At 71.5% G+C, this 56,630-nt stretch carries 53 protein-coding genes and 1 tRNA gene (1 of these 54 cut by a window edge); 23 read left to right on the forward strand and 31 right to left on the reverse strand.

Annotation, left to right across the window (positions count from 1 at the left end):
* The 18 genes from atpB to RCO28_RS06320 all read right to left on the reverse strand — a co-directional run.
* Positions 1-249, reverse strand: partial view of a F0F1 ATP synthase subunit A gene (gene atpB, locus RCO28_RS06235; protein WP_308940294.1) — the beginning only. Its footprint begins 522 nt before the window's first position; 249 of the gene's 771 nt are visible here — the first part of the coding sequence; its start codon is at positions 247-249; the stop codon falls past the left edge of the window.
* Positions 250-522: 273 nt separating this feature from the next.
* Positions 523-960: a hypothetical protein gene (locus tag RCO28_RS06240; protein WP_308939948.1), complete on the reverse strand. Its 438-nt coding sequence runs from the start codon at positions 958-960 to the stop codon at positions 523-525.
* Between the two features lie 385 nt (positions 961-1,345).
* Positions 1,346-1,693, reverse strand: coding sequence for a hypothetical protein (locus RCO28_RS06245; RefSeq protein WP_308939949.1), 348 nt, complete (start codon positions 1,691-1,693; stop codon positions 1,346-1,348).
* A gap of 231 nt (positions 1,694-1,924) precedes the next feature.
* Positions 1,925-3,256, reverse strand: coding sequence for an MraY family glycosyltransferase (locus tag RCO28_RS06250; RefSeq protein WP_308939950.1), 1,332 nt, complete (start codon positions 3,254-3,256; stop codon positions 1,925-1,927).
* 200 nt (positions 3,257-3,456) lie between these two features.
* Positions 3,457-4,737, reverse strand: coding sequence for a serine hydroxymethyltransferase (gene glyA / locus RCO28_RS06255; RefSeq protein ID WP_308939951.1), 1,281 nt, complete (start codon positions 4,735-4,737; stop codon positions 3,457-3,459).
* Between the two features lie 233 nt (positions 4,738-4,970).
* Complete coding sequence (locus RCO28_RS06260; protein WP_308939952.1) at positions 4,971-5,654, reverse strand: protein-tyrosine-phosphatase; 684 nt, start codon at positions 5,652-5,654, stop codon at positions 4,971-4,973.
* A complete protein-coding gene (locus RCO28_RS06265; protein ID WP_308939953.1) occupies positions 5,651-6,298 on the reverse strand; it encodes an L-threonylcarbamoyladenylate synthase in 648 nt (215 codons plus the stop codon). Before RCO28_RS06265 ends, RCO28_RS06260 begins: the two co-directional genes overlap by 4 nt.
* A 53-nt stretch (positions 6,299-6,351) precedes the next feature.
* Entirely contained in the window at positions 6,352-7,233 is an 882-nt protein-coding gene (prmC, locus tag RCO28_RS06270) for a peptide chain release factor N(5)-glutamine methyltransferase (RefSeq protein WP_308939954.1), read from the reverse strand.
* Positions 7,234-7,290: 57 nt separating this feature from the next.
* Positions 7,291-8,367: a peptide chain release factor 1 gene (gene prfA / locus RCO28_RS06275; RefSeq protein ID WP_282533096.1), complete on the reverse strand. Its 1,077-nt coding sequence runs from the start codon at positions 8,365-8,367 to the stop codon at positions 7,291-7,293.
* Positions 8,368-8,464: 97 nt separating this feature from the next.
* Positions 8,465-8,689, reverse strand: coding sequence for a 50S ribosomal protein L31 (gene rpmE / locus RCO28_RS06280; protein WP_282533095.1), 225 nt, complete (start codon positions 8,687-8,689; stop codon positions 8,465-8,467).
* Between the two features lie 155 nt (positions 8,690-8,844).
* On the reverse strand, positions 8,845-9,969 hold the full coding sequence (locus RCO28_RS06285; RefSeq protein ID WP_308939955.1) for an LCP family protein: 1,125 nt from the start codon (positions 9,967-9,969) through the stop codon (positions 8,845-8,847).
* A 413-nt stretch (positions 9,970-10,382) separates the two neighbouring features.
* Positions 10,383-12,386, reverse strand: coding sequence for a transcription termination factor Rho (gene rho, locus RCO28_RS06290; RefSeq protein ID WP_308939956.1), 2,004 nt, complete (start codon positions 12,384-12,386; stop codon positions 10,383-10,385).
* A 384-nt stretch (positions 12,387-12,770) separates the two neighbouring features.
* Positions 12,771-13,688, reverse strand: coding sequence for a homoserine kinase (thrB, locus tag RCO28_RS06295; RefSeq protein ID WP_308939957.1), 918 nt, complete (start codon positions 13,686-13,688; stop codon positions 12,771-12,773).
* Between the two features lie 285 nt (positions 13,689-13,973).
* Positions 13,974-15,053 carry a threonine synthase gene (gene thrC / locus RCO28_RS06300; protein ID WP_308939958.1) on the reverse strand — a complete coding sequence of 360 codons (1,080 nt, stop codon included), beginning with the start codon at positions 15,051-15,053 and terminating at the stop codon, positions 13,974-13,976.
* A 13-nt stretch (positions 15,054-15,066) separates the two neighbouring features.
* Positions 15,067-16,359, reverse strand: coding sequence for a homoserine dehydrogenase (locus tag RCO28_RS06305; RefSeq protein WP_308939959.1), 1,293 nt, complete (start codon positions 16,357-16,359; stop codon positions 15,067-15,069).
* A 128-nt stretch (positions 16,360-16,487) separates the two neighbouring features.
* The gene (gene lysA / locus RCO28_RS06310) at positions 16,488-17,879 is read right to left on the reverse strand and encodes a diaminopimelate decarboxylase (protein ID WP_308939960.1); all 1,392 of its coding nucleotides are present in this window, start codon (positions 17,877-17,879) and stop codon (positions 16,488-16,490) included.
* A 13-nt stretch (positions 17,880-17,892) separates the two neighbouring features.
* Positions 17,893-18,867, reverse strand: a complete 975-nt coding sequence (gene nrtL / locus RCO28_RS06315) for an ArgS-related anticodon-binding protein NrtL (protein ID WP_308939961.1) — start codon at positions 18,865-18,867, stop codon at positions 17,893-17,895.
* Between the two features lie 99 nt (positions 18,868-18,966).
* Positions 18,967-19,371 (reverse strand): response regulator, encoded by a 405-nt coding sequence (locus RCO28_RS06320; protein WP_374991102.1) that lies wholly within the window; start codon positions 19,369-19,371, stop codon positions 18,967-18,969.
* Positions 19,372-19,581: 210 nt separating this feature from the next.
* Here RCO28_RS06320 and RCO28_RS06325 point away from each other — a divergent pair.
* Together RCO28_RS06325 and RCO28_RS06330 are read left to right on the forward strand one after the other, a co-directional pair.
* Positions 19,582-19,653, forward strand: a tRNA-Arg gene (locus RCO28_RS06325).
* 311 nt (positions 19,654-19,964) lie between these two features.
* Complete coding sequence (locus RCO28_RS06330; protein ID WP_308939963.1) at positions 19,965-21,323, forward strand: MFS transporter; 1,359 nt, start codon at positions 19,965-19,967, stop codon at positions 21,321-21,323.
* 45 nt (positions 21,324-21,368) lie between these two features.
* Here the strand turns inward: RCO28_RS06330 and RCO28_RS06335 are convergent, their stop codons facing one another.
* Entirely contained in the window at positions 21,369-21,713 is a 345-nt protein-coding gene (locus tag RCO28_RS06335) for a hypothetical protein (RefSeq protein WP_308939964.1), read from the reverse strand.
* A gap of 158 nt (positions 21,714-21,871) precedes the next feature.
* Here RCO28_RS06335 and RCO28_RS06340 point away from each other — a divergent pair, with 158 nt between their 5' ends.
* From RCO28_RS06340 to RCO28_RS06355, 4 genes are all read left to right on the forward strand, one after another.
* Complete coding sequence (locus RCO28_RS06340) at positions 21,872-23,437, forward strand: AMP-binding protein (RefSeq protein ID WP_308939965.1); 1,566 nt, start codon at positions 21,872-21,874, stop codon at positions 23,435-23,437.
* A gap of 34 nt (positions 23,438-23,471) precedes the next feature.
* Complete coding sequence (locus RCO28_RS06345; RefSeq protein WP_308939966.1) at positions 23,472-24,668, forward strand: acyl-CoA dehydrogenase; 1,197 nt, start codon at positions 23,472-23,474, stop codon at positions 24,666-24,668.
* A gap of 39 nt (positions 24,669-24,707) precedes the next feature.
* Complete coding sequence (locus tag RCO28_RS06350) at positions 24,708-25,865, forward strand: CaiB/BaiF CoA-transferase family protein (protein ID WP_308939967.1); 1,158 nt, start codon at positions 24,708-24,710, stop codon at positions 25,863-25,865.
* A 166-nt stretch (positions 25,866-26,031) separates the two neighbouring features.
* Positions 26,032-26,682, forward strand: coding sequence for a YceI family protein (locus RCO28_RS06355; RefSeq protein ID WP_308939968.1), 651 nt, complete (start codon positions 26,032-26,034; stop codon positions 26,680-26,682).
* Positions 26,683-26,692: 10 nt separating this feature from the next.
* Here the strand turns inward: RCO28_RS06355 and RCO28_RS06360 are convergent, their stop codons facing one another.
* Entirely contained in the window at positions 26,693-26,941 is a 249-nt protein-coding gene (locus RCO28_RS06360) for a hypothetical protein (RefSeq protein WP_308939969.1), read from the reverse strand.
* Between the two features lie 60 nt (positions 26,942-27,001).
* Here RCO28_RS06360 and RCO28_RS06365 point away from each other — a divergent pair, with 60 nt between their 5' ends.
* Both RCO28_RS06365 and RCO28_RS06370 read left to right on the forward strand, forming a co-directional pair.
* Positions 27,002-27,133 (forward strand): hypothetical protein, encoded by a 132-nt coding sequence (locus tag RCO28_RS06365; protein WP_308939970.1) that lies wholly within the window; start codon positions 27,002-27,004, stop codon positions 27,131-27,133.
* Between the two features lie 172 nt (positions 27,134-27,305).
* On the forward strand, positions 27,306-28,094 hold the full coding sequence (locus RCO28_RS06370; RefSeq protein ID WP_308939971.1) for a putative protein N(5)-glutamine methyltransferase: 789 nt from the start codon (positions 27,306-27,308) through the stop codon (positions 28,092-28,094).
* 12 nt (positions 28,095-28,106) lie between these two features.
* On the opposite strand, the gene RCO28_RS06375 is transcribed toward RCO28_RS06370, so the two are convergent.
* Positions 28,107-29,168, reverse strand: a complete 1,062-nt coding sequence (locus tag RCO28_RS06375; RefSeq protein WP_308939972.1) for a Ku protein — start codon at positions 29,166-29,168, stop codon at positions 28,107-28,109.
* 94 nt (positions 29,169-29,262) lie between these two features.
* Here RCO28_RS06375 and ligD point away from each other — a divergent pair, with 94 nt between their 5' ends.
* The 3 genes from ligD to RCO28_RS06390 all read left to right on the forward strand — a co-directional run bounded on the left by ligD (position 29,263) and on the right by RCO28_RS06390 (position 31,636).
* Entirely contained in the window at positions 29,263-30,162 is a 900-nt protein-coding gene (ligD, locus tag RCO28_RS06380) for a non-homologous end-joining DNA ligase (protein ID WP_308939973.1), read from the forward strand.
* On the forward strand, positions 30,159-31,076 hold the full coding sequence (locus RCO28_RS06385; RefSeq protein ID WP_308939974.1) for an ATP-dependent DNA ligase: 918 nt from the start codon (positions 30,159-30,161) through the stop codon (positions 31,074-31,076). The genes ligD and RCO28_RS06385 overlap by 4 nt, the downstream gene beginning before the upstream one ends.
* A 131-nt stretch (positions 31,077-31,207) precedes the next feature.
* Complete coding sequence (locus RCO28_RS06390) at positions 31,208-31,636, forward strand: nuclear transport factor 2 family protein (RefSeq protein ID WP_308939975.1); 429 nt, start codon at positions 31,208-31,210, stop codon at positions 31,634-31,636.
* A gap of 73 nt (positions 31,637-31,709) precedes the next feature.
* Here the strand turns inward: RCO28_RS06390 and RCO28_RS06395 are convergent, their stop codons facing one another.
* Positions 31,710-32,513, reverse strand: coding sequence for a nuclease-related domain-containing protein (locus RCO28_RS06395; RefSeq protein ID WP_308939976.1), 804 nt, complete (start codon positions 32,511-32,513; stop codon positions 31,710-31,712).
* A gap of 286 nt (positions 32,514-32,799) precedes the next feature.
* Between RCO28_RS06395 and RCO28_RS06400 the strand changes: the two genes are divergently transcribed.
* From RCO28_RS06400 to RCO28_RS06420, 5 genes are all read left to right on the forward strand, one after another.
* Positions 32,800-33,552, forward strand: coding sequence for a hypothetical protein (locus RCO28_RS06400; RefSeq protein WP_308939977.1), 753 nt, complete (start codon positions 32,800-32,802; stop codon positions 33,550-33,552).
* Positions 33,549-34,820, forward strand: coding sequence for an ATP-binding protein (locus RCO28_RS06405; RefSeq protein WP_374991103.1), 1,272 nt, complete (start codon positions 33,549-33,551; stop codon positions 34,818-34,820). The genes RCO28_RS06400 and RCO28_RS06405 overlap by 4 nt, the downstream gene beginning before the upstream one ends.
* Before the next feature lie 63 nt (positions 34,821-34,883).
* Positions 34,884-36,263, forward strand: coding sequence for an FtsW/RodA/SpoVE family cell cycle protein (locus tag RCO28_RS06410; RefSeq protein WP_308939978.1), 1,380 nt, complete (start codon positions 34,884-34,886; stop codon positions 36,261-36,263).
* A 24-nt stretch (positions 36,264-36,287) separates the two neighbouring features.
* A complete protein-coding gene (locus RCO28_RS06415) occupies positions 36,288-37,745 on the forward strand; it encodes a penicillin-binding transpeptidase domain-containing protein (RefSeq protein WP_308939979.1) in 1,458 nt (485 codons plus the stop codon).
* Between the two features lie 43 nt (positions 37,746-37,788).
* Complete coding sequence (locus RCO28_RS06420; RefSeq protein WP_308939980.1) at positions 37,789-38,271, forward strand: DUF3291 domain-containing protein; 483 nt, start codon at positions 37,789-37,791, stop codon at positions 38,269-38,271.
* Here the strand turns inward: RCO28_RS06420 and RCO28_RS06425 are convergent.
* Both RCO28_RS06425 and RCO28_RS06430 read right to left on the reverse strand, forming a co-directional pair.
* Positions 38,264-39,121 (reverse strand): hypothetical protein, encoded by an 858-nt coding sequence (locus RCO28_RS06425; RefSeq protein WP_308939981.1) that lies wholly within the window; start codon positions 39,119-39,121, stop codon positions 38,264-38,266. The genes RCO28_RS06420 and RCO28_RS06425 overlap by 8 nt on opposite strands.
* Positions 39,122-39,159: 38 nt before the next feature.
* Entirely contained in the window at positions 39,160-40,260 is a 1,101-nt protein-coding gene (locus RCO28_RS06430; RefSeq protein WP_308939982.1) for a ferritin-like domain-containing protein, read from the reverse strand.
* 162 nt (positions 40,261-40,422) lie between these two features.
* On the opposite strand from RCO28_RS06430, the gene RCO28_RS06435 reads away from it, so the two are divergent.
* The 4 genes from RCO28_RS06435 to RCO28_RS06450 all read left to right on the forward strand — a co-directional run bounded on the left by RCO28_RS06435 (position 40,423) and on the right by RCO28_RS06450 (position 43,831).
* Positions 40,423-41,388, forward strand: coding sequence for a diiron oxygenase (locus tag RCO28_RS06435; protein WP_374991104.1), 966 nt, complete (start codon positions 40,423-40,425; stop codon positions 41,386-41,388).
* A 138-nt stretch (positions 41,389-41,526) separates the two neighbouring features.
* The gene (locus RCO28_RS06440; RefSeq protein ID WP_308939983.1) at positions 41,527-42,264 is read left to right on the forward strand and encodes a TetR/AcrR family transcriptional regulator; all 738 of its coding nucleotides are present in this window, start codon (positions 41,527-41,529) and stop codon (positions 42,262-42,264) included.
* Between the two features lie 10 nt (positions 42,265-42,274).
* Entirely contained in the window at positions 42,275-42,541 is a 267-nt protein-coding gene (locus RCO28_RS06445) for a hypothetical protein (RefSeq protein ID WP_308939984.1), read from the forward strand.
* 135 nt (positions 42,542-42,676) lie between these two features.
* Complete coding sequence (locus RCO28_RS06450; protein ID WP_308939985.1) at positions 42,677-43,831, forward strand: NlpC/P60 family protein; 1,155 nt, start codon at positions 42,677-42,679, stop codon at positions 43,829-43,831.
* Positions 43,832-43,894: 63 nt separating this feature from the next.
* On the opposite strand, the gene RCO28_RS06455 is transcribed toward RCO28_RS06450, so the two are convergent.
* The 5 genes from RCO28_RS06455 to RCO28_RS06475 are packed head-to-tail and all read right to left on the reverse strand — an operon-like array spanning position 43,895 to position 50,198.
* Positions 43,895-45,154 carry a styrene monooxygenase/indole monooxygenase family protein gene (locus RCO28_RS06455; RefSeq protein WP_308939986.1) on the reverse strand — a complete coding sequence of 420 codons (1,260 nt, stop codon included), beginning with the start codon at positions 45,152-45,154 and terminating at the stop codon, positions 43,895-43,897.
* Positions 45,155-45,210: 56 nt separating this feature from the next.
* Positions 45,211-45,846: an ATP/GTP-binding protein gene (locus tag RCO28_RS06460; protein ID WP_308939987.1), complete on the reverse strand. Its 636-nt coding sequence runs from the start codon at positions 45,844-45,846 to the stop codon at positions 45,211-45,213.
* Positions 45,827-46,234: a DUF742 domain-containing protein gene (locus RCO28_RS06465; RefSeq protein ID WP_308939988.1), complete on the reverse strand. Its 408-nt coding sequence runs from the start codon at positions 46,232-46,234 to the stop codon at positions 45,827-45,829. The genes RCO28_RS06460 and RCO28_RS06465 overlap by 20 nt, the downstream gene beginning before the upstream one ends.
* Positions 46,231-46,722 (reverse strand): roadblock/LC7 domain-containing protein, encoded by a 492-nt coding sequence (locus RCO28_RS06470; RefSeq protein ID WP_308939989.1) that lies wholly within the window; start codon positions 46,720-46,722, stop codon positions 46,231-46,233. Before RCO28_RS06470 ends, RCO28_RS06465 begins: the two co-directional genes overlap by 4 nt.
* Entirely contained in the window at positions 46,719-50,198 is a 3,480-nt protein-coding gene (locus tag RCO28_RS06475) for a nitrate- and nitrite sensing domain-containing protein (protein ID WP_308939990.1), read from the reverse strand. The genes RCO28_RS06470 and RCO28_RS06475 overlap by 4 nt, the downstream gene beginning before the upstream one ends.
* A 337-nt stretch (positions 50,199-50,535) precedes the next feature.
* On the opposite strand from RCO28_RS06475, the gene RCO28_RS06480 reads away from it, so the two are divergent.
* Complete coding sequence (locus tag RCO28_RS06480) at positions 50,536-51,381, forward strand: hypothetical protein (RefSeq protein WP_308939991.1); 846 nt, start codon at positions 50,536-50,538, stop codon at positions 51,379-51,381.
* Positions 51,382-51,437: 56 nt separating this feature from the next.
* On the opposite strand, the gene RCO28_RS06485 is transcribed toward RCO28_RS06480, so the two are convergent.
* A complete protein-coding gene (locus tag RCO28_RS06485; protein WP_308939992.1) occupies positions 51,438-51,932 on the reverse strand; it encodes a MarR family transcriptional regulator in 495 nt (164 codons plus the stop codon).
* Positions 51,933-52,156: 224 nt separating this feature from the next.
* Between RCO28_RS06485 and RCO28_RS06490 the strand changes: the two genes are divergently transcribed.
* Positions 52,157-53,002, forward strand: a complete 846-nt coding sequence (locus tag RCO28_RS06490) for a lysozyme (RefSeq protein WP_308939993.1) — start codon at positions 52,157-52,159, stop codon at positions 53,000-53,002.
* Between the two features lie 66 nt (positions 53,003-53,068).
* Here the strand turns inward: RCO28_RS06490 and lon are convergent, their stop codons facing one another.
* Positions 53,069-55,471 carry an endopeptidase La gene (gene lon, locus RCO28_RS06495; protein ID WP_308939994.1) on the reverse strand — a complete coding sequence of 801 codons (2,403 nt, stop codon included), beginning with the start codon at positions 55,469-55,471 and terminating at the stop codon, positions 53,069-53,071.
* A gap of 335 nt (positions 55,472-55,806) precedes the next feature.
* On the opposite strand from lon, the gene RCO28_RS06500 reads away from it, so the two are divergent.
* Positions 55,807-56,589, forward strand: coding sequence for a class I SAM-dependent methyltransferase (locus RCO28_RS06500; protein WP_308939995.1), 783 nt, complete (start codon positions 55,807-55,809; stop codon positions 56,587-56,589).
* Positions 56,590-56,630: the final 41 nt, after the last annotated feature.

The raw sequence follows: 56,630 nt of genomic DNA on the forward strand, positions 1-56,630 counted from the left end.
CTTTCCGAGGGTCTCGTAGACGATGCCGCGGCGTACGAAGTCGTAGCCCGCCTCACCGACCATCTGCAGCTTGCCCGGCACTACCTTCGCCTTGCCGAACGCAATGGTGAAGAACGTGACCACGATGAGCGTGGTGATGAGCGCGAGCAGCATCACCTTGTTGAACTCGAAGCCGCCGATGGTGGCGATCGGCTTGAAAAGGAATGAGTGCAGGCCCGGCGCCGGGAAGCCACATCCGTTGTCGGACATGATGCGGCAGCTCCAGTCAAAGGCGAGCTGTGTCCGGTCAGCACTCACCGCGGGCTCCTTCGGCGTGACGCATAAGTACGGCAACCTCGTTGTGTCGGCGCGGCGTGCAGCCGCGAGTCGGCACCGGTCTGGTGTTTCGGATATGGGGGCGGCAGTCAGGCGTTGAGCCTCGCGATGAAGCAGGCGTCAGCTCATGTGCCCGCGCCCGCAGTGCCGCAGTTGGCACCGGACGATAGCAGGAGTTCTTACGGCTCTTTATCCCGGCCCTACCCCTCATGACGAGGACCCCGACTTGTCGTTCTTCGTAGCGTCCGAAGAGTCGGGATCGACGTAGAAAATCTTCGCCTTGAGGTGGGCGCGGGCCTGTGCGGCAACCCATACAACTGCGGCAACGATGATCGTCGCGGCGAATGTCTTGGGGTTGAAGAGAGTGGTGTCCTTGAAGACGGCGACGAACGCGAACAACACCAGCAACTGCACCACGTAGAGCACGAGGCCCATCGCCTGGAACAGGTGCGGAAAGTGCTTGGCCGCGAACTGGAGGCCGAGAATCCCGAGCCCCATGAAGAGGCACACCACGGCGGTCGCGACGACAGCACCGATCGCTCCCTCGCCGCCCGCCACGATTCCACTGACGACGGCGGCGATAGCGCCGGCGGCGACGGTGGGCACGACGATGGGCACGAGAGTTCGGGCGTCATTGGACTGCATGGCGGCAGCTCCACTTACTGAAGAAGGGGACGAGTTGTCGTCATGGACGAGCGTAAGCCCGGGAACGGAGAGCTCCTGATGGCCAACCAACCGTCGCACTACGGTCCTTCGGCCCTACCCCGGGATCTCGTGAACGGTATCACAAACTATTTGATGAGGTCTTTACCCACCTGGTGTGCCAGCCGTCACACATGAGAGTTAACGCGCGCGTCTGCGCGCGCAGGCAGGCGACATGTCTGTTAATGGGGGCTTTTGCTCAGGCGGATGCGTAGTTGGGAACGGCTCACGGACCTGGACTCAGAAACGTGTGTGGCTCCGACCCACCTGTCGAGGGGGTCGGAGCCACAACGTGCATCAACCGATTAAGCGGTCGCCTGGTGCGAGGTCAGCAACCGACCTGGTAGATCTTCCGCCCCTGGAACCACAGGCCCCCGATGTACCGGTGGTTCTTGGTCTTGCGGGCCTGCGCTGTGAACTTCGGGTCTCGAGAGCTCGGGACGTCAACCTTGAAGCAGACCCTGTGGCTGCAGGAGTTCTTGACCCGGACGTAGCGGTTGTTGTTGGCGGAGTACCACTTCAGGGCCTTCACGCACTTCCGCGCGGACGCATCGACGTTCGCCGTCTCGGCTGACGCCACGGTCGCCGCCCGCGCCTGCGACGGCGTCGCCGCCATCGCGTTGCTCGACATGCCCAGCGCCCCCACCAATGCCACCGTAGCGAGCGAGGTGCTCATCACCCTGCGCATTCTTCCTCCCGTTTTCTGTTTGAAGCGGTCGAACCAGCGGAGGTGGTCGATCTCCGCTTCGCACACGCTATGGGGAGCAGACGGGCCTGGTGAGCGATCTACAGCAGGTTGGCTCAAAAATGATCATGCTGACGGATTGCATACGCCGGGGGACAACTGGTCGCGCCGCTGTCGGCGCAACGACCCCGCTCCGATACCGGCTTCGTCGTGCGTATCGTCCTAGACCCGAGACGAGTGATCCACATCGGCATCTCGCTCAGCAAGGCGCGATCGCCTACCGATGGCCGTGGCCCCGTTTCCACGCGCGGCGATCCCGGGGGTCGGCGGCACGTTGTCCGCCACCTCGTCTCTCGCGTCCGCCCGCTCCGCCTCCGCCTCGCCCCGCCCCCGTCGGTACCGAGGCGGCACGAATGCCTCCATCCAGCGCGGTGTACGTGGCGTGAAGCGCGGCAGCAGCAGCAGGACCAGGCCCACGAAGCTCAGCACCACGACCACCAGGACGATCCACATCGACGCCGAGTGCACCGAGTACGCCAGGGCGCCGAAGGCGATCAGCGCGGACCAGAAGTACATGATCAGGACGGCCCGGCTGTGCGAGTGGCCGATCTCCAGGAGCCGGTGGTGCAGGTGGCCCCGGTCGGCGGCGAAGGGCGACTGGCCGCGCCAGGTCCGGCGTACGACCGCGAGGATCAGGTCCGCGGCGGGCACCGCGATGATCGTCAGGGGCAGCAGCAGCGGAATGTAGACCGGCACCGTCTGGTGCACCGCGGAGCGCTCGGAGCCGGCGAAGAGGTTCATCGCGTCCGGGTCGACCTGACCCGTGATGGAGATCGCGCCCGCCGCGAGCACCAGGCCGATCAGCATCGAGCCCGAGTCGCCCATGAAGATCCGGGCGGGGTGCATGTTGTGCGGCAGGAAGCCCAGGCACATGCCCATCAGGATCGCCGCGAACAGCGTGGCCGGGGCGGCCGACTCGATGCCGTAGCTGAACCAGATGCGGTATGCGTACAGGAAGAACGCCGCAGCCGCGATGCAGACCATGCCCGCGGCCAGGCCGTCGAGGCCGTCCACGAAATTCACGGCGTTGATGGTGATCAGGACCAGGGCGACCGTCAGGAGCGTGCCCTGCTGGTCGCTCAGGGAGACCGATCCCACACCCGGCACCGGCAGCCACAGGATCGTCAGACCCTGCATGACCATCACGCCCGCGGCGATCATCTGGCCGCCCAGCTTGATCAGGGCGTCGATCTCGAACTTGTCGTCCAGTACACCGATCAGCCAGATGACGGCGGCCCCGGAGAGCAGTGCTCTCGGTTCGTTGGAGTTCTCGAAGACCTCGTTGAGGTTCTGCAGATGGTCCGCGACGAGCAGGCCCGCGCACAGGCCGAAGAACATCGCGATGCCGCCGAGCCGCGGGGTCGGTTCCCGGTGCACATCACGCGCACGGATCTCCGGCATCGCACCGGCGACGATGGCGAACTTCCGCACCGGCCCGGTCAGCAGATAGGTGACCGCTGCCGTGACGCAAAGCGTCAGCAGATATTCACGCACGGGCTTCCCCACAGGTATCGCTGGCCATCTCAGCCCCACACCCTAGCTTCGCGCGCATACGGTTGAGGACTTCCGGGTATCGACGATGGTTGCACGAGTCCCTGTCCACCCCGCTGCGCCTACCCCGGATCCGCACGGATACCGCCCACGATGCGCCGGCCCGCGACGCCGGCCGGCGAGCAGTGGCCGACTGCCGACGGCTACCGGCTCGGATACGGCGGGAACCGTCGTACGAGCTCCCGCACCTCGCCCCGCAGCCGGTTCGGTTCCGCGTCCGAGCGCAGGGCCGCGGCGAACAGCTCCGCGATCCGCGTCATCTCCTCCGCGCCCATGCCCTGCGTGGTGACGGCCGCCGTGCCCAGGCGCAGGCCGCGGACGTCGCCGTGCGGCAGGGCGCAGGTGTCGAGGACCAGGCCGGCGGCGGCGAGGCGGCCGCGGGCGGTGCGGGCGTCGAGGCCGTAGCGGCCGGTGTCGGCGGTGAGCAGATGGGTGTCGGTGCCGCCGGTGGTGATCACCAGGCCGCGCGTCGTCAACTCCGCTGCCAGGGCACGGGCGTTGGCGACCACCTTGTGTGCGTACGTCGTGAACGCCGGGGTGGCCGCCTCGCCGAACGCGACGGCCTTCGCGGCGATCGTGTGCATCTGGGCGCCGCCCTGTGTGAAAGGGAACACCGCCCGGTCGATGCGCTCCGCGAGGTCGCCGCCGCACAGCAGCATCCCGCCGCGTGGCCCGCGCAGCACCTTGTGTGTGGTGGCGCACACCACGTCCGCGTACGGCACCGGGCTGGGCGCCGCTCCCCCGGCGACCAGGCCAATGGGGTGGGCGGCGTCGGCGATCAGATAGGCGCCCACGTCGTCGGCGATGTCCCGGAACGCGGAGTAGTCGATGTGCCGCGGGTACGAGATCGAGCCGCAGACCACGGCCTTCGGCTTGTGCGTGCGGGCGAGGGCGTGGATCTGCTCGTAGTCGATCAGGCCGCTCTCGGCGTCCACGCCGTAGCCGACGAACTCGAACCAGCGGCCGGAGAAGTTCGCGGGCGAGCCGTGCGTGAGGTGGCCGCCGTGCGGCAGGCCCATCGCGAGGACCGTGTCGCCGGGGCGCAGGAGCGCGGCGTACGCGGCGAGCACCGCGGAGGACCCGGAGTGCGGCTGTACGTTGGCGTGCTCCGCGCCGAACAGGGCCTTGGCGCGGTCCATGGCGATGCGCTCGGCGACGTCGACGAACTCGCAGCCGCCGTGGTGGCGGGCGCCGGGGTAGCCCTCGGCGTACTTGTTCGCGAGCGGTGAGCCGAGCGCGGTGAGGACCGCGGACGAGGTGAAGTTCTCGGCGGCGATCAACTGCAGGCCGTCCGACTGGCGTTCCAGCTCGGCGACGAGGATCTCCGCCAGCTCGGGGTCCTGCCGGCGCAGCGCGTCGACATCGGGCCCGAGGGCGGGGCGTACGGGTGCGGCGGCGGCCGGGGCCGCGGAGGTGACCGGCATCATCGACTCCGGCGGGGAGAGGGATCCTGGGTCCAATGTAGGCCGCGTCACGGCGGGCCGCCTGGCGTGCGCCCACCGCCTTCGGGCGGATTCTTCCCCCTCCCCGCCCCTTCCCGAAAGCTTGCAGCGGCTGTCGTTCGGCTGTCCCACCGTCGTGGCTGGTCGCGCAGTTCCCCGCGCCCCTGAAGAACCAGCCCCTCCGGCACACGGGGCGGGGTGGGGAAAAAGAAGACCTACGCCGGAAGACCCGCCGCCGGAACCCCCGTAAGCGCCGTGACGACCGGGTCCAACGCCTGGTTGATCTCGTCGCCGATGGAGCGGAAGAACGGCAGCGGAGCGCCGTACGGATCGTGCACCTCGTCCGCCTCCGCGCTGGGCGCGAGCAGCCAGCCGCGCAGCGCGGCCGCGGCCCGTACGAGCGCTCGGGCGCGCTCCAGGACGCCGTCGTCCAGCGGGTCCGGCAGGGTCGCCGGATCTATGGCGCGGACGAGCCGCGTGAACTCCTTCAGGGTGAACGTGCGAAGGCCCGCGCTGTGGCCCATCGAGACGACCTGCGCGCGGTGGTCGCGGGTCGCCGTGAGGACCAGGTCGGCGCGGATGACGTGCTCGTCGAGCAGCTCACGGCCGATGAAGCCGGTGGAGTCCGCGCCGAAGTCGGAGAGGACCGTCGCCGCGTTGGTCTCCATGGCGGCGCCCTCGTGCCCCCAGGTGCCCGCGCTCTCCACGATCAGGCCACGGGTGTCGAGGTCGCCGAGGCGGTGTGCCAGGGCATGACGGGTCAGCCGCTCGGTGATCGGTGAGCGGCAGACGTTGCCGGTGCTGACGTGGAGGATGCGGAAGCTGCCCGTGGACCCGGCGAGAGCGCCGGGAAACGTTTCGGGGAAGCTCGCTATGCCACGCCCCTCGGGGGCCGTCAATTGGCCACCTCGAGGTCGGGTACCACCTTGCGGAGCTCGTCGGCGTCGAGTGCGCCCGCGCGAAGGAGTACGGGGACCTTGCCGGTGACGTCCACGATCGACGACGGCACGATGCCCGGCGTCGGCCCGCCGTCCAGGTACACGGAGACGGAGTCGCCGAGCATCTCCTGCGCCGCGTCGCAGTCCTCCGGCGCCGGGTGCCCGGTGAGGTTCGCCGACGTCACCGCCATCGGGCCGACCTCGGTCAGCAGCTCGATCGCGACCGGGTGCAGCGGCATCCGGATCGCGACGGTGCCCCGGGTGTCCCCGAGGTCCCACTGCAGCGAGGGCTGGTGCTTGGCGACCAGCGTGAGGGCGCCCGGCCAGAACGCGTCGACGAGCTCCCAGGCCATCTCGGAGAAGTCCGTGACGAGGCCATGGAGCGTGTTCGGGGAGCCGATCAGCACGGGCGTGGGCATGTTTCGGCCCCGGCCCTTGGCGGCGAGGACGTCCGCCACGGCCTCGGACGAGAAGGCGTCGGCGCCGATCCCGTAGACCGTGTCCGTGGGCAGCACGACCAGCTCGCCGCGGCGGACGGCGGACGCGGCCTCGCGCAGACCGGTCACGCGGTCGGTCGCGTCGTTCGTGTCGTATCGCCGTGCCATTTAGCGAGCCTCCTCGTACGCGTACAACTTCTCGGTGATCTGCGGTCGTTCGGTCACGGCAGCGCCTTGCGGGCGGTCGCGAAGCGCGGCCGGTTGTTCAGGTCGGGGTGGTCGGCCGCATCGGCCCAGCCCCGTTCCTCGGTGAAGATCCACGGCACCTGCCCGCCCTGGGTGTCGGCGTGCTCGATGACGACGACGCCGCCGGGGCGGAGCAGCCGGTGCGCGGTGCGCTCCAGGCCGCGGATGGTGTCGAGCCCGTCCTCGCCGGAGAACAGGGCGAGCTCCGGGTCGTGGTCGCGGGCCTCGGGCGCGACGTACTCCCACTCGGTGAGCGGGATGTACGGCGGGTTCGAGATGACCAGGTCGACCTGGCCGTCCAGGTCCGGCAGCGCGGCCAGCGCGTCCCCCCGGTGCAGCTGGACCCGCGTCCCCGCCACGTTCTTACGGGTCCACACCAGCGCGTCCTCGGACAGCTCCACGGCATGCACGCGCGAGCGCGGCACCTCCTGGGCCATGGCGAGCGCGATGGCCCCGGAGCCCGTGCACAGGTCGACGATCAGCGGCTCGACCACGTCCATGGCGCGCACGGCGTCTATCGCCCAGCCGACCACCGACTCGGTCTCCGGCCGGGGCACGAACACCCCGGGCCCCACCTGGAGTTCGAGGTAGCGGAAGAAGGCCCGCCCGGTGATGTGCTGGAGCGGCTCGCGGGCCTCGCGGCGGGAGACGGCCTCCCAGTAGCGGGCGTCGAAGTCGGCGTCCTTCACATGGTGCAGTTCGCCCCGCTTGACGCCGTGCACGAAGGCGGCGAGCTCCTCGGCGTCGAAGCGCGGCGAGGGCACGCCGGCGTCCGCAAGCCGCTGGGTGGCCTGAGCCACTTCCGCGAGCAGCACGCTGCGGGGGCTTGGGGGTCGCTCCCCAAAATGTCGCTGCACGCTGGTCCTCCGGTGCTGCAGTACGTGCCGATGGGTGCTGTACGTGGGTCTGCTTGGTTACTGCGCGGCCGCGAGCTTCGCCGCGGAGTCCGCGTCGACGCAGGCCTGGATGACCGCGTCCAGGTCGCCGTCGAGCACCTGGTCCAAGTTGTACGCCTTGAAGCCCACCCGGTGGTCGGAGATCCGGTTCTCCGGGAAGTTGTACGTACGGATCTTCTCGGAGCGGTCGACCGTGCGGACCTGGCTGCGACGGGCGTCGGCGGCCTTGCTCTCGGCCTCCTCCTGCGCCGCGGCGAGCAGCCTGGAGCGCAGGATACGCATCGCCTGCTCCTTGTTCTGCAGCTGGGACTTCTCGTTCTGGCAGGAGGCGACGACACCGGTCGGGACGTGCGTGATGCGTACGGCGGAGTCCGTGGTGTTGACGGACTGGCCGCCGGGCCCGGACGAGCGGTACACGTCGATCCGCAGGTCGTTGGCGTGGATCTCGACGTCGACCTCCTCGGCCTCGGGCGTGACGAGCACGCCGGCGGCGGAGGTGTGGATGCGGCCCTGCGACTCGGTCGACGGCACGCGCTGCACGCGGTGCACCCCGCCCTCGTACTTCATCCGCGCCCAGACGCCGTTCCCCGGCTCGGGCGTGGCGTTGCCCTTGGTCTTCACGGCGACCTGGACGTCCTTGTACCCGCCCAGCTCGGACTCGGTGGAGTCGATGATCTCGGTCTTCCAGCCGATGCGCTCCGCGTACCGCAGATACATCCGAAGGAGGTCACCGGCGAACAGCGCCGACTCGTCACCGCCCGCGCCCGCCTTGATCTCCAGGAGGACGTCCTTGTCGTCGGACGGGTCGCGCGGCACGAGCAGCAGGCGCAGCTTCTCGGTGAGCTCCTCGCGCTGCTCCTCGAGCTCCTTGACCTCGGCGGCGAACTCCGGGTCGTCGGCGGCCAGTTCACGGGCCGTGCCGATGTCGTCCCCGGTCTGCTTCCAGGAGCGGTACGTGGCGACGATCGGGGTCAGCTCGGCGTAGCGCTTGTTGAGCTTGCGCGCGTTGGCCTGGTCCGCGTGGACCGAAGGATCGGCGAGCTGCTTCTCGAGATCGGCGTGCTCACCGATCAGTTCCTCGACCGCCTCGAACATCTCCGGGCTCCTGTACGTGAAGGGGAAGGGTGCGACCAAAAACGCCGGTCCTGGTCGCCCCTGGGCGGGAGCGACCGAGGACCGGCGCTGTGGCTCGCTACTTCTTGGCGGAGCCGGCGGCCTTGCCGAAGCGGGCCTCGAAGCGGGCCACGCGGCCACCGGTGTCGAGGATCTTCTGCTTGCCCGTGTAGAACGGGTGGCACTCGGAGCAGACCTCGGCACGGACGGTGCCGCTGGAGATCGTGCTGCGGGTGGTGAACTCCGCGCCGCAGGTGCAGCTGACCTGGGTCTCGAAGTACTCGGGGTGGATGTCGCGCTTCAAGGTGTCTCCTAGTTTCGGGAGGGCGCCGGGTCGCAGACGCGGGATGCGGGTGCGTGAACCGGGGCCGACGTACCAGTCTGCCAGGACTGGGCCGCATCCCCCAAAACGGGGGGTGGGGCGGGGTTATTCCCTGGGGCTGAAAAAGCAGCCCCTCGCTAGTTGCTGCTCACCACACTGCCCGCATCCCCCTTGTCACCGGCGGAGCCCTTCGTCGCCGAGGCGGGGATCTGCTTGTCGTCGTGCAGCGCGGCCCAGACCTGCTTGCCGTGCTTCTCCAGCGGTACGACGCGGTTCGGGTCGTTCGGGTCGTACGTGACGGGGAGCGTCACCATCTTCATGTCGTTCGACTCGATGCCCTTGAGGCTGTTGGCGAAGCCGATCAGGCTCTTGACGTCGTCGAGCTCGGAGTCGGTGGTAACGGTCCGGGTCGCCGTGTCCGCGAGGTCGTAGAGCTTCTTCGGGTTGGTGAAGACGCCGACGTCCTTGATCTGGTCGAGCAGCGCCTTGATGAAGGCCTGCTGGAGCTGTATTCGGCCGAGGTCTCCGCCGTCGCCCACCGCGTGCCGGGTGCGGACCAGGCCGAGGGCCTGCTCGCCGTCGAGCGTGTGGGTGCCGGCCGCCAGGTTCAGGTGGCTGTCCGGGTCGGAGATGGCCTTCTTGGTGGTGACGTCCACGCCGCCGAGCTCATTGATGAGCTTCTTGAAGCCGGTGAAGTCGACCTCGAGGTAGTGGTCCATGCGGATGCCGGACATCTTCTCGACGGTCTTCACGGCACAGGCCGGGCCGCCCACCGAGTACGACTCGTTGAACATGTGGTGCGGGCCGCCCGGGTCGGTCGTCCCGGCCTCGGTCTCGCACTGGGGCCTGGTCACGATGGTGTCGCGGGGTATGGAGACCACGCTGGCCTTCTTGTGGCCCTCGTAGACGTGCACGACCATCGCGGTGTCGGAGCGCTCGCCCTCCTGGCCGGCGCCGCCGTACTTGGAGTTCGCGCCGGCGCGGGAGTCGGAGCCGAGGACGAGGATGTCCATCGAGCCGTTGTCGACGTTGTCGGGCCGGTCGGTGCCGAGCGCGGCGTTGATGTCGACGCCCGTGATGTTGCCGTTCAGCTTGAAGTAGACGTAGCCGAGCCCGACGCCGCCCGCGAGGACCACGGAAGCCGCGGCCCAGGCGGTGACCACCAGGGCCTTGCTGCGCTTGCGGGGCTTGCGGCGCCTTCCGGTGGCGCCCTTGTCGCTTCGGCGCTGCACCGTACCGGGATCGTCGCTCTCGTCGGCCATGTGCTCCTCAGTCCTCGGTCGTCGGGTACCCCCTGCTCTCAGGGTCTGACGGCTCGACGCCACCGAACGTGACGCTTTGGTGCATCCACTGGTCAGACGTCGAATCCCGAAAAAGGGTTGCACAGGGCGTTAAGCGCTCCGTAAGGCCGAAGGGCCCGAGCTGCCCGGCCGCGGTCCTGCATCCGGGCCGCCGGACATCCCCTCCCACCTGCACGGTCACGGTACGGAACGGACCTCGCGAGCCGCTCCTGAGGGGGCGCTGACCTGTGGCAAAGGTCTCGCGCCATCGCGCCATCCCCTCGCCGCCTCCCCGTCGCCTCCTCGTCACCCCCTCGTCACCACCGCGTACGACAAAGGCCCCGCCCCCTGCCACGAACCGTGACAGGGGGCGGGATCTTGAGCGCGGGGCCCGATCAGTCGTTGCCGTTGCCCGGGGTGGGCGTGGTCTTGGCGATCTGCATCAGGAACTCGGCGTTCGACTTCGTCTGCTTCATCTTGTCGAGGAGCAGCTCGATCGCCTGCTGCGAGTCGAGCGCGTGCAGCACCCGGCGCAGCTTCCAGACGATGCTCAACTCCTCGCCGTTCAGGAGGATTTCCTCCTTGCGGGTGGAGGAGGCGTCGACGTCGACGGCCGGGAAGATGCGCTTGTCCGAGAGCTTCCGGTCGAGCTTGAGCTCCATGTTGCCGGTGCCCTTGAACTCCTCGAAGATCACCTCGTCCATGCGCGAGCCGGTCTCGACGAGCGCGGTGGCGAGGATGGTCAGCGAGCCGCCGTCCTCGATGTTCCGCGCGGCACCGAAGAAGCGCTTCGGCGGGTACAGCGCGGTCGAGTCGACACCACCGGACAGGATGCGCCCGGAGGCCGGGGCCGCGAGGTTGTACGCACGGCCGAGGCGGGTGATCGAGTCGAGCAGGACGACCACGTCGTGACCCAGCTCCACAAGACGCTTGGCGCGCTCGATGGCCAGCTCGGCGACGGTGGTGTGGTCCTCGGCGGGACGGTCGAAGGTCGAGGAGATGACCTCGCCCTTCACCGACCGCTGCATGTCGGTGACTTCCTCGGGACGCTCGTCGACGAGGACGACCATGAGGTGGCACTCGGGGCTGTTGGTGGTGATCGCGTTGGCGACCGCCTGCATGATCATGGTCTTGCCGGTCTTCGGCGGGGCCACGATCAGGCCTCGCTGACCCTTGCCGATCGGCGACACGAGGTCGATGATCCGCGTGGTCAGGATGCCCGGGTCGGTCTCCAGGCGCAGCCGCTCCTGCGGGTACAGGGGCGTCAGCTTGTTGAACTCCGGGCGGCCGCGGCCGGTTTCGGGCGCCATGCCGTTCACGGAGTCGAGGCGGACGAGCGCGTTGAACTTCTCGCGCCGCTCGCCGTCCTTGGGCTGACGGACCGCGCCGGTGACGTGATCGCCCTTGCGCAGACCGTTCTTGCGGACCTGGGCGAGGGAGACGTACACGTCGTTCGGGCCGGGCAGGTAGCCCGACGTACGAATGAACGCGTAGTTGTCGAGGATGTCCAGGATGCCCGCGACGGGGATCAGGACGTCGTCCTCGGACACCTGCGGCTCGTTGACGTCGTCACGGCCGCGACGGCCACGACGGTCGCGGTAGCGGCCGCGGCGACCGCGCCTGCCACCCTCGAAGTCGTCGTCGTCCTGGCGGTCTTGACGGTCCTGACGGCCGCCGCCGCCCTGCTCCTTACGGCCCTGGTTGCCGCCCTGGCCGCCCTGGTCGTCCTTGTTGCGGCGGTTGCGGTCGCGGTCGCGGCGGTTGCCGCGGTCACCGCGCTCGCCGCGGTCACGGCTGCGGCCCTCGGCGCTGTCGGCGGCGCCCTCGGCGCGAGAGTCCGAAGCCTCGCTCTTCGCCTCGGACTTCGACTCGGCCTGGCCCTCCGGGGCTCCGGCCTCGGCGGTGGCGCGACGGCGGGTGCGGCGCTCACCGGCACCGGCGTCGTCGCTCGCGGGCTGGCCCGGGATGTCGATCTGCTGCTGAGCGGCCGGCTTCTCGGCCGTCTTCTGGGTCTTGGCGGGCTTCTCGGCCTTCTCGGCCTTCGCGCTCTCGGCGCTCTCGGCCTCGCCGGTACGGGCCTTGGAAGTGGCCCGGCGCTTGGGCTTGGTCTCGGCGTCACCCGTCGACTTGGCCGGGGCGGAGCCTCCGGCGGCCTGCGCCTCCTTGATGACGTCGATCAGCTGGCTCTTGCGCATACGCGCGGTGCCCCTGATCCCGAGGCCCGATGCGACCTGCTGAAGCTCGGCCAGCACCATGCCCTCGAGGCCGGTGCCGCGGCGTCGCCGCGTGCCGGCCGAAGCACCGGTGGCAGGCGCAGCAGAGGCGTCCGTGGCGGGCGCGCCGGCGGTGTCGACCGCACTGTCGGCAGTCACGCCCATCAGATCGGTGGTGTCGCTCACGAAGGGTCCTTCCCTGGAGCGGACGTCGGCCTGTCTGGCTCGGCGACCGGTTGTGCTGTCCGGCGGGTGCCTGTGTGGTGCGGACCTGCCGGGGCGGTGGTCCCGCCGGAAGTGGCGGAAGAATTCATTGGTGACGGCGCTTCCCGAATCCGTGACACCGGTCGTGCTGCGTCACTCTGCTCGGTTTCACACCGGCTCCGGAGCGTGTCAATGCCACTCGATGCGTGGCATCGAGCAGTTCGGGGGCTCCCGGAAGAAGGTCTGTCCCCTGCTTACCTGACAGGGACACGAGGCACCACGCCATGCAGGCGTCTGGTGCAGACTTGAGGTTAACACTACCGGATCCAACAAATATTCCCCCTCTCTTGCTCCGGCATTCGCGTATCAGGGCGCAAGCGGCAGCACGCTCGCACCTGCCGCGTCGAGGGCGAGGCGGTTGGCCGCCCAGCCCTCGCCCGCGAGGAGTGCGACCTTGTCGGCCGCACTGCGCTCGGCCAGCGCCAGGACCGTCGGGCCCGCGCCGGAGATGACCGCGGGGACACCGTCCGCGCGCAGCCGCTCCACCAGGGCGGCGCTCTCCGGCATGGCGGGGGCGCGGTACTCCTGGTGCAGCCGGTCCTCGGTGGCCGCGAACAGCAGCTCGGGGCGCCGGGTGAGCGCCTCGACGAGCAGGGCGGCCCGGCCCGCGTTGGCCGCCGCGTCCACGTGCGGGACGGTGCGCGGCAGCAGTCCGCGGGCGGTCTCGGTGAGTACCGGCTTGCCCGGTACGAAAACCACCGGAACGACGGAATCGGCGGGGTCCATCCTGATCGCGCGCGCCGATCCGCCCTCCATCCAGGAGAGCGTGAAGCCGCCGAGCAGACAGGCGGCGACGTTGTCCGGGTGCCCCTCGATCTCGGTGGCGAGCTCGAGCAGCGCGGCGTCGTCGAGCTTGGCGTCACCGCCTATGGTCACGGCCCGCGCGGCGACGATGCCTGCGCAGATGGCGGCGGACGAGGAGCCGAGACCGCGGCCGTGCGGAATGCGGTTGGCGCAGACCACCTCGAGGCCGCGGGGCTGCCCGCCGAGCAGGTCGAACGCGGTGCGCAGGGAGCGTACGAGCAGATGCTTCTCGTCGCGCGGCAGGGTGTCGGAGCCCTCGCCTGCGATGTCGACGTGCAGACCGGAATCGGCCACCCTGACCACGACGTCGTCGTACAGACCCAGCGACAGGCCGAGGGCGTCGAAGCCCGGGCCGAGGTTGGCGCTGGTGGCGGGGACGCGCACCCGGACGGCGGCGGCGCGGAAGGCGGGACCGGCCATCGCTCGATGACTCTCCTTGTTGAGCTGCGAGTTCGTGATTCGCAAGGGGAACGACAGAGTTACGGAAATACCCGAAGGCCGCTACCGGCGGCACCGCGGCATATGCGGCGGGGCGGGTTCGGTACAGCCTATCGAAGGAAGGTTGAGTGGCGACATAGGGCGCACAGGAGGCGCACGATGCGTGTCGTAAGCCCCCTGTGCACCCCCTGTTCAGGAATGCGGGCTATGCCCGAAGGGGCATCCGCTCGAAGGGATGCCCCCAACAGGCGCCACTCACACCGGGAGTTACCCCAGACCGAGGCGCTCGGCCGCGGCCGCGGCGTCGACCGGGACCGTGACCGGCTGCGGGGCGCCCGCGACCGCCCAGTCCGGGTCCTTGAGGCCGTTGCCGGTGACCGTGCAGACGATCCGCTGGCCCTTGTCGAGCCTGCCGTCCTCGGCGGCCTTCAGCAGACCGGCGACCGACGCGGCCGACGCGGGCTCCACGAAGACACCCTCACGGGAGGCCAACAGCTTGTAGGCGCGCAGGATCTGACGGTCCGTGACCTCGTCGATGAAGCCGCCCGACTCGTCCCGCGCGGCCTCCGCGAAGGCCCAGGACGCGGGGTTGCCGATGCGAATCGCGGTGGCGATCGTCGACGGGTCCTTGACGACCTCGCCGCGCACGATCGGCGCCGAGCCGGAGGCCTGGAAGCCCCACATGCGCGGGGTGTGGGTGGAGAGGCCGTCGGCCTTGTACTCCTTGTAACCGCGCCAGTAGGCCGTGATGTTGCCGGCGTTGCCGACCGGCAGGACGTGGATGTCGGGGGCGTCGCCGAGGCGGTCCACGATCTCGAACGCGGCGGTCTTCTGGCCCTCGATACGGACCGGGTTGACCGAATTGACCAGCGCCACCGGGTAGTTCTCGCTCAGGCCGCGGGCGAGCACCAGGCAGTCGTCGAAGTTGCCGTCGACCTGGAGGATCTTCGCGCCGTGCACCAGGGCCTGGCCCAGCTTGCCCATGGCGATCTTGCCCTGCGGGATGAGGACGGCGCTGACCATGCCGGCCTTGCCCGCGTACGCCGCGGCGGAGGCCGAGGTGTTGCCGGTGGAGGCGCAGATGACGGCCTTCGCGCCCTCCTCCTTGGCCTTGGTGATGGCCATGGTCATGCCGCGGTCCTTGAACGAACCGGTGGGGTTGGCACCCTCGACCTTCAGGTGCACCTCACAGCCGGTGAGCTCGGAGAGGACCTCTGCGCGTACGAGCGGAGTTCCGCCCTCGCCGAGCGTGACCACGGGCGTCGTCTCGGTGACGGGGAGACGGTCGCGGTACTCCTCGATGATCCCGCGCCACTGGTGGGCGCCGGTGCGGATGGCGGGCTGCATACCCATCGTTCCTCTACTCCCCTTCAACACGCATGATGCTGGCGACACCACGCACGGTGTCGAGCTGCCGCAGAGCGTCGACGGTGCCGGTGAGGGCTGCGTCTGCTGCGCGGTGGGTGACGACGACGAGCGATGCCTCGCCGTCCTTACCCTGCTGGCGCACCGTATCGATCGATACGCCGTGCTCGGCGAAGACCGTCGCGACCTGGGCGAGGACGCCCGGCTTGTCGGCCACGTCGAGGCTGATGTGGTACCGCGTCACGACCTCGCCCATCGGGCTCACCGGCAGGCGGGTGTACGCGGATTCGCCGGGCCCGGTGGCACCGGCGAGCTTGTTGCGGCAGACGGCCACGAGGTCGCCGAGGACCGCGGAGGCGGTGGGGGCGCCGCCCGCGCCGGGGCCGTAGAACATCAGCTGCCCGGCCGCGTCGGACTCCACGAACACCGCGTTGTACGCCTCGCGGACCGAGGCCAGCGGGTGGCTGAGCGGGATCATCGCGGGGTGCACGCGGGCGGTGACGGACTCGCCGTCGGCGGCGCGCTCGCAGATCGCGAGCAGCTTGATGGTGCAGCCCATTTCCTTCGCGGATGCGAAGTCGGCGGCGGTGACCTCGGACATGCCCTCGCGGTACACGTCGTCCAGGCGCACGCGCGTGTGGAAGGCGATACCGGCCAGGATCGCGGCCTTGGCGGCGGCGTCGAAGCCCTCGACGTCGGCCGTCGGGTCGGCCTCGGCGTACCCGAGCGCGGTGGCCTCGTCGAGCGCCTCCTGGTAGCCGGCGCCGGTCGAGTCCATCTTGTCGAGGATGAAGTTCGTGGTGCCGTTGACGATGCCCATGACGCGGTTGATCTTGTCGCCGGCGAGGGACTCGCGCAGCGGCCGGATCAGCGGGATGGCGCCGGCGACGGCGGCCTCGAAGTAGAGGTCCCGGCCGTTCTCCTCGGCGGCGGCGTGCAGGGCCGCGCCGTCCTGGGCGAGCAGCGCCTTGTTGGCCGAGACGACCGAGGCACCGTGCTCGAAGGCGGTGGTGATCAGCGCACGAGCGGGCTCGATGCCGCCGATCACCTCGACCACGACGTCCAGGTCGCCCCGTTTGACCAGGGCGGTGGCGTCGGTGGTGACGAGCTCCTTGTCGATGCCCTCGCGCACCCGGTCGGGGCGGCGGACGGCCACGCCCGCCAGCTCCACCGGGGCGCCGATCCGGGCCGCAAGGTCGTCGGCGTGCGTCGTCATGATGCGCGCCACCTCGGAGCCGACAACCCCGCAGCCAAGCAGCGCGACCTTCAGCGGACGCGTACGCATCATCCGACCTCACTTCTCATTACATCTACGGTTGGACCAGTCTCACCCACCGGAACGAGGTTTCTACCCTCGGTCCGGATCGTGAGACGGAAATTTCACGGGGCGGTCGGTCCCGCCCCGCCGGACCTCGGTCAGCCGACGTCCAGACGCAGGAGATCCTCCTCCGTCTCACGCCGCACGATCACTCGGGCCTCACCGTCCTTGACGGCGACGACCGGCGGGCGCAGCGCGTGGTTGTAGTTGCTCGCCATGGAGCGGCAGTACGCCCCCGTCGCCGGCACCGCGATCAGGTCGCCGGGTGCCAGGTCCGCGGGCAGGAACGCGTCCTTCACCACGATGTCACCGCTCTCGCAGTGCTTGCCGACCACCCGCACCAGCATCGGCTCGGCGTCGGAGCGGCGCGACACGAGGGCCACTGTGTACTCCGCGTCGTAGAGCGCGGTGCGGATGTTGTCGGACATGCCGCCGTCGACGGATACGTACGTCCGCAGTCCTTCGAGCGGCTTCACCGTGCCGACGCGGTAGAGCGTGAAGGCGGTCGGGCCGACGATGGCGCGACCCGGCTCGACCGAGATGCGGGGCGTGGCAAGGCCCGCGGACTCGCACTCGCGCGTCACGATCTCGCTGAGCGCCTTGGCGATCTCGTGCGGCTCGCGCGGGTCGTCGTCCGAGGTGTACGCGATACCGAGGCCGCCGCCGAGGTCGATCTCGGGCAGCTCGACGCCGTGCTCGTCCCGCACCTCGGCGAGCAGCTGCACGACGCGGCGGGCGGACACCTCGAAGCCGGCCATGTCGAAGATCTGCGAGCCGATGTGGCTGTGGATGCCGATCAGCTCGAGCCCGTCCAGCTTGAGCGCCCGTCGTACGGCCTCGGCGGCCTGACCGCCCGCGAGCGCGATGCCGAACTTCTGGTCCTCGTGGGCGGTGGCGATGAACTCGTGGGTGTGCGCCTCGACGCCGACGGTCACGCGGATCTGCACCCGCTGGCGCTTGCCGAGCCGCTCGGCGGTGTGCGCGACCCGCACGATCTCCTGGAAGGAGTCGAGCACGATCCGCCCGACGCCCGCCTCGACGGCCCGCTCGATCTCCTCGGGGCTCTTGTTGTTGCCGTGGTACGCGATCCGCTCGGCGGGCATGCCCGCGGCGAGCGCGGTGGTCAGCTCACCGGCGGAGCAGACGTCCAGGTTGAGGCCTTCCTCCTGCAGCCAGCGCACGATCGCGCGGGACAGGAAGGCCTTGCCTGCGTAGAAGACGTCGGCCTCGGTGCCGAACGCGTCCCGCCAGGCGCGGCAGCGGGCGCGGAAGTCGTCCTCGTCGAGGAAGTACGCCGGGGTGCCGAACTCCTCGGCGAGGCGGGCGACTTCGATGCCGCCGACGCTGACGACGCCGTCCTCGGCGCGGTCGACGGTGCGCGACCAGACCTTCGCGTCGAGGGCGTTGAGGTCGGCGGGCGGGGCGGTCCAGTGACCCTCGGGCAGGACATCGGCGTGACGGGGCCCGGCGGGGTGTGCGGATCGGCTCATGATGCGGTCTCTCTCACAGATGTTCGGGTGCGCTGATGCCGAGCAGGGTCAGGCCGCCGGCGAGCACCGTCCCGGCGGCTTCGGCGAGCGCGAGCCGGGCACGGTGGGCGGCCGAGGGTTTCTCGTCGCCGAGCGGGAGGACGGCGTGCTGGTGTGCGAGCACGGCGTCGGCCCCGCCCACGAGGTGCCGCGCGAGCCGGTCGGGGGCGCGGTGGTGGGCGGCGGCTTCGAGTACGGAGGGGTGGTCGGCGAGGAAGGCGAGCAGCGGGCCGTCCGCTTCCCCCGGCTCCGAGGCGAACCCGAGCTCGGCGGCGTTGCGGAGCAGGGCCCGCACCCGCGCATGTGCGTACCGCACCCGGAACAGCGGGTTGTCCTCGGTCTGGGCGAGCAGCGCGTCCGTGAAGCGCGGGGTCTCCTGCGCCGGACCGCTCAGCATCGCCCACCGGGCGGCGTCCGCCCCGTACCGCTCGAACACGTCGCCCGCGCCGCGCGGTACGGGCGCGACGCGCAGCGTCTGGTCTCCGCCGGGCACGACCCCGGCGCGCGCGCCGAGCGTGCGCAGCAGCCGTACGACGGTGTCGGTGACGATTCCGGCCCGGAGTTCGTCCACGGGCGCGAAGCCGAGTTCCCGCCCGGCGAGCAGATCCGCGCGCCCGTAGGCCTCGCGCAGGGCGAGCACGTCTCGTACGACCTGGCTGCCGCTGGTGTCGCCGAGGGTGAAGTTCAGGAAGCCGGGGCCGGTGATCTCGATGTCGGCGATGCCCGGCTCGTCCGCGAGTGCCGTGCTCAGCAGCTCGGCGACCTCGCGCGGCGGGCGTCCGGCCGGGCCCGCGAGCTGCAGCGCGACGTTGGAGGCGAAGTCCCCGCGCCCTCCGGGCCGCGGCCGCTCGACCACGATGCGTGCCGGAACGACCACGCTCAGCTTCTCGTCCTCGACAGCGCGGCGCACGGCGCGCAGCACGGTACGGGAGAGGTCGGCGGGGGTCACGGGACAAGGGTATGGGAGGAGGGGGGTGGGTATGCGAACCGGTTTCGCTGTCTTCTTGCGATGTGGACGTTGGGCCGGGGCCCCGCTCCGCCCGCCCGGTCACCGCCGGGTGCGCCCGCCGGCCCCTTCGGCCCGCTCCCCCTTGACCTCGCCCCGCCGTCCGTGCTGCCTCAACTGCCGTACGACCCTGAGGAGTTCGGCCGGTTCGAAGGGCTTGCTCAGGAAGGCGTCGACCCCTACGGCGAGGGCGCTCTCCACCTCGTACTGCCCGCAGGCGCTGATGATCGCCACCGGCACGGCCTGCGTCGACGGTTCGGAACGCAGCCGCGCGGCCGTCCGCAGACCGTCAAGCCGGGGCATCACGACGTCCAGGGTGATCACATCGGGGCGCACCTGCTTGACGACGTCCAGGCACTCGGCACCGTCGGCCGCGGTCACGACCTCGAAGCCCTCAAGCTCGAGATTGACCCTGATCAGCTGCCGGATCACCTTGTTGTCATCCACAACAAGGACCCGGCCGGACGCCCCTGGCACAACTCGAGAGTAGGACCGCGGCCACCGCCGCGTCCGGGTTTTCCCTACTTCCGCCCTGGAGGGGGTACGCACCCTCTCGCCTTGACGCGCCACCCCTGCCCACCCGCCCAAATACCCGTTCCTGGCCACCCTCGTGGAGCTGGTAGGGTTCTACCCGTCGCCGCGCCAGCCGCGGTGAACGCCCCCGTAGCTCAGGGGATAGAGCAACGGCCTCCGGAGCCGTGTGCGCAGGTTCGAATCCTGCCGGGGGCACTCCGGAAAGAGGTCCTGGCCAGCGGAAACGCCGGTCAGGGCCTTTCTTGTTCTCTGTCGGCGTTTCTGCCGACGTCCCCTGTCGGCGCACAAGCGACCCTTTGGCCGCGCCCTCGCGGCCCACCTGTGCCCCTGGCCCTCCGCGGCGTCGATCTTCGACCCGGCGATTCACAGCAACTCCGTTGCCGCCAAAGGGTTGAACAAGTTCACCATTAACGTACAACCTGTTCAGGAATAGGCGGAAGCCTCTGGTGGCGGATGCCGTGCGTTCGCATGCCCGCACCCTTTCCTCCGAACCGCAGGAGTGCTCCATGGTCGAACCGCTCTCGCCCGCACCGCCCCGTGAGGCCGCCGGAGCGTCCTCGCGCCCGGTCGAGCGCCGACGGGCCTGGCTGATCGCCGCGATGATCGTGACGTTCATGCTCATCAACTACGCGGACAAGTCCGTCCTCGGGCTCGCGGCCGTGCCGATCATGGACGAGCTGGGCATCAGCAACAGCACGTACGGGATGGTCTCCAGTTCGTTCGCGCTGCTGTTCAGCCTGTCGGGGCTGATCGTCGGCTTCGTCTCGACGCGTCTGTCCAGCAGGGTGCTGCTCTTCACCATGGCCGTGCTGTGGGCGGTGGCTCAGCTGCCGGTGCTGTTCGTGGCCTCGGTGCCGGCGCTGGTGGCGGGGCGCGTGCTGCTCGGAGCGGCGGAGGGGCCCGCGGCCTCGATGTCGATGCACGCGCTGTACAAGTGGTTTCCGGCGGACCGCCGGGGCCTGCCGTCGGCGCTCCAGATCAGCGGCGCCGCCCTGGGCATGCTGATCGCGGCGCCGGTCGTGACCTGGCTGATCACCGGCTTCGGATGGCGCTCCGCGTTCGCGGTGCTCGCGGTGGTGAGCCTGGTGTGGAGCCTGGTCTGGTGGCGGGTGGGACACGACGGCCCGTACGACGAGAAGCGGGCGCCCGGCGCGGCCGCGCATCCGTCTGCCGACGCCGCGCGGGCGTCGGCACCCGGGCAGCGTCTGCCGTACCGGCGACTGCTGCTGAGCGGCACGGTGCTCGGAAGCATCGCCTCCGCCTTCGGCGCCTCCTGGGCTCTGGCGTGGAGTCACGCCTGGCTGCCGGTCTACCTCCGCACGCAGCGCGACATGACGCCGGGCACGGCGGCCACGCTCATCAGCGGGGTCTCCGCCTTCAGCCTGATCCTGCTGCTCTCGGTGCCCCCACTGCTCGACCGGCTGCACCGGCGGGGCCTCTCGCGCCGGTGGGCGAACGGCGCACCGCAGGGTGCCGCGGTGCTGGTCGCGGCCGTGGCCATGGCCGCCTTCCCGTTCGCCGGCGACGGGTGGGTCCACCTCGTCCTGCTCGCCGTGGCGTTCGGCGGGCACGCCATCGTCTTCCCGCTGCACTACATGACCGCGTCCGCCGTGACCCCGCCGCTCCAACGCGGGGCGGTGTTCGGCATCGTGGCCGCGACCGGCACGCTGCCGGGGCTCGTCGCCCCGTATGTGACCGGGCATCTGCTGGACTCCGCCGCCTCGCAGAGCGCCGGTTACACCCAGGCCTTCCAGCTGTCCGCCGTCGTCATGCTGGTCTGCGGTCTTGTGGCACTGGCCACCATCCGGCCGGAGCGGGACGCACGGCGCCTCGGCCTGACCGAAGGGGCCGTCCCTGCCTCCTGAGGTCTCCCCGAGGTCTCCCGAGGTCTCCCGAGGTCTCCTGAGGTCTCAGGCGGACGGCTCGAAGCCGCTGGCCGAGTACCTCCCGCGCACCGCGAGATCGAGCAGCATGCGCACGACCTCCTCGGCGGACAGATACGGGGATTCCTGCTCGACCCACCAGCGCAGTACGGCGATCCGCTCGCCCACCCACACCCGGGCGAGCAGATCGGGGTCGACGCGCGACCGGACCGCGTTGCGCCGCCCGCGGGCGCGGAACTCCTCCCCCGGAGCATCTCCAGGAGCGGCCTGCCGGTGAAGCCGACGGCACTGTCCGCCACCGAAGGGGCCAGGCGCCCAGCCAGCCCGTCGAGGAGATCCACCCACGGGCCCCATCGCTCCGGCTGCGCGCACAGCCCAAGGAGACCTTGACACTCCATAAGTTACTGAACAAGCTGTACGGAAACGATTGGGTCGTACGCATTCGGGATCCCGCCCTACGTGGGCGGTCCCGCCCGCCGCCCCTCTCAGTCCTCTTCAGCCCTCACTCCACCGTTCGGGAGCAGCTCTCCATGAACCTCGGCACCTACCTCTCGCGCAGTGCTCGCTACTGGCCCCAGGCCCCGGCCCTCGTGTCCGGGGACCGCTCCTGGAGCTTCACCGAGCTGGACCGCGCCACCGACCGGCTGGCCTCCGCCCTCACCGCCCGCGGCCTGCGCCCCGGCGACGCGGTGGCCTCGCTCGCGTGGAACCGCGGCGAGCTCGTGGAGGTCGAATTCGGCCTGTACAAGGCCGGGTTGACGCGCGCGCCGATCAACGCCCGCCTCGGGCGCGGCGAGATCGAGCACATCCTGCGCTACGCCCCCGTACGGGTCCTGATCTTCGACGCCGCCCACCGCGAGGACGCCCTCGCCGCCATCGCCGCGGCCGGCACCGGCTGCCTCCCCGTCCCGCTGGACGGCACACCGGAACCCGGTTCAAACGAAGTCGCGTACGAGACGCTGCTTGCCGCGGGCGACGAGGCGCCGTTCCGCGTCGAGGTGGACGAGTCGGAGCCGTGCGTCCTGAACTTCACCTCCGGGTCGACGGGAGCGCTGAAGGCCGCGGTCCAGACGGTCGGCAACCGGCTCGCGAACATGCGCAAGCTGCTGATGTCCGACGAGTCCCGGCCCCGGCCCGGGAGCCGCTACCTCGCCTGCGGGCCCATCACGCACGCCACCGGCATGGGCCTGCTCGCCGGTGTCTTCGGCGGCTCGACCACGTACGTCCTGCCCGCCTGGAACCCGCGCACTTTCCTGGAGACGGTGGAGAAGGAACGCATCACCGCCACGTTCCTCGTCCCCGCCATGGTGAACACGGTGCTCGCCGAGCCCGGCGCCGAGCGGTACGACCTGTCCTCGCTCACGAGCGTGCGCATCGGCGGCGCCCCCATCTCGCCCCAACGCCTGCGCGACGCCGTGGACTTCTTCGGGCCCGTGGTCGCCCAGGGGTACGGCCTCGGCGAGACCACCAGCGTGGTCGCGGGCCTCAGCGCCGACGAGATCGCCCACGCGGTCAAGGCGGACCCCGAGCTGCTGCAGTCGTGCGGACGTGCCTCCTACGACACCGAGATACGGGTCGTCGACGAGGCGGGCCGCGAGCTTGCGCCGCGTGCGGTCGGCGAGATCATCGTGCGCGGACCCGACTGCGTACGCGCGTACTGGCAGGAGCCGGAGCTGTCCGCGGAGGCGTTCCGGGACGGCTGGGTGCACACCGGCGACCTGGCCTGGATGCGGGAGGACGGCTATCTCTTCCTCGTCGACCGCAAGAAGGACATGATCATCTCGGGTGGCTTCAACATCTACAGCACCGAGGTCGAGGCCGCGCTCTACGAGCATCCCGGCGTCCGGGAGGCCTGCGTCGTCGGCGTCCCCGACGAAAAGTGGGGCGAGGCCGTCAAGGCCGTCGTCGTCACGCAGTCCGGCGCGTCCCTCACCGCCGAGGACCTGATCGCCTTCTGCGCCGAGCGCCTGGACCGGCTCAAGAAGCCCCGTTCCGTCGACTTCGTGGCCGAGCTGCCGCACAACCGCAACGGCAAGCTCGACCGCAAGGCCGTGCGCGAGCCGTACTGGGCGGGCGCCGCCCGCCGCGTCAACTGACCTTCGCCCTCACCCTGTTGCCCCAGGAGCACCCGTGTCCTTCTCCCTTCGCCCCACGTACGACGATCCGCGCACGGCCGAACTCGTCGAGCGGCTGCGCGACTACCTCGACGGCGAACTCGCCGACTACGAGCGCGAGCGCGGCATCACCCCGAGCACCCGCCTGACCCGCGCCGACCTCGAACCGGTCTGGCGCCGCAGCCGCGAACTCGGCTTCTACGGCATCCACCTGCCCGAGGAGTACGGCGGGCAGAACCTCACCTACACCCAGCTCGCCGCCCTGAAGGAGGAGGTCGGGGCGAGCGGACGGGTCCTGTCGCACTGCGTCCTGGGCGACATGGGCGGGCCGCTGCGCGCGGGCGACATCCTCAAGTACGCCACCCAGCACCAGCTGGACACCTACCTGCTGCCGCTGATCCGTGGCGAGCGCGCCTGCTGCTTCTCCCTGACCGAGACCGACGCGGGCTCGGACGTCCGCTCCATGCGCACCGTGGCCGTCCCCGACGGTGACGGCTACCGGCTGACCGGGCACAAGGTCTTCTCCTCCGCGGGCCCGTTCGCCGACTTCGCGATCGTCGTCGCCCGCATGGCCGGAACCGGTGAACAGGAGGGCGACAAGCCGCTGTTCTCCGCGTTCCTGGTGGACCTCGACAGCCCCGGCTGCCGCGTCGAGGACGGGGCGACGCCGATGTCCGGGGAGCACATCGAGAGCGACATCGTCCTCGACGACTGCTACGTCCCCGCCGCCAACCTCCTCGGCGAGGAGGGCAAGGGGATGCGGATCGCGCTCGGCCGGGTGACCACCAACCGCCTGCTGCACTGCCCCACCGTCCTCGGCGCCACCCGCCGCGCCCTCGCCCTCACCCTGGACCGCACCCGGACCCGCAAGGTCGCCGGCGGCCAGCCGCTGCTCATGCTGCAGGCCATCCAGCACAAGGTCGCCGACATGGCCACCGAGCTCTACGCCGCGCGCTCCATGACGTACGCCGCGCTCGCCGCGCTCGACGAGGGCCGCGAGGTCCACGCCGAGGCGTTCATGTGCAAGCTGTTCGTCGCCGAGTCCGCCTTCCGCATCCTCGACGAGGCCGTGCAGATCCACGGCAAGGAGGGGCTCACCCAGGGCAACGAGATCGAGTACCTCTTCCGCAAGATCCGCATGTTCCGCGTGCTCACCGGCACTTCGGAGATCCAGCGCAACGGCATCGCCAAGCTGCTCGCCTTCCACCACTGACCCCACCCCCGCTCTCGTCCTGGGAAGGCACCCTCCTCCGTGACCACCACACCCCCGCGCTGGTCCGCCCTGACCGGCAAGCGCGTCCTCGACCTGTCCCGGCTGCTGCCGGGTCCGTACGCGACCTCGATGCTCGCCGACCTCGGCGCGGACGTCATCAAGGTCGAGGACCCCGCCGGCGGCGACCCCCTCCGGTTCGCCCCGCCCCTGTTCGACACGCTCAACCGCAACAAGCGCTCGCTCGCCCTCGACCTGCGCACCGACCACGGCCGGGAGACCTTCCTGCGCCTCGCGCGCACCGCCGACGCGGTGGTGGAGAGCTTCCGCCCGGGCGTACTCGACCGTCTCGGCCTCGGCTTCGACGCCCTGCACGCGGTCAACCCGCGGCTCGTCCTGTGCTCCCTCACCGGGTACGGGCAGACCGGCCCGTACGCCACGAAGCCCGGCCACGAGCTCAACTTCCTCGGGCTTTCCGGCTTCTTCGCCGTGCCCGGCCGCCTCGACGGCACCGTCACCCGGCCCGGCGTCCGCGTCGGCGACATGGCGGGGGCCATGCACGCCGCCCTCGCCCTCACCGCCGCCCTCGGCGGGGGCGGGGGCGGCAGCGAGGGCGAGGGCGGCGGCGGGGGCGAGGGGCAGCACATCGACGTCTCCCTCAGCGAGTCCGTCACCGCCTGGTGCTCGCTGTTCGCCCTCCCGCTCCTCGGCGTCGAAGACCCTCTGGCGGCCGGTCTCGTGCAGGGCGACAACGACGTCTTCACCACGGCCGACGGCCACCTGCTGTCGCTCGCCACCTTCGAGGACAAGTTCTGGCACCGGCTGCGCACCCGGCTCACCCCCGAGTTCCCCGAGTACCCCGCGCTCGACAGCCCGGCCCACGACCGGCGGGCCGACCGCACGGCCGCCAAGGAGGAGGTCCACGACCTGCTGGTGAACGTCTTCGCGGCGCGCGACCACGCGTGGTGGTCCCAGGTGCTCACGGAGATCGACGCACCCTGGGCACCGGTGTTCACCCGCCCCGACGCTCTCCTGACCGACCCCCACACCACCGCCCGCGACCTCTTCGGCAAGCCCGACGGAGACGGTGCCACACCGCAGGCCCGCTTCCCCGTGACGTTCGGCGCGGGTCTCGACACCTTCCGCCGGCCCGCCCCCGCCCTCGGCGAGCACACCGAGGACCTGCTCGACGAATTGTGACCGTGCGTGACGCCGGGTCGCCCGACAGTGCGTTCACATGATGTCGGTCTTGTGCTTCTTTCCCGTCGGGGCCATGGAACCCGGACGAGGGCGCCCATCTCGCTGTTCGACACCTCCGAGGCCCGTGATAACACGGTGTGATCAACTCGAAGGAGAGTACGGCCTCATGGGCATATTCAGCCGTCGTCAGACCGCCGCCGTCGAGCGGCCGCAGCTCGCTGGGTCCCGTGCGACTGCGCAGGGCGGTGCCGGTGGTGTCGCGCTCGCTCCTGCTCTTCGGGCGCTGACCGGGCACTGGAGCATCGACGGGCCGCACAGCCGGATCGGGTTCTCCGTGCGGCACGCGATGGTCACGACCGTGCGGGGTGCGTTCGGTGACTACGACAGCGCCCTGTACTTCGACGGGGACCGGCCCTCCGAGTCGCGGGCCGAGCTGGTCATCCGGGTCGCGAGTGTGGACACCGGGGTCGAGCAGCGGGACGCGCATCTCATCGGTGCGGACTTCTTCGACGCGCACCGCTTCCCGGAGATGGCGTTCCGCTCGACCTCCGCCGTGCACGAGGGCGGGGAGAGCTTCCGTATGACGGGGAATCTCACCATCCGCGACGTGACCCGGCCCGTCGACCTGCAGCTCGACTACCTCGGCTCGGTGCTTGACCCCTTCGGCTACGAACGGGCGGGATTCGACGGGACCACCACCATCGACCGCACCGACTGGGGGCTCGTCTACAACCAGCGGCTCGCCGCGGGCGGCACGATGGTGAGCGAGAGGGTCCGGCTGCAGTTCGACATCTCCGCGGTGCGGTCCGCGGCCTAGGCCGGGCGGGCTACGCGTCCAGGTTCTTCGACTTCCGTACGGCGGCGGCCAGTTGCTCCACGACGTACAGGGCCGCGGCGGTGCTCACGTACGCGACGAGGGTCTCGGGCCTCTTGTCCAGCTTCACCGTGCGGCCCCGGTCGTCCTTGAAGGACCACGGGCCACCGCTGCCGCCCTCACCCATCCGCGAACTCCCCTGCTCCTCCCCACCGTTCCCGCACCCGGCGAGCAACGGCCCGAGCGCAAGCGCCCCACCCATGGCCAGCAGGCTGCGGCCCGTGCACACGGCGGCCGCGACTCCGTCTGCGACGCTGAGCGCATGCTGCTGCCCCTCTCCGCCCGGCTCTGGGCGGAGGACCTCTCCGCCCCGTTGCAGTTCCAGGACTTCGACGCCGGGAGCCCAGCCGCCCGTCAGTTGCTCGAGCGGCTCCGTGGATGTGTGGCCCGGTGAGCCGGGGGCTGCTCCGGTAGGGTTGCCCGTCCACGCAGTGGCAGGAGAACGGGAGGTGAGACCCATCAACGCTGCAGCAAGTCGGGTGCTCTCGCCTCGTCATGGTGTGGCTGCCGGGTGGCGGCGGCCTTGAGGGTGCCCTTTCACTTCGCGTAAAGGTGCATGTCCTTTCATGGTTTCTCCCTCTCACACCGATGTCTCGCCCTCCGTCGTCGATCAACTCCGGCGGGCCGGCTGCGTGTTCGCCGAGGACGAGGCTCGGCTGATCTTTTCCGTGGCCCGGGACGAGGGCGACGTCGGCGTCATGGTCGAACAGCGGGTGCGCGGGCTGCCGTTGGAGCAGGTGGTCGGGTTCGCCGAGTTCTGCGGCCTGCGGGTCGGGGTCGAGGCCGGGGTGTTCGTGCCCCGGCGGCGTACGGAGTTCCTGGTGCGGCAGGCGCTCGACGTGCTGCCCGAGCAGGGGGTCGTACTCGATCTCTGCTGCGGGAGCGGCGCACTCGGTCTCGCCGTCGCGGCGGGCGGGTCGGCCGGTGAGGTGCACGCCGCCGATATCGACCCCGTCGCCGTGGCCTGCGCGCGCCGCAATCTCGCCGGGGTCGGCGGGCAGGTGTACGTCAGCGATCTGTACGCGGGGTTGCCCGCGCGGCTGCGGGGGCGGGTGGACGTGCTCGTCGTGAACGCCCCGTACGTACCCAGCGACGAGATCGGACTGCTGCCGGCCGAGGCGCGGGAGTACGAGCCGCTCGTCGCGCTCGACGGCGGGGGCGACGGGGTCGAGGTGCAGCGGCGGGTGGCCGCCGAGGCGGCCGTGTGGCTCGGCCCCGGCGGGCGGCTGCTGATCGAGACCAGTGAGCGGCAGGCGGACCGGACCGCGCGGGCCATGGTGGCCGGAGGGCTGCTCGCGCGGGTCGTGGCCGATGCGGAGTTCGGGGCCACCGTGGTCGTCGGGGCGGCGCCCTGAGCTTCGACTTCCTTACGCCGAGGTCCTCTTGCGCGACGCGGAGGTCGAGGTCGAGGTGGACTTCTTCGCCGAGGACGATGCCGTCTTCTTCGCCGCCGACTTCTTCGTCGCCGAGGTCTTCTTGGCCGCCGTCGAGGTCGACTTCTTCGTCGAGGACGATGCCGTCTTCTTCGCGCCCGAAGCCGTGGACTTCTTCCCGCCCACCGCCTTCGGGGTCGCCCCCGCCTTCGGAGTCGCCTGCGCCTTCTTGCGCGTACGACTGATGGGCGTGACCTTCGCCGGTTCCGCTTCCTCGCCACGGGCCGCCTGGGCCGCCGCGACCGAGCTCTCCAGGGCGGCCATCAGGTCGATCACCTTGCCGCCGCCGGAGGCCGCCTCGGGGGCCTTCGCCGGTTCGGTGCCCTCGACCTTCGCGGAGATCATCTCCTCGACGGCCTCGCGGTAGTCGTCGTGCAGGGTCTCCAGGTCGACCTCGCCGAGGGTCTCCATCAGGGCGTCGGCGAGGTCCAACTCCGCGTCCCGTACGGTCACTTGGGTTTCGGGGGCGACGTCCTGCGGGGCGCGGATCTCGTCCGGCCAGAGCAGGCCGTGCATGGCGATCACCTCGTCGACGACGCGCAGCATGCCGAGCCGTTCACGGCCGCGCAGGGCGAACTTGGCGACGGCGACCTTCTTGCTGCGCTTGAGCGCCTCGCGCAGCAGCGTGTACGGCTTGGCGGCCGGGACGCCGTTCGCGGCCAGGTAGTACGCGGCGTCCATCTGGAGCGGATCGATCCGTTCCTGCGGGACAAAGGCGACGATCTCGATGGTCTTGGCCGTGGGGATGGGGAGCGAGGCCAGGTCCTCGTCCGTGATGGGGATGATCGAGCCGTCGGCGTCCTCGTACCCCTTGCCGATCTCGGCGGCCGAGATCTCCTTCTCCTCCAGTTCGCAGACCTTGCGGTAGCGGATCCGGCCGCCGTCGGTGGCGTGGATCTGGCGGAAGGAGACGTTGTGGTTCTCGGTGGCGTTGACGAGCTTGATCGGGATGCTGACCAGGCCGAAGGAGATGGCGCCGTTCCATATGGATCGCACAGTGAGAACCCCTTAATGCCTCTTACGTGATCGACTGCTGCCCCCGGCACACGAGCGATTCGCCCGTTATGTCCGTACGGGTCATCCTCATCGTATGACGCCGATCACAGAGGTGGAGGGGCGGCGCCTGGCGCTCACCAATCTGGACAAGGTGCTGTATCCGTCCGTCGGGTTCACCAAGGGCGAGGCCGTCCACTACTACGCGACCTGCGCCGGAGCCCTGCTCGCGCACCTCTACAACCGCCCCGTCTCCTTCCTGCGCTTCCCGGACGGGCCGGACGGCCAGCGGTTCTTCACGAAGAACGTGCCGCCCGGTACGCCCGGCTGGGTGCGTACCGCCGACATCCCGCGCCGCAGCGAGGAGGGCACAGCGACCCTCGTACTCGTCCAGGACATGTCGACCCTGATCTGGGCGGCCAATCTGGTGACCGAGTTCCACACCCCGCAGTGGCAGGCCGACTCCCCCGGGACGGCCGACCGGATGGTGTTCGACCTGGACCCCGGCCCGCCCGCGACGATCGTGGAGTGCTGCGAGGTGGCGCTCTGGCTGCGCGAGCGCCTGGCGGCGGACGGGCTGCACGTCTACGCGAAGACCTCCGGCTCCAAGGGCCTGCACGTGCTCGTGCCGATCGAGCCGACACCGTCCGAGAAGGTCACCGCGTACGCGAAGCAGCTGGCCGTCGAGGCCGAGCGGGAGCTGCCGGGGCTCGCGCTGCACCGGATGACGCGGAGCCTGAGGCCGGGCAAGGTCTTCGTCGACTTCAGCCAGAACGCGGCCGCCAAGACCACCGCGACCCCGTACACCCTGCGGGCCCGCGCCGAGCCGACCGTGTCCGCGCCCGTGACCTGGGAGGAGATCGAGGGCTGCGAGGAGCCGGGCGAGCTGTCCTTCCTCGCCCCGGACATCGCGCCCCGGCTCGCGGAGCACGGCGATCTGCTCGGCCCGCTGATCAACCTCAACCGGGCCCGGAAGCTGCCCCGGGGCTTCCGGTGACGCCGCCTCCCGCACGACCTCCGGCCCCGCCGGTCCGGGTCGCGCTCGCGGAGTCCGTGGCGGAGCTGCCGACGGAGGGGCCGTGGGCGTACGAGCCGAAGTTCGACGGGCACCGGCTCGTGCTGTTCCGGGGAGCGGGCCCGCGCGAGGTGCTGTTGCAGGCGCGGTCCGGGCGGACGGTGACGGCGGCCTTCCCCGACCTGGCCGAGGCGGCACGGGCGCTGCCGGAGGGGACGGTGGTCGACGGCGAGGTGGTGGTGTGGACCCAGGGGCGGATCGACTTCGCGGCCGTGCAGCGGCGGGCGGCGGCCACGCCGGGGCGCGCGCCGGAGCTCGCGCGCACGCTGCCGGCCTCGTACGCGGCGTTCGACCTGCTCGCGGAGGCGGGCACGGACCTGCGCGGGCGGGCGTACGGCGAGCGGCGTGAGCGGCTCGTCGCGCTGCTCGCGCCGCTCGGGCCGCCGCTGCAGCCGGTGCCGATGACGACGGATCCGGAGCTCGCGGCCGTCTGGTACGAGTCGCTGCGCGCGACCGGCGTCGAGGGCCTGGTGATCAAGCGGCTCGACCAGACGTACCCGAGCGGGCGCCGGGCCTGGCTGAAGCTGCGGCACAGCGACACCCGGGACGCGGTCGTCGTCGGCTTCACCGGCAGCCGCGCCCGGCCGCAGGCGCTGGTCCTGGTGCTGCCGGGGGACGACGACCCGCTGCTCTCAAGCCCGCTGGCCCCGGCGGTACGGGCACGGGCCGCCGAGCTGCTGCCCGCGTCGGACGGGGAGGCCGGGATGAACGCGATCGGGTTCGGCGACATCACGTACCAGACCGTGCCACCGGAGCTCACGGTCGAGGTCCGGCAGCAGGCGACGCGGCACCGGACGGCGGCGGTCGTGCGGTTCCGGGGCGGCGGGGCGGAGTGACCACCGCTCCTGTGAGCCGGATCACCATTAATCAAGTTTGACTAATGCTCGTACGCGGCATACCTTTCTTCGAGTAGTCAAGCTTGACCAATCAGTCCGAGCGCTGAGCCGAACCTGCCGGAGGAGCCTGCATGACCGTTCTGCCCGACACCGGATACACCCCCACCGCCGAGGAGCGGGCGAGCCTGGACGCCTGGTTCGCCGAGTACGACGCCGCGAGCGCGCGGCGGGACATCGAGCGCATGGCCGACCTGGCGGTGTTCCCGCTCAACCTGGTGAGCGACAACTCCGCGGGCGACGGCCGGTCGGCGCAGTGGGACCGCAAGCAGTTCGTGGAGACCATGACCCACGTCATGGGCGAAGGCGGCGAGGACATCACGTTCGAGTCCGTCCGCACGCCGGTGTTCCTGTCCGCCGCCATGGCCGTGGTGTTCACCGACTCGACGATGACGATGGAGGGGCAGACCCAGCAGCTCCGGTACGCCGACATCCTGCTCCGGCGCGACGGGAAGTGGGCGTTCCAGACGATGCTGCAGGGCGGCTGGGGCGACAACCTCTAGCCCGACTCGGACAGCCCGACCCGGACAGCCCGACCCATATAGCCCGGCTCGTATAGCCCGGCTCGTACGCCGCTCAGACCCGCGACCAGGTGTGCCGGTCGCGGGCCTGGGCGTACAGGGCGTCGACCTCGGCGGGCTTGAGGAGGCCGCCGCTCGCCGCCAGGGAGGCGAGCTCGGCCGACGGTACGACGCGGACCTCGCGGGAGGGACGGGCCTGCTCGATCCGGGCGGCCTCGACCACGGCCAGGACCGGGCGCACCTCGACCGTCAGGGCGAGAGACGCCCGCTCCGCGTCGTAGGCAAGGCCCCGAAGGAGCGGCTCCGGTTCCGCCCGGCCCACCGCGGCGTACGGCGCCTCGATCCGCACCCGGCGCTTGCGGGCGTACAGGCTGCGCAGGCAGTACACGCCGCCGGGCCCGATCAGCAGGTGGTGCAGGCGGGCGCCGCCCGGCAGCGGTACGGAGTGCAGGGCGCGCCAGCCCGCGCCGTCGAGCCGGTCCAGGGCGTCGCCCACGGCCTGCTCGGCGGCGAGGCCCAGGCGGCGCGGGTCGGCGCGGAGCCGGTGGGGCGGGCCCGGCGCGCGGTCGAGGTCGACGAGGAGGGCCTCGCCGGGGCGGTTCGGGGCGAGGTCGTCGTCCGGGTGCAGGGCGAGGCCGGCCAGCTCGGCGGCGGTGGGCAGGGGCGGCGGGCCGACCGTGACGGGGCCGGTGAGATAGGGCGCGAGCGCGTCCAGGACGCTCTGCCGGTGCTCCTCGCGCAGCAGGCTGACGCGGCCCGTCCCGCGCTCGTAGCTGGCGATGTTCCTGCCGTCCGGCAGCAGCACGTGGTAGAGCTCCCTGCCGTGCCGCCGGGTCGGCACGACGCGCAGTGCGGACATGTCGTCTCACCCCCAATGACCATGGGAACAGCTGCGGGGCGGGTGGGCAACAACGGACCGGTGAAGAGGGGAAGTTGAGCGTGCCGTGCCAGGTCGTGCGCGGAGTCCGGTCCGTACCGCGGTAACCGTCCGTCCCGGACGAGACCTGCACCAAAGGGAACAAGCCTGCGGAGCTTCGTATTCTGGCCTGTGGCGGTCAGATCAAGGACGGCCACCGTACGGACAACGTCATCGTCTCCGCCGACCTCGTCCCGTAACAGAATCCGCAGCCGCAGTCTGGAGTGCCGTGTTCCGAAGCCGCCGGGGGCGTGGCCACGCCGTCCTGCTGCTCCCCGCCCTCGGTCTGCTGCTCGCGGGCTGCGGCAGTGCGGGCAGCCTGGAGAGCGCGGGCCCCACGCCGCAGGCGGTCGGCCCCGCCCGGCTCTGGCCCCAGCTGCCGCCCACGAAGAACGAGTACCCGGACGACGGTGAGGCCGTGGTCGAGGTCGTGGAGGGCATCGACGTACCCGGCCGCGATCTGCACAAGGTCGACCCGCTGGCCGTCGTCAGGGCCGACCTGGCCGCGCACCCGCGCACGGACAGCGGGCCCGACGGGATGCCCGCCGACACCGCCGCGGCCATCGGGCGCTGCCCCGCGGACAAGAAGCCCGACCAGGCGGTACGCGGCTGCCCGGTGCTGCAGGCGTACTACCGGGACCTGACCGGCAGCGGAAAGGACGAGCTGGTCGTCGGCATCCGGTTCTCCCAGGGCGCCCTCGGCATCCGCGTCTACAGCCTCGACGAGGGCCGGCTCATCCGGATCATGTCGACCGCCGAGGAGGTCACCCGCGTCGAGCTGGCCGGCCGCGACCTGATCGTCTACGAGCCCGCGCAGAGCCCCGGCTACGAGTTCCGCTACGCGTGGTCCTGGGACGCGCGGCAGCGCGCCATGCTGCCCGCCCGGATCGAGATCGTCCGCGTCGACCGCGAGGGCAGCCCGCAGCCCGACGAGCCCTCTTCCGGCTCGGCCGCGCCCTCCCGTTCCGCGGACCTGCCGTGAGGCTGCGCCCGCCCGCCTGGACGGCGACGCTCACCTGGAAGGCCGCGCTCTTCATCACGGTGATGTGCTGTGCGCTCGCCACCCTCCTCGGCGTGCTCGTGCATGTCGCGGTCACCCAGCAGACCGTCGACAACGCCCGCGAGAAGGCCCTCACGAAGCTGGCGGACGTCACCCGCCTGTACGAAGCCGGGGACCGGCTCCCGCCGGGCGCGGGCCTCGACCCGCCGGGCCTGCCGCAGTCGCTGCGCGCGCTGGCCGCCGAGGGCCGGCGCGGCACGCTCGTCGCCGACCACCACGGCCGCCCGACCATGTGGGCCGCGGGCCCCGCCGACGGCGGCCGGGCCATCGCCGCCGAGATCGACTACAGCCAGGGCGCCCGGACCATCGACGGCCTGGACCGGGCCATCGCCGGGTCCGCCGTGCTCGCCATCGGCGCGACGCTGCTCTTCGGGGCGTTCGCGGTGACCCGGGTGACGCGGCGGCTGCACCAGACGGCGACCGTGGCCCGCCGGATCGGCGCCGGTGACCTGGACGCCCGCGTCGGCGACCCGCGGACGAAGGATCCCTCGCGCGCCCAGGACGAGGTGGCGACCGTCGCCGGAGCGCTCGACACCATGGCCGCGACGCTGCAGGCCAAGCTGGAGAGCGAGCAGCGGTTCACCGCCGATGTGGCGCACGAGCTGCGCACCCCGCTGACCGGCCTGCACGCCGCCGCCGAACTCCTGCCTCCGGGGCGCCCCGCGGAGCTCGTACGGGACCGGGTGCAGACGATGCGCGTGCTCACCGAGGACCTCCTGGAGATCTCCCGGCTCGACGCCCGGCGCGAGCAGGTCGACCTCGACTGCCATCCCCTCGGCCCGCTCGCCGAGCGCGCGGTACGGGCCACGGGCACGGACACCGAGGTGCGGATCGTGCGGGAGGTGTGCGTGGAGACCGACCGGCGGCGCCTGGAGCGGGTGCTCGGCAACCTCGTAGCCAACGCCCACAAGCACGGTCGTACGCCGGTGCTGCTCACCGTCGACGGCCCGGTCCTCTCGGTGCGCGACCAGGGCGACGGCTTCCCGGCGTACCTGGTGGAGCACGGGCCGCAGCGGTTCCGCACGGAGGGCGGCGCGCACGGCCACGGCCTCGGCCTGACCATCGCGCTCGGGCAGGCGCGGGTGCTGGGGGCGCGGCTGGAGTTCGGCAACGCGGCGGAGGGCGGGGCGGTGGCCACGTTGACGCTGCCGTACGTTCCGGACGAACCGGGCTGCGGGGCGGCTGAGTAATTTTGCGCCCCTCCGGCGTTTGACGGGGCCCGTCCGACAGGACTTCGGGCTACGTTGCCCGACATGACCGGAAGAACCGCTGATGTGACAGACAGGACGGAAACATCCGTTCCGGTGGTTCCGGTCCACCGGCGCCGTGGCACCGAACTCGCCCTGCTCGTCCTCGCGGTGGGCCTGTGTGTGCTCGGCTATCTGAACGTCGGGCTCGCGCGCTACGGGACCGTGCCGGGCAATGTCACCGACTACGGCTGCGGCCTCGGCGCGCTCGCCCTGCTCGCCCACCTGGCGGTGCGGTGGCGTGCCCCGTACGCCGATCCGCTGCTCCTTCCGATCGCGGTGCTGCTCAACGGGCTCGGCCTGGTCCTCATCTACCGGCTCGACCAGGAGACGCCCGACGACCAGGCCGCGCTCGCCCAACTCACCTGGTCCACGGCCGGGGTGGCCCTCTTCATCGTGGTCGTCCTCGTCCTGCGCGACCACCGGGTGCTGCAGCGGTACGCGTATCTGTTCGTCGCCGCCGCGCTCGCGCTGCTCGTCTCGCCGGTGTTCTTCCCGGCCGTCAACGGCGCCCGGATCTGGGTGCGGATCGCCGGATTCTCGCTGCAGCCCGCCGAGTTCGCGAAGATCCTGCTCGCGGTGTTCTTCGCGGCGTACCTCGCGGCCAACCGCACGGCGCTCGCGTACACCGGACGACGGGTGTGGAAGCTGCAGTTCCCGACCGGGCGGGTGCTTGGGCCGATCCTGGCGATCTGGCTGACCAGCGTGGGCGTACTGGTCCTGGAGCGGGATCTCGGCACCTCGCTGCTGTTCTTCGGGATCTTCGTGGTGCTGCTCTACGTGGCCACCGGGCGCACCGGGTGGATCGCGGTGGGGCTGCTGCTCGCCTGCGTCGGGGCGTTCGCCGTCGGCTCGCTCGAACCGCATGTGCACAGCCGGGTCCAGGACTGGCTGCATCCCTTCGCCACCATCGAGGCGGGCCGCGGGCCGACCCAACTCGCTCAATCCCTCTTCGCGTTCGCGGCCGGAGGGCTGCTCGGCACCGGGCTCGGCCAGGGCCACTCCACCCTGATCGGCTTCGCCGCGAAGTCCGACTTCATCCTGGCCACGGCCGGCGAGGAGCTCGGCCTGACCGGACTCTGCGCGATCTTCCTGCTCTACGCGGTGCTCGTCGCCCGGGGCTGCAAGGCGGGGCTCGCCCTGCGCGACCCGTTCGGGCGGCTGCTCGCGATCGGGCTCGCCTCGATCCTGGCGCTGCAGGTCTTCGTGATCGCGGGCGGGGTCACCGGGCTCATCCCGCTCACCGGTATGGCGATGCCGTTCCTGGCCCAGGGCGGCTCGTCGGTCGTCACCAACTGGGTCATCGTCGCGCTGCTCGTGCGGGTCAGCTCCTACGCCCGCTCCCAGCCGCCGGACGCGTACGACTCCCTGTCCGAAGAGGACTGACAACTGCCCGGAGAGGACTGAGGCTTGACCCGTCACATCCGCCGCGCCGCCGCCTTCTGCATGCTCCTGATGCTCGCCCTGGCCCTGAACGCCACCCGCATCCAGGTCTTCGAGGCCGAGTCGTACGACGCCAACCCGGCCAACCGCCGCCAGACCATCGCCCGCTACGGCCAGGAGCGCGGCGACATCTACGTGGACGGGCGGCCGATCACCGGCTCCGTCGACACGGGCGAGCAGCTGCGGTACGAACGGACGTACAGGAACGGCCCGTTGTACGCGCCCGTGACCGGCTACGCCTCGCAGACCTACGGCACGACCCTCCTGGAGGGCGCCGCCGACCCGCTGCTCTCCGGCACCGATCCGCAGCTCGCGCCGTTCCCGATCGTGGACGACGTGACGCGGGCGCGGCGCGCGGGCGGGGCCGTGCACACCACGATCGCGCCGTCCGTGCAGCGGGCCGCCTACTCCGCGCTCGGCGACAAGCAGGGCGCGGTGGCGGCGCTCGACCCGACGACCGGGCGGATCCTGGCCCTGGTCTCCACGCCCTCGTACGACCCGGAACTCCTGTCGGGGAACGGGGTCTCGGAGGCGCGGCACTGGACGGCCCTGAACAACGCGGCGAGCAGGCCGATGCTCAACCGGGCCATCCGGCAGACCTATCCGCCCGGTTCGGCGTTCAAGGTGGTGACCGCGGCGGCCGCCCTGGACGCGGGCGTCGTCACGGACCTGGACGCCAAGACCCGCTCCCCCGACCCGTACACGCTGCCCGGCACGTCCACGAAGCTCACCAACGAGGTCGAGGGCTGCAAGAACGCCTCCCTGCGGTACGCCTTCGAGATGTCCTGCAACACGGTCTTCGCCAACCTCGGCGCGCGGGTGGGCCTGGACGGCCTGGTCGGGACGGCCGAGCGGTTCGGCTTCAACGACGCGGACCTGCGGATCCCGGCGCGGGTCGCGAAGAGCAACGTCAACCGGGAGATGGAGCCGTCGAGCGTCGCGCTCTCCGCGATCGGGCAGTACGACACGACGGCGACGCCGCTGCAGATGGCGATGGTCGCCGGGGCCGTGGCCAACAACGGGGACCTCAAGTCGCCGCATCTGGTGGACCGTACGACCGACGCCTCCGGCCGTGTCCTGTCCAGCACGCACCCCACCTCGCTGCGCCAGACCATCAACCCGGGCACGGCCTCGCTCCTTCGGGAGCTGATGGTCGGCGTGGTCAAGGAGGGCACCGGGTCCAACGCGGCGATCAAGGGGGCCGTCGTGGGCGGGAAGACCGGCACGGCCCAGCACGGCATCGGCAATGCGGGCCTGCCGTACGCCTGGTTCATCTCCTGGGCCCAGGCCAAGGGCGAGCCGCAGCCCGGGGTCGCGGTCGCGGTGGTCGTGGAGGACGCGGCGGCGGACCGGGACGACATCAGCGGCGGCGGCAGCGCGGCACCGATCGCGCGGGCCGTGATGAAGGCGGCGCTCGCCCTGTGAGACGGGTCTGGGCGCGCCCGCCCGCCGTGTCTAGGGTGCGCCCATGGTCAAGGATGTAGCTTCGTACGAACTCGCCCAGGTCAACATCGCCCGCCTCAAGTACCCGTTGGACGCACCGGAGTTGAAGGACTTCGTGGACGCCCTCGATCCGGTGAACGCGGTCGCGGACGCGGCGGACGGGTTCGTGTGGCGGCTGCAGAGCGACTCGGGCAACGCGACGGACGTGCCGGTGTTCGGGGAGTCCTGGCTGATCGTCAACATGTCGGTGTGGCGGGACACGGACGCGCTCACGGCCTTCATGTACCAGGGGCAGCACCGCGAACTGCTCTCCCGGCGCTCCGAGTGGTTCGAGCGGGTCGCCGAGGCGATGACGACCCTGTGGTGGGTCCCGGCGGGCCACCGGCCGACGGTCGCGGAGGCGGAGGAGCGACTGCTCCGCCTCCGCGCGGAGGGGCCTACGCCGTACGCGTTCACGCTGCGTACGGCGTTCCCGCCCGGGAACACCGTTGCCGGGCAGGTCAGTTGAGGGACTGACGCATTTCCTGGCGGACCTTCAGAGTCGTGCGAGCCGCCTCCTTCAGGTCGATCGAGGAGGGGGCCTGGCCCGCGGTGGACGGGTCGACGAGGCCGACGGTGGCGGACGTGTTGTCGTCCGCCCAGGCACACATGGGCAAGGACGCCTTGGTTCCGGCCTGCTCCATCGTGAGCACCTGACAGCGCACGATCTCGCCGTCGGTCACGATGTCCTCCGCGGGCACGGCGATCTTCGCGCCCTCGCTCTCGGCGGCGCCGTCGGACATGCTCGTACGGGCCCGGTCGTGGTCTTTGATGCGACCGTACGCGCCGGAGACGACCAGCACCTTGCCGGCCGCAGCATCCGCGCCGGTGTACTGGGCGGCCACCCCGGTGAAGTCCTGCATGTACGACTCGTCCCACGTCCCGTCGTCCTGGGGCGCCTTGCTGGACATGTCGGCGGCCAGCTTGTACTCGCCGCCGAGCAGGGACTTCGGGAGGGTCAGCTTGTACTCGGCGGGCGGGAAGGAGTCCGAACTCGTGGACGAGCCGCCCGAGTCCCGGTTGCCCCACATCGAGAGGAGCACGAGACCAACGACGATCGCGCACGCGGTGCCGATACCGCCCCAGACGGCCGCCGCATTCTTCCTCGGCGGAGGCGGCGGCCCGCCCCAGCCGCCGGGGCCCGGCGGCGGGTAGGGGCCTGGGCCGTACGGGCCGGGCGGGGGCTGCTGCGGCGGGTACTGCTGCGGGTACGGCTGGGGGTGCTGCTGTTGCGGGAACTGCTGCGGGGGTGGCGGCTGTTGACCGTAAGGGCCTGCCTGACCGTATCCCCCGGCCTGTGGTGGCTGCGGCGTTGACATGACCGGCACATTACGTGGCCGTGCCGTGACGCCGCAGGTCAGGCCCCCGCCTCAATCGCCTCCTCCACCTCCGCGACGCGCTCGGCCTCCTCGGCGGCGAAGCGTTCCGCGTCCAGTTTCTCGGCGATCTCCTCGTCCTGGGCCATCAGTTGGTCGAGGTTGGAGTTGCCCATCTCGAAGACGCCCATGTCGACGTACGCCTCCTGCAGCCGCTTGCCCCACAGGCCGATGTCGCGTACGCACGGGACGATGCGGGAGAACAGCAACTGCCGGAAGAGCGCGAGGTATTCGGAGTTCTCGCTGTACTCGTCGGCCTCCTGCTTGGGGATGCCCAGGTTCTCCAGGACCTCCACGCCGCGCAGCCGGTCGCGCATCAGGTAGCAGCCCTCGATGACGAACTCCTCGCGTTCGCGCAGTTCGGCCTCGGTGAGCTGCCGGTAGTAGTCGCGAAGCGCCATCCGCCCGAACGCCACGTGCCGGGCCTCGTCCTGCATCACGTACGCCAGGATCTGCTTCGGCAGCGGCTTGTCCGTGGTATCGCGGATCATGCCGAACGCGGCGAGCGCGAGGCCCTCGATGAGGACCTGCATGCCGAGGTAGGGCATGTCCCAGCGGGAGTCGCGCAGGGTGTCGCCGAGCAGCGACTGCAGGTTGTCGTTGATCGGGTAGAGCATCCCGACCTTCTCGTGCAGGAACCGCCCGAAGATCTCCGCGTGCCGGGCCTCGTCCATCGTCTGCGTCGCCGAGTAGAACTTGGCGTCCAGGTCGGGCACGGACTCGACGATGCGGGCCGCGCACACCATCGCGCCCTGCTCGCCGTGCAGGAACTGGCTGAACTGCCAGGACGCATAGTGCCGGCGCAGCTCACCCTTGTCCTTGTCGGTCATCTTCGACCAGTGCCGGGTGCCGTAGAGCGTGAGCGCCTCGTCGGGGGTGCCCAGCGCGTTGTGCGGGTCGACCTCCAGGTCCCAGTCGATCCGCTTGGCGCCGTCCCACTGCTTGTCCTTGCCCTTCTGGTAGAGGGCGAGGAGACGGTCGCGCCCGTCGTCGTACTCCCAACTGAAGCGGGCCGATCCAGTCGCCGGAACCTGCCAGAGCGGCTCGCCCGGGTCCTTGCTGTAGAGCTCCTGCGTCGACACCCCTACGCCTCCATCGCCTCGCGAACTGCCGTACGGGACAAGCTCGTTGGCAGGCTCACACGTATGAGACAAGGGGTCAACAAGTCGCGCAGGAGGGATTGACCGCCTTACTGACAAGCAGTCTCATAACCAGGGAACACCGTCCGACGGAGGAGGGAACCCATGACCACGACCGCCGAAGCCCGCACGGCCCGCGAAGCCGCCGAGGATCTCGCGCTGCAGCGGATGCGGGACGCCCTCGGCCTGCTCAAGGGCCGCGAGCAGGTGGCCGAACGCCTCTTGGAGTCCTCGGCCAAGCACTCGTACGACCCCGACACCGAACTCGACTGGGACGCCCCGCTCGCGCCGGACAAGTGGTTCTGGCCGCCGGAGCTGGTCTCCCTCTACGACACCCCGCTGTGGCACCGGATGCCCGAGGAGCAGCGGATGGACCTGGCCCGGCACGAGGCGGCCTCGCTCGCCTCGATCGGCGTCTGGTTCGAGATCATCCTGATGCAGCTGCTCGTCCGGCACATCTACGACAAGCCGCTCGGCAGCAGCCATGTGCGGTACGCGCTCACCGAGATCGCCGACGAGTGCCGGCACTCCATGATGTTCGCCCGCATGATCAAGCGGGGCGGGGCGCCGATGTACCAGGTCACGTGGTTCCAGCACAATCTGGCCCGCGTCCTCAAGACCGTCTCCACGACCCCGGGTTCGTTCACGGCGACCCTGCTCGGCGAGGAGATCCTGGACTGGATGCAGCGCCTGACCTTCCCCGACGAGCGGGTCCAGCCGCTGGTGCGCGGTGTGACCCGGATCCATGTGGTCGAGGAGGCGCGTCATGTGCGGTACGCCCGTGAGGAGTTGCGCCGCCAGATGATCACAGCGCCGCTGTGGGAGCGGGAGTTCACCCGGATCTCCTCCGGCGAGGCGGCCCGCGTCTTCTCGCTCGCGCTTGTCAACCCGCAGGTGTACGAGAACGTCGGCCTGAACCGGCGCGAGGCCCTCGCCCAGGTCAGGGCCAGCGCCCACCGCCGCGAGGTGATGCGCACGGGGGCACGGCGACTGACGGACTTCCTGGACGACATCGGCGTGATGCGGGGGGTGGGGCGGAGGCTGTGGCGCAGCTCGGGGCTGCTGGCGTGAAATCCAGCCCGTCCGGGGGCACCTCCCGGCCGAAGGCTGGGGGAGCTTGAGGACGAGCCCGCAGGGCGATCGACGGTGCGCCGGACGACGGCAAGAACTACTCGAGGGCCCACCCAGCGGAGCGGATACGCTGCGGGCATGTCCCCGGCAGCCACCCCGCGCGCAACGACCCCCGCCTACCGACGGCTCAGCGTGGAGGAGCGGCGCAGCCAGCTCCTCGACGCCGCGCTGTCCCTCTTCGCGCACAGCGCGCCGGAGGAGGTCTCCCTGGACGACGTCGCCGAGGCGGCGGGCGTGTCCAGGCCGCTGGTCTACCGGTACTTCCCGGGCGGCAAGCAGCAGTTGTACGAGGCCGCCCTGCGCACCGCCGCCGACGCCCTGGAGCAGTGCTTCGACGAGCCCGCGCACGGACCGCTCACCGCCCGGCTCGCCCGCGCCCTGACCCGGTACCTCGCGTTCGTCGACGAGCACGACACCGGGTTCAGCGCGCTCCTTCAGGGCGGCAGTGTCGTCTCCACGTCGCGCACGAGCGCCATCGTGGACGAGGTCAGGGCCGTCGCGGCCGCGCGGATCCTGGCCCATCTGCCGGTCACGGAGCCCGGGCCGCGGCTGCATCTGATGGTGCGCACCTGGATCTCCGCCGTCGAGGCCGCCTCCCTGATCTGGCTGGACGAGGGCAAGCAGCCGCCGCAGGAGGAGCTGCGGGACTGGCTGCTCGACCACTTCCTCGCCGTGACGACCGCCACGGCCGCCTCCGACCCGCAGACCGCTCAGGTGCTGCGCGCCGCGCTCGAACTGGAGGAGCCGGACGGTCTCGCCGCCTCGCTGGCCGGGCGGGTGCTGCCCGTGGTGAGCGACGCGGCGCACCTGCTGTGAGACTGGTCGCGTGAGAAGCGAGGACATCCCCTTCGAGGGCGGCCCCCTGGACGGCCGGACCCTCCCCATCCTGCTCGGCCCGACCGGTCAGCCGTCGAAGCTGTACGAGGTCCCGGTGCCGGAGGCGGGGGGTGGGCCTCCGACGGTGCTGGTGTACCGGCGGGAGGCCGCGAGGTTCAGCCGGCGGCTCGGTCTTCCGCGAGGCTGGAAGTACGTGTACGACCCGGAGGGGCGGGGATCCGGCGGGCTCAAGTGGCCGTGGTCCAAGCGCGGCTGAACTTCCCCGCTGTCAACGGCGCCGCACCGCTCCGCGCACACCCCGCCCGGCACGAGTGACCCCGTACCGCCACCAAGCCCCACCCGCCAGGTGAGCCGAGGACCACCGCCGCATGCTCGCGGCGGAGGTGATGGTGTGTCAGGCAAGAGCATCGGCAGAGCCGTCTGCGCCGCGGCGGTGGTGGCGGGCCTGGTGAGTGGGCCCCAGGCCGCGGCTGCCCCCGGGCCCGGGGAGGGTTCCGTCGCGGGGCTCCTCGCGGATCTCCAGGAGCTGTACCGCAAGACGGAGCAGGCCACCGAGACGTACAACGCCACCGCGGAGAAGCTCAGGAAGCAGCGCGCGGAGGTGAAGAAGCTGGGCGCGGAGCTGACGAAGTCGCGTACCGCCCTGCACGACAGCCGCGCCGCCGCCGGCCGCCTCGCGCGGCAGCAGTACCAGGGCGACAGCGAGCTCTCCCCGTATCTGAAGCTGCTGCTCGCCCGCGACCCGCGCCGCGTCCTCGACCAGGGCCACGTCGTGCGGCGCCTGGCGGCCGAGCGCGTCGAGACGGTCGGGCGGCTCGTCGACCGGGAGAAGCGGGCCGACGCGCTCGCCGCCCGCTCCCGGAAGGCCCTGGACGCCCAAGTCGCCCTGGCCGTACGGCAGAAGGAGGACCGGGACGAGGTGACGCGGCGCCTCAAGGACGTCGAGGAGATGCTCGCCGACCTCACCGCCGACGAGCTGGACGCGCTGCGCCGCCTGGAGGAGCAGGGCACCGCCGACGCCCAGCGCGACCTCCTCGACTCCGGCGCGCTCGGCGGCCCGCCCGGCGCACCGGCACGCACCCGCGCCCCCTCTCAGGCGGGCGCCGCCGCGATCCGGTACGCGGTGAAGCAGATCGGCAAGCCGTACGTGTGGGGCGCCGAGGGGCCGAAGTCCTTCGACTGCTCGGGGCTCACCTCGCGGGCCTGGCAGCGCGCGGGCCGGGACATCCCCCGCACCTCGCAGGAGCAGTGGGAGCAGTTGGAGCGCGTCCCGCTGCATCGACTGCGGCCCGGCGATCTGGTCGTGTACTTCCCCGAGGCCACGCATGTCGCCCTCTACCTGGGCGAGGGCAAGGTCGTACAGGCCCCGCGCCCCGGCTCCCGCGTCAAGGTCTCCCCGATCGCGGCGAATCCGCTGCTCGGAGCGGTACGCCCGGATCCGGACGGCCGCCCCGTGTCCGAGTACCGCCCGCCCCGGCTCCCGGAAGGCGCGACGGAGGGCTCGGACCTCGGGTACAGCGAGACGACGGCACCGGACGCGGACTAGGTCGTGTCCGTAAGTCTCGCCTGCCCGGCCTCCGGGCGGACGACGGGACTTTACGGCCACGACCTAGGACCTCTCCGACACCGACCGCAGGTACGCGTCCGTCAGCTCGGGATCGTAGAGGTAAGTCTCGAAGTCGGACGGGTCGTCGAAGCCGTTGGCGATGCGGTGGGCCACCTCGGGGTGGTCCGTGGCCGAGGCGAGGAGGGCCACCGCGTGGGGCGGCAGCGGGGCCAGCATCGTGTTGGTCCAGCGCGTCGTGGGGCGGCCCACAGGCTCCCAGTAGCGGTCGAAGGTCGTGCGCATCCAGGCCTCGTCGAACGGCCTGTCGCCGTGTTCCAGGATCGAGGCGAGGTACGAAGCGGCGCACTTGGCGGCCGAGTTGGCGCCCTGGCCGGTGATCGGGTCGTTGGTGACCACGGCGTCGCCGACGCCCAGGACCAGGCCGCCGGAGGGCAGCATGGCGACGGGGTTGCGTACGACGGGCGGGTAGCGGCCCGCCAACGTGCCGCCGCCGTCCGTGAGTTCGGCCTTGGTGGCGCGCGCGTACTCCCAGGGCGTGTGGCGCTCCATCAGGGACAGCGTCAGGGCGAGGTGCTCGGCCGGGTCGGCGACGCCGCGGAACGCGTCGACCGGGCCGCCCGGCACGCCCTCCCAGAACAGGATGTCGGCGCGGCCCGAGGTCGTCAGCGTCGGAATGACGATCAGCTCGCCCACCCCAGGCACCATGTTCAGCCGCACCTGCCCCGTCTCGGGCCCGTCGGGACGCGGGCCGAGGCCGTGCACGTACGAGGCGGCAAGGGAGCGCTGCGGCCTGGTGTACGGGGAGCGGGCCGGGTCGCGGTCGAAGAGGTCGACGAGCTCGCCCTTGCCCGAGGCGACCAGGACCAGGTCGTACAGGCGGGAGAAGTAGTCGAGGTCGCCGACGGCGGCGCCGTGGATGACCAGCTGGCCGCCGCGCTGCGCGAAGGTGTCCAGCCAGCCGGCGATCTTCACGCGCTGGTCGACGGACTGGGCGACGCCGTCGAGCGGGCCGAGCCAGTCGACGGCGCGGTGGGCGGGGCCGGGGTCGTGGCTGTCGGGGGCGGCGACGGTGACGCCGAGCGCCTCGATGTCCGGGGCCCCGGACTCCCAGAAGTTCAGCTTCAGGTCCCGCTCGTGCCGCAGGGCCGTGCGGAAGAGGACCTGGGTCGACATGACCCGGCCCGCACGGATCTCGTCCGCCGTGCGGTGGGACATGAGGGTGACCTCGTAGCCCTGCGCCTGGAGTCCCAGGGCGAGTTGGAGACCGGACTGGCCGGCTCCGGCGATGAGTATCTTCCGCATGCGGTGGTCTCGCTCTCCTGTGCGGCGGCGGCCTCCCGGGGCCGCGAGCGGTACGGCTACTCCGGGGCGGTGTCGCAGGCGTGCCGCACGAGGGTGAGCAGCGTCTCCACGACGCTGATCCGGCGGCGCGCGTCCATGACCAGGACCGGCACATGGGCGGGCACGTCGAGCGCCTCGCGCACCTCGTCGGCCTCGAACCGGTCGGAGCCGTCGAAGTGGTTGACGGCCACCACGTACGGCAGTCCGCAGCCCTCCACGTAGTCCAGGGCCGGGAAGCAGTCGTCGAGGCGGCGGGTGTCGGCGAGCACGACCACGCCGATCGCGCCGCGCACCAGGTCGTCCCACATGAACCAGAAGCGGGCCTGGCCGGGCGTGCCGAAGAGGTACAGGACGAGGTCGTCGTCGAGCGTGATCCGGCCGAAGTCCATGGCGACCGTGGTCGTGGCCTTCTGCGGGACCGGGCCCAGATCGTCGTCCCCGGTGCCGGCGCTGGCCTCGGTCATCAGGGACTCGGTGCGCAGCGGGCTGATCTCGGAGACGGCGCCGACGAGGGTGGTCTTGCCCGCGCCGAAGCCGCCCGCGACCACGATCTTCGTGGCGATGGGTGCGCGGCTGAGGTCGGACTGCCAGGGCTGCAGGTCTTCTTCGGTTTCCTCGGCTGCGGTGAGCGAGTCAGAGACGGCGGAGTCCACCCAGCACCCTTTCGAGCAGTGCGCGGTCCGGCTGCCCGGGGCCGTGCCCGGTGCCGTAGACCCGGACCCTTCCCTGGTCGGCCAGGTCGCTGAGGAGGACGCGGACCACGCCGAGCGGCATCTTCAGGAGCGCGGAGATCTCGGCGACGGTGCGCATCCTGCGGCACACGTCGACGATCGCCCGCATCTCGGGCACACCCCGGCCGCGCGGCGCCACGGCCGGCCGCTCCTCGGCCCCCGGCGCCTGGCTCGCGGCGACGAAGGTCTCGACGAGCAGGACGTGCGCGAAGCGCGTACGGCCGCCGGTGAGCGAGTACGGGCGGACCCGCGCGGGCCTGCGTCCCCGGCCGCGCACCGGCAGCTGCGCGGCGGCGCCCGGGGCGGTCACCGTCCGGTCTCCATCGACTGCCGCAGCTCGCTGCGGAGTTCGGGGGTCAGGACGTGTCCGGCGCGGCCCACGAAGAGCGCCATGTGGTACGCGGCGACGCTGATGTCGCAGTCCGGCGCGGCGTGCACCCCGAGCAGCGAGCCGTCACTGATCGCCATCACACAGAGGCTGCCCTCGTCCATGGCGACCACGGTCTGCTTGATGCCACCGCCGTCCATCAGCTTCGCGGCCCCGATGGTGAGGCTGCCGATGCCGGAGACGATCGTGGCCAGGTCGGCGCTCGACCCCTTCGGCCCGGCGGCGGTCCGCGGCTCCTGGGCCGCGGCGTTCACCTCCGGGTCGGAGGAGAGCAGCAGCAGCCCGTCGGACGAGACCACGGCCACCGAGAGCAGTCCGGGCACCTCCCGGACCAGGTTGTCGAGCAGCCAGTGCAGGTTCTGGGCTTCGCTGCTGAGACGGTACGCGCGGGACGTACTGGGAGCGGTCAACTGCGGGCCTCCTCGGCTGGGTCCCCCTGATCGGTCCGGGTCGCCCGGTCGGGCACCTCCCCGGGGGTCACGTCGTCACCGGCTTCGGACCGGGTGGTCCGCTCGGCGAGTTCGGCCTGTACGTCTCGGCGGCCGGAGTGGGCTCCCCGGTGGAAGCTGCCGAGCCTGCGGCGCAGCTCCTCCGGGTCGACGGAGCTGCGGCGGGCCACGGGTTCGGGGGCGGGCCCGGTGGCCTTGGGCGTGCGCACGGGCAGCCCCGTCTCGGTGGTGCGCTCCCGCTGCGGCAGGGCCTCGCGCACCTCGCGCCTGGCCTGCTGCGGGACGACTTGGGCGTCGGCTTGGGCGTCGGCTTGGGCGTCGGCGGCCCGCTCGTGCCGCTCGTCCGCCTCGGGCGCGAGCACGGACTCGCTCGCGGGGGCGGGGAGAGGCTCGAGGTCACCGTCCGCCAACTCGGCTTCTGCGCCCAGGAGTTCACGGTCGGCCTCGGCCTCCGGGGAGAAGGCGTCGACACCGAGCGCGGCGGCGAGGGTGAGGGGGGCCGGGGCGGACTGGGGGTCGGGGGCGGGCTCGGAGGCGGGCTCGGGGTCGGGCTCGGAAGCGGCCTCGGGCTCGGGCTCGGAAGCGGCCTCGGGCTCGGGCTCGGGGGCGAGTTCGGAGGCGGGCTCGGGGTCGAGTGCGTGCTCCGGCTCCGGCTCGGGCTCGGAGGCGGCCTCGGGCTCGGGGTCGAGCGCGTGCTCGGGCTCGGGTTCGGGGGCCTGCTCAAGCTTGGGCTCGGGGGCGTGCTCCGGCTCGGGCTCGGTGGCCGGTTCCGGCTCGGCTCCGGGGGCCTGCTCAGGCTCGGGCTCGGGCTCGGCGTCGAGTTCCGGCTCGGCCTCGGGGGCCTGCTCGGGCTCGGGGGCGAGGTCCAGCTCGTGCTCGGAGTCGGACTCCAGCTCGGGCTCTTCGTCCCGCTCGGAGCCGATGGCTTCGGAAGCCTCCGCCTCCGGCACCCCTGCCGACTCCTCGTCCGCCTCATGGTCCGTGGCCGCACCCGGCTCCGCCGCGACCGCCAGCTCGTCGAAGGCCCGCTCGGCGGCGCGGATGAACGGGTCGACCGCCGCCTCCGGCTCCTCGGACTCCTCCGCCGCGTCCGGCTCCTCCGGCTCCTCAGTCGAACGCCGGTCCAGGACATTGGAGTTGACCTCGGCCTCGGCACCGGGCAGATGCACCTGCGGCACCGCGGCGACCGCGGCCGCCTGCTGCGGGGAAGCCTCGGCCGGCGCGGCGGCGAGGATCGACGTGGGCAGGACCACGAGCGCCGCGAGCCCGCCCTGCTTCTGCTCGCGCAGCTCGACCTTCAGTCCGTGCCGGGCGGCGAGCCGGGCCACGACGTAGAGGCCGAGCCCGAGCCCCTCGGACCCGGCGCCCTCCGCGTCGGCGGGCGTCGGCTCGTACGGCTGCAGCGGGTCGAACTCCGCGAGGCGGGCGTTGAGTTCGCGCAGGCGCTCCTCGGGCAGGCCGATGCCCTCGTCGCGTACGGAGAGCATCACGTCGCCGCTCTCCAGGAGCCAGCCGGAGGCCTCGACGGCGGCGTCCGGCGGGGAGAACGTGGTGGCGTTCTCCAGGAGTTCGGCGACCAGGTGGCTGATGTCGTCGGCCGTGGAGCCCGCGAGGTGGGTGTGCGGCGGCAGGGACGCGATCCGGACCCGGTCGTACGCGTCGATCTCGCTGACCGCGGCCCGCAGCACGTCGACCAGCGGCACCGGTCCCGGGTGGCTGTCGCGGTGCTCGGCGCCCGCGAGGACCAGGAGGTTCTCGCTGTGGCGGCGCATGACCGTGGCGAAGTGGTCGAGCTTGAAGAGCGTGCCGAGACGGTCGGGGTCCTGCTCGCGCTCCTCCAGGTTCTCGATGACGCCGAGTTGGCGCTCCACGAGGGTGAGGTTGCGCAGGGCGAGCTGGACGACGGTGCCGTCGCCGTCCTTGCTCGCGCGCTCGGCCGCGGCGAGCGCCTCGTCGAGCTGCTCGCGCAGCTCCTCGCGCTCGTCGGCCAGCTTCTCGCGCTGCCCGACGAGGTGCTTGCGGTCGCCCTCCAGGAAGGTGAGCCGCTCCTGGAGGCGCTGGGTATGCGTGTGCAGGGTGTTGACGGAGCGGACGACGGCGGCGAACTCGTCGTTGCGGCCGGTGAAGCGGATCGGCTCGTCCGCGGCCGGGGTCTCGGCGAGCCGGGCGGAGCCGAGCCGGAGGACGGCGAGCGGGCGGGTCAGCGTACGGGCGACGCCGGTGGCGATGCCGACGGCGAGAAGGAGCAGGACGCCGACGAGGGCGATGCGCACTTCGAGGGCGGTGACGTCGTCGTCGCGGAGCGCGGAGAGGCTCTCGATACGGTCGGCGCCCAGGGTGTTCTCGACGCTGCGCAGCTGCTCGACGCGGGCGGAGAGCGCGGCCTCCACCCGCCGCCGGTCGTAGCGGAGTTCCGCGGCGGAGAGCGTCGGCTGGTCGGTGAGCCGGGCCAGGTACCGCTCGGCGGTGACGACGTCGGGCCCGGTGACGGTGGAGCCGAGCTTGGCCCGGTCGGTGTCGGGTGCGGCGCGCTCGAAGTCGGTACGGGCGGCCTGCTCGCTGACCCTGGCCTGCTGCGCGGCGGCCACGAGGGCGTTGCGGTTGCGGGAGTTGGTGCTGGCGGCGGTCTGCGGGCGGCCGGTGACCGGGTCGATGCCGGTGGCCGGGTCGCGGGGCGTGGCGAGGGCGGCGAGCAGCAGGCCGCGGGTGGCGCCGGCCTGCTCGACGGCGCGGTCGAGGTCGGCGAGCGCGCGGGCGCCGGAGCCGGCGCGGGGCGGCATCTTCTCGGCCAGGTCCTCGACGAGGGCGTGCAGTTCGCCGATGGCCTTGCTGTAGGCGTCGTGCGCGTCGAGGGCGGTGCCGCGGCCTTCGGTGGCGGAGCGGCGGACCGCTTCGAGGGCGTCGAGATCCTTGCGGAGTGCGGCGGGCGCCTCGGCGCGGACTTCCTTGATGCGGCGGTCGACGCTGCCGCGGCCCTCGGTGAGGGCGCTGCGCGCGGCGGGGTCGTCGGGGCGGCCGGCGGCGATGTGGGTGGTGACCTCGTCGCGTTCGTCGGCGAGGGCGTGGGCCAGGGTGACCGCGCTCTTGGTGAGTTCGGCGAGCGTGACGAGTTCCTGGGACTCGGCGAGCTGCGCGGAGGCGGCGGTGATGCCAGGGGCGCCCGCGCCCGCGACGGTGGCGGCGACCACGGCGACGGCCACGACCAGGCGGTTGCGCACCCGCTTGCGGCGGCCCGCGGGGGCGGCGTCGGGCAGCGGCCGCTCGGTGGCGGTGCCCGGCCCCGTGACGCCTTCGCCCGTGGCGGTGCCCGCCCCCGTGGCGGTGCCCTCAGGAGTGTCGGCGCGCGCCTCGGAGGTCGCGCCCTCGGCGTTCTCGGGCCGCTGCGCGGCCTTGTCGCCCTTGCCCCGAGGCCGCTTCATCTGCACCGGTGCTCGCATTCTTGAAGTTCTCGTTCCTCACCGGGGGCACAAGTGACGACGGGTCAACACAGGCCCCTCTGGTACGGCTCATGACCATTCCAGTGCGGTTGAGCAGTGGTCGCCCATCCTCCGCCGGGCCACCCGAAGGAGTGAACATCGACCGGAGTGCCCCGGCAAGTTCCTCTGGCACACGCATCGACCGCACGCGGAGCGCCGGTTGGACGGGCCGGGCCCGCTTTGGCAGGATGCCCCGCCGCTCGCTGCCCGGAGGCTATCAATCCCGGGAAAACCCGGCGTCGGGGCCGCCGTATCCGCCCAAGTCCCGGTGTGTGCAGAGCTCGTGCAGACTGGCCGCATGCGCATCGAACTGGCCACGGAGCCCGGCGACCCGGGGCGCCCCAACGAGGACTACGCGTCGGTCGCGCTCCCCGCGTCCGGCAAGGGCGGAACGCTGGTGCTGCTCGACGGGGTCACGCCGCCCGCGGACGACTACGGCTGTCTGCATTCCGTCCCCTGGTTCACCGCCCGGCTCGGCGGGGCGCTGAGTGAACTGTCCGGTTCGCGGCGAGATCTGAGCTTGCGGGAGGTCCTGGGCGCGGCCATCGCGCGTACCGCCGAAGCGCACCGGCCAACCTGTGACCTTTCTCACTCCCGTACGCCCCAGGCTACGGTGGTGCTCGTGCGGTGGGACGAGGAGCGGGTCGAGCATCTCGTCCTGTCCGACTCGGCGTTGCTCGTGGAGGCGGCCGACGGCACGGTCCGCGCGGTCCTCGACGAGCGCCTCGCCGCCCTGCCCCCGGAGATCGACCGGCTGCGCGCGGCCGTACGCGCCCTGCCGGACGGCTCGCCCGAACGGGCCGCGGCGGCACGGGAGTACGTCGCCGGGGTCGAGGCGCTGCGGAACGCGGAGGGCGGGTTCTTCACGGCGGCGGCCGACCCGGACGTGGCCCGGCGCGCGGTGTGCGGGACGCGGCCGCGCGCCGAGGTGCGCGGCGTGGCGGCCCTGACGGACGGGGCGACGCGCTGGGTGGACCGGTTCGGCGCGGGCACGTGGACGGAGTGCGTGGCGCTGCTGCGCAAGGCGGGCCCGCAGGAGCTGATCGACCGCGTCCGCGCGCTGGAGTCCGGACAGCGGTCCGGCCCGTCGGCCCCGCGCGGCAAGGTGCACGACGACGCGGCGGTGGTGTTCGTGGAGCTGTAGGCGACCGGCCGGAGCCGTACCGGGGGCCAGGGCCCGCACATATGGGGAGACGGGCCCTAGCTCTCCGAGCTGTCGTTCAACTGGCCGAGGAGGCGGGCCAGTTCGGCCACCTCGCGCCGGTCCCAGCCCGCCAGGCGCTGCACGTACTTGGCGCGGCGCGCGTCCCGGACCGTGCGGAAGCGGGCCCGGCCCTCCTCGGTGAGGCGCATCAGGGAGGCCCGTCCGTCGACGGGGTCCGGGTCGCGGGCGACGAGCCCCAGGTCCTCCAGGGCCCGCAGCTGACGGCTCATCGTGGCCTTGCCGACGCCGATGTACGCGGCGAGTTCGGTGGCGCGCTGCGGCCCGCCCTCCTCGAGGCGGACGAGCAGTCCGTACGCGGCGGGCTCCAGGTCGGGGTGGACCGCGCGGGCCATCTCGCCGGAGGAGGCGCGGGCGCGGCGCAGGAAGACGGTCAACTCGCGTTCCAGGGCGAGGAATTCGTGGTCCACACCACTATCGGGGCGCGGCGCGTCTCCGCTCGCTCCGCCGCTCTGGTGCACGTCAGCAGCCATGAATCGCTTTCCCGTTCCTGAAAGTTTCTTCCCGCGACGCCCTATCGCCGCAGCTCGGCCAGTATTCCGCAGGAGTAGACCTTCGGCAGCCCTCGGACCCTCTTCCCTGGCGGGGTTCTACGTGCGTAGCGTCGGGTATGACATGAACACGATCGATTCGTTCGACTCCCCCGGTTCGTTCCAGGTCCCCCCACCGCACCCTTGAGGCCCTTCGGAGGCGCTCCATGCCTGTGCACAGACCCGGATCCCCCACCAGATCGCACCGCTCCCGCAAGCCGGTGATCGCGGTCCTGCTCACCGTCCTCTCCCTCCTCCTCGCCTTCCCCACCACGGCGCAGGCCGCCGAGGACATCCCGCCGCGCGGCTCCGCGCACATGGGCATGGGCGTCATCGAGCACGACGGCGAGGGCCCGCTGCCGCCCGGCTCCCCGCGCGCGGCCGCCGTGCAGACGGAGGGCGTGGACGTCTCCAGCCACCAGGGCAACGTCAATTGGGCGTCGCTCTGGCGCAGTGGCGTCAAGTGGGCCTACGTGAAGGCGACCGAGGGCACGTACTACAAGAACCCGTACTTCGCGCAGCAGTACAACGGCTCGTACAACGTCGGGATGATCCGGGGCGCGTACCACTTCGCCACCCCGAACACCACGAGCGGCGCCGCGCAGGCGGACTACTTCGTCAACAACGGCGGCGGCTGGTCGCGGGACGGCAAGACGCTGCCGGGGGCGCTCGACATCGAGTGGAATCCGTACGGGAGCCAGTGCTTCGGCAAGTCGCAGGCCGGGATGGTCAGCTGGATCTGGGACTTCGTCAACCGCTACAAGACGCGCACCGGCCGCTATCCGGTGATCTACACGGCCACCAGCTGGTGGAAGACCTGCACGGGCAACTACAGCGGCTTCGCGACGAACCATCCGCTGTGGGTGGCCCGGTACAACTCCACGCCGGGTGAGCTCCCGGCGGGCTGGAGCTTCTACACGATGTGGCAGTACACGTCCTCCGGCCCGATCGTGGGCGACCACAACAAGTTCAACGGGGCGTACGACCGACTGCAGGCGCTGGCCAACGGTTAGCTGTCCTGACGGACGGGCCTCCGTAAAAGCCGGAGGGGCTGAATTCTCAGCCCCTCCGGCGTCGCCCTACGCCGCGACCGGCACCCCCAACTCCGCTGGTGCGAGGGCCAGTTCGAGCACCTGGCGGACGTCGGTGACCGGGTGCACGTCCAGCTTCTCCAGGACCTCGGCCGGTACGTCGTCGAGGTCCGCCTCGTTCCGCTTCGGGATGATCACCGTGGTGATCCCCGCCCGGTGCGCGGCGAGCAGCTTCTGCTTGACGCCGCCGATCGGCAGCACGCGTCCGGTCAGGGACACCTCACCCGTCATCGCCACGTCCGTACGGACGAGCCGCCCGGAGAGCAGCGACGCGAGCGCCGCCGTCATCGTGATGCCCGCGCTCGGCCCGTCCTTCGGGACCGCGCCCGCCGGGAAGTGGATGTGCGCCCCCCGGTCCTTCAAGTCGCCTACGGGCAGCTCCAGTTCGGCCCCGTGCGAGCGGAGGAAGGAGAGCGCGATCTGCGCGGACTCCTTCATCACGTCGCCGAGCTGACCGGTCAGGGTCAGCCCCGCCGCGCCCGTCTCCGGGTCGGCCAGGGACGCCTCCACGTACAGCACGTCGCCGCCCGCGCCGGTGACCGCGAGGCCGGTGGCCACGCCGGGCACCGCGGTGCGCCGCTCGGCCGGATCCTGGGCGGACTCGGGCACGTGGTGCGGCCGTCCGATCAGGCCGCGCAGGTCGTCGGCGGTGACGGTGAACGGCAGCTCCCGCTCGCCGAGTTCGCTCTGCGCGGCGACCTTGCGCAGCAGTCGGCCGACCGAGCGCTCCAGGTTGCGGACGCCGGCCTCGCGCGTGTACTCACCGGCCAGCTTGCGCAGCGCGGACTCGTCGAGGACGACCTCGTCCCCGGCCAGTCCCGCCCGCTCCAGCTGGCGCGGGAGCAGGTGGTCGCGGGCGATGACGACCTTCTCGTCCTCGGTGTAGCCGTCGAGCCGGACCAGTTCCATACGGTCGAGCAGCGCCTCCGGGATGGCCTCCAGGACGTTGGCGGTGGCCAGGAAGACGACGTCGCTCAGGTCGAGTTCGACCTCCAGGTAGTGGTCGCGGAACGTGTGGTTCTGTGCCGGGTCGAGGACTTCGAGCAGGGCCGCGGCCGGGTCGCCGCGGAAGTCGGAGCCGACCTTGTCGATCTCGTCGAGCAGGACGACCGGGTTCATCGAGCCCGCCTCCTTGACCGCCCGCACGATCCGTCCGGGCAGCGCCCCCACGTACGTACGCCGGTGGCCGCGGATCTCCGCCTCGTCGCGGACACCGCCGAGGGCGACGCGGACGAACTTGCGGCCCATGGCGTGCGCGACGGACTCGCCGAGCGAGGTCTTGCCGACGCCGGGCGGGCCGACGAGCGCGAGCACGGCGCCGCCGCGACGGCCGCCGACCACGCCGAGCCCCCGCTCCGCACGGCGCTTGCGCACCGCCAGGTACTCGGTGATCCGCTCCTTCACGTCCTCCAGGCCCGCGTGCTCGGCGTCGAGGACGGCCTTGGCGCCCTGGATGTCGTACTGGTCCTCCGTCCGCTCGTTCCACGGGAGTTCGAGCACGGTGTCCAGCCAGGTGCGGATCCACGAGCCCTCGGGGGACTGGTCGCTGGACCGCTCCAGCTTGTCGACCTCCTTGAGCGCGGCCTCGCGGACGTGCTCGGGCAGATCCGCCGCCTCGACGCGGGCCCGGTAGTCGTCGGACTCCTCGCCCTCCGACTCCCCGTTGAGCTCGCGCAGTTCCTTGCGTACGGCTTCGAGCTGGCGGCGGAGCAGGAACTCGCGCTGCTGCTTGTCGACGCCCTCCTGGACGTCCTTCGCGATGGACTCGGCCACGTCCTGCTCGGCGAGGTGGTCGCTGAGCAGCTTCGCGGCGAGCTTGAGCCGCTCCACGGGGTCGGTGGTCTCCAGGAGTTCGACCTTCTGCGCGGTGGTCAGGAAGGGCGAGTAGCCGGAGTTGTCGGCGAGCGCGGAGATCTCGTCGATCTGCTGGACCCGGTCCACGACCTGCCAGGCGCCGCGCTTCTTCAGCCAGCTGGTGGCGAGCGCCTTGTACTCCTTGGCCAGTTCGGTGACGGCGCCCGGCAGCGGGTCGGGCACGGTCTCGTCGACCTCGATGCCCTCCACCCACAGGGCGGCGCCGGGTCCGGTCGTGCCCGCGCCGATCTGCACGCGCCCGCGGCCCTTGATCAGGGCGCCGGGGTCGCCGTCGGCGAGGCGGCCCACCTGCTCGACCGTGCCGAGGACGCCGGTGCCCGCGTACGTGCCGTCGATGCGCGGGACGAGCAGGACCTGTGGCTTCCCCGTCTGCCCGCGGGCCGCCGCCTGCGCGGCCTCCACCGCGGCTCGTACGTCGGGATCGTTGAGGTCCAGGGGCACCACCATGCCGGGCAGCACGACCTCGTCGTCGAGCGGCAGGACGGGCAGGGTGAGCGGTGCGGACGTCGATGCCATGATCTCCCCTTCGGCAGTCAAGTTGAGCTATGTGGACTCAATGCTGCTGAGCTTGGGGATGTTCCCTCGGGCGCGTTCGCCGTGAGCGATCAGACATAGATCCCCTCCCCGCCCCTTCCCGAAAGTCCTGCGGACGACCACGGGCTCCGCCCCGGACCCCGCTCCTCAAACGCCGGAGGGGCTGGATATAAGCCCCGAAGGGGCGAGTTCTTAAGGGGCGCGGGGAACTGCGCGACCGGCCACGACGGCGCCGCGGCCGATGAGCGACCGTGAAGCGGGGTTCGGAGGGGGCGCAGCCCCACGACAACTCCCGCCCCCTTCGGCATGATGCGCCCATGGACCGACTGCGACAGAAGCTCAGCACGATCGCGCACGGCGATCACCCCATCGCCGCCCCGCTGCACGAATCGACGGTGCGCCACCTCCTCGACCTCGCCCTGCCGCACGGCGACGAGCGCGTCCTCGACCTCGGCTGCGGCGAGGGCGCCTGGCTGCTGCGGGCCGCCGCCGAACGCCCCGGCGTGCGGGCCGACGGCGTCGACGTGAGCGAGTCCGCGCTCGACCTGGGGCGCGAACGGATCGCCGCCGCCGGGCTCGCCGACCGCGTCGCGCTGCACCAGGAGGACGCCACGACGTACAGCGCGCCGCACCAGTACGACGCTGTCCTCTGTGTGGGCGCCACCCATGCCTTCGGCGGTCTGCTGCCCACCCTCGAAGCGGCCCGCAAGCACCTCGCGCCCGGCGGCACCCTGATCGTCGGCGACGGTTTCTGGGAGAAGGCGCCGGGCCCCGAGGTGCTCCAGGTCGGCTTCGCCGAGGACGAGTTCATGTCCCTGCCGAACACGGTCGACCAGGTCCTGCTCGACCAGTGGATCCCCGTCCACGGCCACATCAGCACGCTCGCCGAGTGGGACGAGTACGAGTGGGCGTGGACCGGCACCCTCTCGCGCTGGGCCCTCGACCACGCCGGCGACCCGGACAGCGCCGAGGCCCTGCGTGCCGCCGCCCAGCACCGCGAGGAGTGGCTGCGCGGCTACCGCGGCACGCTCGGCTTCCTCACGATGCTGCTGCGCCAGGCGGCCCGCCCGGAACCCCAGCACACCCTGTTCCGGCACTGAGTCCGGCGGGTACGGCCGAAACCCGGTGTCGGGACGGCCTG

This window comes from Streptomyces sp. LHD-70, assembly GCF_031157275.1.
In the GTDB taxonomy this organism is placed as follows: Bacteria; Actinomycetota; Actinomycetes; order Streptomycetales; family Streptomycetaceae; genus Streptomyces.

What these genes read in the sequence shown, in the direction of transcription:
- RCO28_RS06285 (WP_308939955.1), bottom strand. Translation starts at nt 9,969, where the DNA reads ATGGCCGACGAGAGCGACGATCCCGGTACGGTGCAGCGCCGAAGCGAC.
- RCO28_RS06500 (WP_308939995.1), top strand. Translation starts at nt 55,807, where the DNA reads ATGGACCGACTGCGACAGAAGCTCAGCACGATCGCGCACGGCGATCAC.
- RCO28_RS06265 (WP_308939953.1), bottom strand. Translation starts at nt 6,298, where the DNA reads ATGGCACGGCGATACGACACGAACGACGCGACCGACCGCGTGACCGGT.
- RCO28_RS06355 (WP_308939968.1), top strand. Translation starts at nt 26,032, where the DNA reads ATGGGCATATTCAGCCGTCGTCAGACCGCCGCCGTCGAGCGGCCGCAG.
- RCO28_RS06330 (WP_308939963.1), top strand. Translation starts at nt 19,965, where the DNA reads ATGGTCGAACCGCTCTCGCCCGCACCGCCCCGTGAGGCCGCCGGAGCG.
- glyA (WP_308939951.1), bottom strand. Translation starts at nt 4,737, where the DNA reads ATGCCGGTCACCTCCGCGGCCCCGGCCGCCGCCGCACCCGTACGCCCC.
- RCO28_RS06360 (WP_308939969.1), bottom strand. Translation starts at nt 26,941, where the DNA reads ATGGGTGGGGCGCTTGCGCTCGGGCCGTTGCTCGCCGGGTGCGGGAAC.
- RCO28_RS06425 (WP_308939981.1), bottom strand. Translation starts at nt 39,121, where the DNA reads ATGTCAACGCCGCAGCCACCACAGGCCGGGGGATACGGTCAGGCAGGC.
- RCO28_RS06440 (WP_308939983.1), top strand. Translation starts at nt 41,527, where the DNA reads ATGTCCCCGGCAGCCACCCCGCGCGCAACGACCCCCGCCTACCGACGG.
- thrC (WP_308939958.1), bottom strand. Translation starts at nt 15,053, where the DNA reads ATGCAGCCCGCCATCCGCACCGGCGCCCACCAGTGGCGCGGGATCATC.
- RCO28_RS06390 (WP_308939975.1), top strand. Translation starts at nt 31,208, where the DNA reads ATGACCGTTCTGCCCGACACCGGATACACCCCCACCGCCGAGGAGCGG.
- RCO28_RS06410 (WP_308939978.1), top strand. Translation starts at nt 34,884, where the DNA reads ATGACCGGAAGAACCGCTGATGTGACAGACAGGACGGAAACATCCGTT.
- RCO28_RS06480 (WP_308939991.1), top strand. Translation starts at nt 50,536, where the DNA reads ATGCGCATCGAACTGGCCACGGAGCCCGGCGACCCGGGGCGCCCCAAC.
- RCO28_RS06490 (WP_308939993.1), top strand. Translation starts at nt 52,157, where the DNA reads ATGCCTGTGCACAGACCCGGATCCCCCACCAGATCGCACCGCTCCCGC.
- RCO28_RS06475 (WP_308939990.1), bottom strand. Translation starts at nt 50,198, where the DNA reads ATGCGAGCACCGGTGCAGATGAAGCGGCCTCGGGGCAAGGGCGACAAG.
- RCO28_RS06365 (WP_308939970.1), top strand. Translation starts at nt 27,002, where the DNA reads ATGCTGCTGCCCCTCTCCGCCCGGCTCTGGGCGGAGGACCTCTCCGCC.
- RCO28_RS06455 (WP_308939986.1), bottom strand. Translation starts at nt 45,154, where the DNA reads ATGCGGAAGATACTCATCGCCGGAGCCGGCCAGTCCGGTCTCCAACTC.
- lon (WP_308939994.1), bottom strand. Translation starts at nt 55,471, where the DNA reads ATGGCATCGACGTCCGCACCGCTCACCCTGCCCGTCCTGCCGCTCGAC.
- RCO28_RS06370 (WP_308939971.1), top strand. Translation starts at nt 27,306, where the DNA reads ATGGTTTCTCCCTCTCACACCGATGTCTCGCCCTCCGTCGTCGATCAA.
- RCO28_RS06305 (WP_308939959.1), bottom strand. Translation starts at nt 16,359, where the DNA reads ATGATGCGTACGCGTCCGCTGAAGGTCGCGCTGCTTGGCTGCGGGGTT.
- thrB (WP_308939957.1), bottom strand. Translation starts at nt 13,688, where the DNA reads ATGGCCGGTCCCGCCTTCCGCGCCGCCGCCGTCCGGGTGCGCGTCCCC.
- RCO28_RS06240 (WP_308939948.1), bottom strand. Translation starts at nt 960, where the DNA reads ATGCAGTCCAATGACGCCCGAACTCTCGTGCCCATCGTCGTGCCCACC.
- ligD (WP_308939973.1), top strand. Translation starts at nt 29,263, where the DNA reads ATGACGCCGATCACAGAGGTGGAGGGGCGGCGCCTGGCGCTCACCAAT.
- RCO28_RS06395 (WP_308939976.1), bottom strand. Translation starts at nt 32,513, where the DNA reads ATGTCCGCACTGCGCGTCGTGCCGACCCGGCGGCACGGCAGGGAGCTC.
- RCO28_RS06485 (WP_308939992.1), bottom strand. Translation starts at nt 51,932, where the DNA reads ATGGCTGCTGACGTGCACCAGAGCGGCGGAGCGAGCGGAGACGCGCCG.
- lysA (WP_308939960.1), bottom strand. Translation starts at nt 17,879, where the DNA reads ATGAGCCGATCCGCACACCCCGCCGGGCCCCGTCACGCCGATGTCCTG.
- RCO28_RS06340 (WP_308939965.1), top strand. Translation starts at nt 21,872, where the DNA reads ATGAACCTCGGCACCTACCTCTCGCGCAGTGCTCGCTACTGGCCCCAG.
- RCO28_RS06435 (WP_374991104.1), top strand. Translation starts at nt 40,423, where the DNA reads ATGACCACGACCGCCGAAGCCCGCACGGCCCGCGAAGCCGCCGAGGAT.
- RCO28_RS06245 (WP_308939949.1), bottom strand. Translation starts at nt 1,693, where the DNA reads ATGAGCACCTCGCTCGCTACGGTGGCATTGGTGGGGGCGCTGGGCATG.
- RCO28_RS06420 (WP_308939980.1), top strand. Translation starts at nt 37,789, where the DNA reads ATGGTCAAGGATGTAGCTTCGTACGAACTCGCCCAGGTCAACATCGCC.
- prfA (WP_282533096.1), bottom strand. Translation starts at nt 8,367, where the DNA reads ATGTTCGAGGCGGTCGAGGAACTGATCGGTGAGCACGCCGATCTCGAG.